Raw genomic sequence first — 57,671 nt, 5'->3', positions numbered from 1 at the left:
GAATAAGTATTTCAAATGGTTCCATGTGTTTGAGGATGAATTGAATCACCGGGGGCAAATTCGGTTGATTAAGAAATTGATGCGTGCTTCGGAAAAATAAGTACGGGACAATGGAAGGGCTAACAATCACACAATCTGTTAGCCCTTTTTGTGTGAGGTTTATATTGAATGGATAGGTGGAGTTTATATGAGTTTTGAAAAAGCATTATATGATGCGGCTGTTGAATTGATTAAGAAACGATATCCTACAGGCTGGGGCGGAGCAGCGGCTATGGGCTTGGAGGATGGAACGATTTTAACAAGTGTTGCTCCGGAAGTTATAAACGCATCGACGGAATTGTGCATGGAAACGGGTTCGATTTTGGAGGCGCATAAATTGAATAAAAGGATTACGCATTCCATATGCGTAGTCCGGGACGATGAAATGTCCGAATTTAAAGTGCTGTCTCCATGCGGTGTATGTCAAGAGCGTCTATTCTATTGGGGTCCGAATGTAAAAGTGGCAGTCACTTTGCCTGGGCCGGAATTGACGTTCAAAAAGCTGTCCGATGTCCAGCCGTATCATTGGACTGCTGCTTACAAGGAATACGAGGAGATGTGGAATGAAAAGAGTAGTAAAAATTGGTGACGCGCTGTGCGCAGAGTAGATGTTGTACCTTTTTCCGAGAGATGGAGACTTGATTTTGAAAAGGAAGCGGAAGTATTGGGCGAGACTTTTGGTGTGGAAATAATCGAAATCCACCATATCGGCAGCACATCCGTACACGGGTTGTCGGCAAAACCGATCATCGATATCATGCCTGTCGTGAAAGATATTTCGCAAATCGATCAGTATAACGCAAGTATGTCCGTAATTGGGTATGAAGCGAAGGGGGAGAATGGCATTCCAGGTCGCCGCTATTTTCAAAAAGGCGGGGACGACCGGACGCATCATGTTCATATTTACGAGAATGGCTCTCCGGAAATTGATCGACATCTTGCATTTCGCGACTTCCTGCGTGCGCATCCCGAGAAGGCGAAGGCATATGGGGATTTGAAAGAGAAGCTAGCGCAGCAATTTCCTTATGATATTGAATCGTACATAAAAGGGAAAGAGCAGCTTGCATCAGAGATTGAAAGGGAAGCAATCGTCTGGTATCGGGAAACGACGGGGAAGGGATGAAACGTTGATGGAAAAGCCTCAATTACAAATTCACATGGACTCACCATTGATTGACCGGGCAGTTGGCATCCGGGTGACAGGGCTTAGTGGCGGGCAGAAGGTGACTGTGAGATTTCAACGAAAGTCATATTGGGGGACTACAATTTATTTGATGGAATCCCATGGGACATTTATAGCGGATGAAGATGGTGTCGTCGACCTACAGAAAGCTTGTCTAATTGAAGGTACATATGAAGGCGTCGATGGGATGGGTCTGTTCTGGTCTTTGCAGGTAAAACGTACAGAAGAAAACTCCGAGGAAGTCTTTACTAAACTACAACCCCAATCCCTAACGATTTTGCTCGAAAGTGATGGAAAGGTGATCGACACGAAAATCATCACACGCAAGTGGATCGATGATGACGTGATAAGAACCCCTGTGAATGAAAAAGGGGTGGTGGGCACATTTTTTCATATGGGCAATTCCTTGCCGAGACCTACGATCATTGTCGTCGGTGGATCGGAAGGTGGGATTTATGAATTTCCCGCCTCTTTGCTAGCCTCCCATGGATTCAATGTACTTGCTTTAGGATATTGGGGACAAGAGCCCCTTCCTAAACAACTTGTTGAAATACCACTTGAGTATATAGAAGGCGCAATTCAGTGGCTGAAGGCTCGTCCTGATGTCGCCAAGGGGTGGCTAGGAATGCATGGAACGTCTAAAGGTGGAGAACTTGCTTTACTAGCAGCAACCTATTTTGAAGACATAACGGCAGTTGTTTCATTAAGCGGCCCACCTGTCGTGTGCTGCGGCATTGTTCCATGGACGGAGCAAAAAGAATTGCCTCCAGCATGGACCTTTCGAGGCAAAGCAATTCCGTATGCACGACCAGACAATTCGGTTGAAGTTTCGAATGCCTGTCGTGCTATGCGGCAAGCGGGGGAGAATCCGCTTCGCATCTGGTACGAGTATCTAACTTCAGATCCTCAAATAACGGAGCAGGCGACCATTCCCGTTGAAAAGATCAATGGATCGATATTATTGATTTCCGGAACGGACGATGCTTGTTTCGATTCCGTGCGGTTGAATGAAAGGGCAATGGAAAGGCTTCGCCAGTATAATTTTAATAATGAATACAATCATCTCGTATACGAAGGGGCGGGGCATGAGGTTGGAATTCCTTTCATTCCTGTATCGGCCAGTCTATTCACCGGCGGGAATAAATATGATATCGCCCAAGCGAGCAGGGATTCGTGGCAAAAGACGATTGAATTCTTTTGGAGAAGTGTCAAATGTGAACGGGGGTTTGAAGTTGAAGATCGCATTTTTTGATAGGGATGGGACAATTATAAAAGACTATCTTGATGAGGAATGGTCCACTATTACGCATCCCGAATTTCTTCCAGGTTCGATTGAAGCGTTACAGCAGCTTCTGGAACGTGGGTTCAAAATTATTATCATTACGAATCAATATTTGATTAGCGAAGGTTATATTTCATTGCAGCAATATGAAGAGTTTAATAGAAGAATGTTGGATGAATTGACCAGATATGATGCAGCTATTTTAGATGTTTTCTACTGTCCGCATGGTCGGCAGGAAGGCTGCAATTGCTGCAAGCCACAAACGGGGATGGTTCAGAATGCAATTGAAAAGTACCCAACGATAGAATTGGATGAATCCTTTATCATAGGCGACTCGATTGTTGATATGGAACTAGCTATACAAATGAATATGGTTGGTTTTGGTATCAACGTGGCAGTACCGGATGAGGCTACTAACATTTACAGCATTAAAGAAACTATTGAAGTACTACAGTTTGTATAGTTTATTAAACCTAGGAACGGAATGTGGAAAATGAAAATCTTCATCATGGGCATCGTGGCAAGTGGGAAAACGACATACGCAAAGGAATTATCGAAGCAAATGAGTTTGCTTTTTGTTGAATTGGATTCGGTCGTTTACTATAACGTGGATGGCGTGCGGATCAAGCGGACTCCTGAAGAGCAAGTGCAAATCATTCATGAAATGGATGCAAAGGGGAACTGGATTGCAGAAGGTGTATACCGCCCGTCCTATCACCTCCTTTTGGGTATGGCCGACGTCATCATTTGGCTAGATCCGCCTTTATGGAAGCGGAAAATCCGGATTTTGAGCAGGCATGTGAAGCAAGTAATTGGAGTGGAAGAATGTGCGTATAAACCGGATTTTCAAATGCTTCGGAATATGTATAAATGGACAAAGCACTTTGAAGGGCAACGGGAAGAGTTGAATGGGATTTTTCATCCTTATTTGGATAAGTTAATAATTGTTCGGGATGATCCGGCCAATAATCGAGCACTTTCGAAGATTATTTACTAATAGATTTAAAATATAGTACCGATAATATTACGAAATATGGGTGTATTATGAGTAATGGTTTACTAATCATTGATGTGCAAAAAGGGATGTTTCAAGAAGGAGATACTGTGTTTAAGGGAGATAAGCTGATTTCCACTTTACAAGGAGTAATAAAGAAGGCACGTGCATCCAGCACGCCTATATTATACATACAACATAATGCTCCAGTGGGAAAACCTTTGGAATATGGTAGCGAAGGCTGGGAAATACACGCTGAAATAGCGCCTCATCTAGGCGACGTGATCATCCAAAAAGCAACTCCTGACTCATTCTTGAATACAACATTGGAAGAAGAACTGCATAAGAAAGGGATAAAACATATTTATATTGCGGGCATTCAAACGGAAGCATGTGTTGATACGACTTGTCGCAGGGCGTTTAGTATGGGTTATAAGGTAACTTTGTTATCAGACTCTCACAGCACTTGGAGCTCCAGTGAAATTTCAGCTCAACAAATTATTAACCATCATAATGGCGTATTAAGGTGGTTTGCGGATGTTTATCCATCTAAAGAAGTAGAATTCAGATAAAAAGAAGAATTATATCGTATGACAGCAATAAATTGTAAGAATAAAAAAGGGAATGAGAAGGTTTTATGAACCAAAACATCTTTGAACAAAACTTAGAGAAATATGCTGATCCCGAAATGTACGATTATTTGTATGAAGGGTATCAAAAGGATCTGAACATCATTTTAAAATGGGCGAGCCAGAGTAAAACGATACTTGAGTTAGCTTGCGGTACAGGCAGATTGACGATTCCAATGGCGAAACGCGGATTCCAAATAGTTGGAGTGGACTTGCATGAAGGCATGTTGGAAAGAGCAAAACAGAAAGCCGAAAAAGCGGAAGTGAGTATTGAATTTGTGCAGCAAGATTGTACAAAATTGAACTTGCCGATAAAAAGTTCGCTCGCTTTCATGACGGGAAATTCCTTTCAACATTTTCTAACGAATGAAGCGCAGGACGCTTTATTCCAGTCTGTCCGAAAGCACTTGGTGGATGGTGGAATTTTCATTTTCGATACGCGAAATCCGGTGTTGCAGGAGCTTTCTACTGTCGATGAGTACGAGGAAAAGTACGTCGATAAAAATGGCAATCAGGTGATAGAAAGCCATCGTGATATGTATGATCATTTGACGCAGATCTTGGATTGCCGGACGCATCGCAGAATTTATCGGGACGATACGTTAATCGCGGAGGAGCAGGATGGAATTTCTCTCCGTTATTCATTTCCAAAAGAAATGGAACGTTTAGTAGCCGCAAGTGGCTTCGAAATAGTGAAAGTGTATGGCGATTGGGAAGAGAATGAATTGCACACGGAGAGCGTTTCGATGGTGTATGTATGCAGGGTGAAAACGGAATAAAGCTAAAGAGAAGCCATTTCTGAATTCGATCAGACATGGCTTTCTAAACTTAGCCTTTGTATTTATCCTTCTTGTCCGTTTCCCGATGATTGGTCGTCATCGATTCATTCTTGGGTTGAAGATTACCCAGCTCAGCCAACTCTAATAATTCTATTACTATTATGTAGGTAGCTCCCATCGTCCATACTGAATGCAAAAAGCGCGCATGAACTGTGCGCTTTTTTTGATGGTTAAATGCCGAGTCGGTGGTTATGCCGTCCAAGTCGGTCGTAAAGTGCCGAGAGTCGGTGGTAAAGCCGCCCAAGCCGGTGGTAAACTCTCGCATCGGTACCTGGTACCTTTTGCAATCTGAAGTATAGAAACTCACAAGTAAGTGAAAAGTAGCAACAGTGGAATATAAAAAAGGGGGGAGATGCTGGCTTGATTCGGAATAGTAAGAAGCTATTGAAGAATAAAGGTCCAAAACAGCAGTCAGTTACAGACCAAAATACCAAGTCGCAGGAAACCCTACAAAAAGATTTTCAGCAAAACGTCAATATGTTTCGCTCCATTTATCTGGATTGTTCAGACGTTATTTTTAGGTCATTCCGCATTTTTGGACAGATGGACGCAATGATTATATACATTGAGGGACTTACTGATACAGATCTGCTTGACTGGAATGTTTTATCCCCTTTGATGAAAATGGAGGCAGATGAGGCTGAGCCGCCGGGGATTGATTGGATCAAAAACCATTTATCCATATCCGATACAAAGAAAGTGAATCTAGTGGCGGATTGCATTGAATCCATTTCTGCGGGCCGTCCAATTCTGTTGTTGGAAGGGGAACTCTATGCCCTTTCTTTCGGTTTGACGAAGTTTGAAAAAAGAAGCATAGATGAGCCTGAAGCTGAAAAAGTGATCCGGGGACCTCGCGGAGGATTTATTGAATCCCTTCAGGTGAATACGTCGTTGTTGCGACGCATTATTAAAAGTCCTGCCATGAAAATCAAAACGATGACGATTGGTGAATATTCAAAGACGAGTGTATCCCTTATCTATATCGAAGGAATTGTTTCTCCACCACTTATAGAGGAAATGGAAAGTCGTTTGAAACGAATAAAAATTGATGGTGTGTTAGAAAGTGAATACATTGAGGAAATGATCGAGGATAATCCGTATTCACCTTTCCCTCAATTTTTGTCAACGGAGCGGCCGGATGTCGTCAGTGCGAGTTTACTGGAAGGCCGGGCAGCTATTTTGACAGATGGGACACCCTTTGCCTTGATTGCCCCTGTTTCTTTTTTTACTATGCTTCAAGCACCTGATGATTATTATGACCGCTATATTATTCGCACATTGATCCGTTGGTTGCGATTTGTTTTCCTTTTCGCCGCTCTTGTGTTTCCGGCACTATACGTAGCCATAACGACTTTCCATCAAGAGATGATACCGGACGCCTTGCTGATTAGCATTGCAGCCGCAAGGGAAAACGTTCCTTTTCCCGCTTTCGTAGAAGTGTTACTTATGGAATTGATGTTGGAGGCGCTGCGCGAAGCAGGTGTAAGGCTACCGAATCAAGTGGGTTCCGCAGTTAGTATTGTCGGTGCCCTCGTCATTGGCCAAGCATCAGTTCAGGCGGGATTGGTTTCAGCCCCAATGGTAATTGTAGTGGCGACAACGGGAATTGCGTCTTTCATGATTCCGCGCTATATGTTTGGTTATTCAATTCGAATGCTTCGTTTTCCATTGATCATACTGGCAAGCGTGTCTGGATTGCTAGGTATTATGCTTGGTATTTTAGCTATTGTGATTCATTTAAGTGGATTAAGATCATTTGGAGCGCCTTATTTGGGGCCGCTCGCGCCACTGAAAACGAGCGATTTGAAGGATGTCCTGTGGAGAGCGCCTATGTGGAAGATGGATACGCGTCCCCATTTCAACAAAGAAACCAATATAAATCGACAAGCTCCTCACCAGGAGCCGGGTCCGGAACGAGGGGGAAGGGACTGAAGGATGATGATTAAAGTCATTCATAGAACAAAACACACGCTGTTAAAAAACGTGCTCCTATTCTCGGCCATTTTCGTACCGTTCCTGTTTGTGAGCGGTTGTGGAGACAGGATAGAAATTAATGATTTAGCCATTGTCACGGCAGCCGCAATCGATAAAAGTGATAATGGCCAAGTGGAATTGGCAATTGAAATCGTCGTTCCAAAATCGATTGGCAGTAGTCAGGGAGCAAGGGGCGGCGATGGGGGGCAAGCGACCACGGTCAGGTCCAAAAAAGGTGATAATCTGTCCGATGCCCTATCCAAGCTACAAGCCGACTTGCCCCGAAAGGTCTTCTGGGGATCTTGCAAAGTGTTTATATTCGGTGAGGGGATTGCAAAGGATGGGATTCAAGATCATTTGGACTTTCTTGTCCGCGACCCGCTGCCGAGAGAACGTGCCTATGTTTTCGTAAGTGAAGGCGAGGCAAAACCGTTCATAAGACATGAGGTTCCAATAGAACGAAATCCGGCGGAAATGATTCGTGAAATAACTGTGAGGGGTTCAGTGATTGGCGTCACCTTGATGGAACTGGATGAAATGATGGCAAATGAAGACTACAGTGCCAATCTTCCATACCTAACGATAAAAGAGGAAGAGACAAGTGATGGCACACTATCTGAACTGCCAAACATTAATGGAACCGCGATGTTCAGAAAAGATAAAATGGTTGGTGTTCTGACCGAATCGACAACAAGAGGATTGCTTTGGTTAAAAGACAGGATTAAGGAAGCTACGATAAATATGACCCCCGAAAATGTAACAGGTGACATATCCATGACCCAGATAAAATCTAAGGTGAATTTGACACCGAAGATTTCCGGCGGAGAATGGATTATGATGATCAAGGTAAAAACGGAAGGGGTTGTTGTGCAGAATAGCACGGTTTTGAATTTGGATGATCCCAAACAAGTAAAGTTAATCGAGAAAGCCTTTGGGAAACAAATCGAGAATCGTATGAGAAAAGCGATTGAAGAATCACAGGGCATGAAAGTAGATGCCGCTCACTTTGGGAAAGAGTTTCATCGGAAATATCCAAAGCAATGGAAGAAAGTCAAGAATCACTGGGAAGAGGAAGTATTCCCGGAAGTGAAAGTGGAATTTGTCATTGATGCCCATATTCGCAGTCGGGGATTTGTCGATAAGTCAATAAGGGAAAGGGGGAGTGGAAAGTGATGTGGGGTACCTTCTTTGCTACCATGCTCATTGTGATGACCATTGTTTTTTTACAGTGGCCGAAAATGAAAACAAATCCTAAAAAAGATAAAACAGCTTTTATTGTACTCCTTGTCATTGGCCTTCTATTATCCATGCTTGACCTTCAGTATATGAAAGGGCCAACTTCAGTAAGACAGTTTCTATTTAAACCATTCGTAGAGTATATGCAGAAATACCTTTTTTAATCTTGCGAAAGGAAGTGGTAATAATAGAGAAGGGGAAAATTTCAGCTTTGCAAATGTCGATGCTACTGTATCTTACCATTATTGCCACTGGCATCATTACGTTGCCTGCCATCACGGCTAAATATGCGGGAAATGATCTTTGGATATCACCTATCATTGCTTCTTTAGCAGGTTTTTTGATTGTTTTTATTGCTGTGAAGCTTCACAATCTCTACCCCAGGAAAACGGTCATGCAATACAGTGAAGATATCATAGGCCGGATACCCGGAAAAGTGATTGGTTTTTTTGTCCTATTTTTCTATATGGAGATTACAGGAAACGTAATCAGGTCTTATAGTGAGTTCATTCTTACATCTTTTTTATTCCGTACACCGCTAATTTTCGTCATTGCCTCTATGCTAATTCTTTGTGCATTCTGTATATACGGGCGTCTGGAAGTACTGGCAAGATGCGCTCAATTTCTTTTTCCAGTATTTATACTCCCTTTGTTTTTTTCTATCGCTTTCCTGGCAAGAGACTTTCAATTTGGCAACATACTTCCGGTACTGGAAAACGGAATCATGCCCCCCCTAAAAGCGGCAATCCCACCTTCGGGATGGTTCGGGGAGATTTTTGTAATTGCATTTCTGCTTCCTTATTTGGCAGATGGGAAGAAAGGCATGAAATTTGGCATACTTTCCGTCTTGGGCGCGATGTTGACGCTTATGATCGTTAATCTAGCTGCCCTTTTTGTGTTAGGCATGGCAATATCCAACAAAACCTATCCGCTCATGAATGTGATCCGATACGCTAGTCTCGGTTCGTTTTTCGAGAACATAGAGGCAGTCATCATGGCGGTTTGGATTGTCGGTGCTTTTGTCAAAATATCCGTTTTGTATTACGTACTCACCCTAGGAACGGCCCAATGGTTGAACCTCTCTGATTACCGTCCCGTCGTTTGGCCGATTGGAATATTGTTGGTTCAATTTACTTATTGGGGAGTGCCGAGTGAGATGGCACTTGGCCGCTCCGACGCTACTGATTTCCCGCTGTATTCATTCTTCATTCAACTATCACTCCCGCTGTTCCTTTTGGTCATTGCCCTCATGAGGAATAAATATAAAAAGAAAAAAGTTGGTAAACCGGTGCAAACATAGGCAATTGGTTCCTGGTGGTTTGAATGCCCCCTAAAAAACAAAAGCCATGTCTGAATTCACACACAGACATGGCTTTCTATACTCAGCCTTTGTATTTATCCCTCTCGGCCGTCTCCCGATGGTTCGGCGTCATCGGCTCCTGTTTCGGCTGGAGATTGCCAAGCTCAGCCAATTCCATCGAAATCTCCTCTTTTACTTCTTGTCGATTTCCCGGCGGTTTCGGATTGGAATATAGATTGCTGTGCGCGCCTTGTTTCATTACGAAAACCTCCCATATCATTTTGCATTTGCGCTCTTAATATGGTCTAGTTTGCTCGTTTTGATGTGCCTGATTTCTTTCAGCAATCTTCTTCAATTCATTCGCCCGATCGACAATGAAATTCCGCATATACCTTTCTAAAAACAGCCGATCAGCTATTTTACCTATGACTCCAAAAGGGGATTGATACGAAAAGGTATCTTTCATAACCGTTCCCGCATCGCTTTCAATGAATTCATGTGTGTGCGTAAATGAGTGGAATGCGCCTTTCACCATGACATCAGTGAAATGATAAGGTCGATTCATCTCGATAATCTTCGCAGTCAATTTCTGTTTAATTCCCAAATGAATGGCTTCCCAAGTGACCGTATCACCGTTTTCCATGAGTCCAGTCGTCACTCCGGCGATGGCTCTTTCCTTCGTCTTTGCCGTTGTTTCCGTGTGGACGTCTACATCTCTGGTAAGGTCAAAGCAAATATGGATCGGTGCATTTATCGTAATTTCATATTCAATTATTGGCATAGTTTCCTCCCTCGGCACTCCTGATTTACTGTTTTATTGACTGCAAATCCATTAATCTCCGTTGCAACTCCCGTAGCTGGCGGAATGAAATAATGCACTCAGCCCCGTTTGCCATTTTTGCTAACCGTTCTTTCTTATTGACCTCTTTTACATGCCGGAGGTTGATCAAATAACTTTTATGGCAACGGAAAAATGACGGGTCTACATCTTCAAAATCTATGAGTTTGCCATAGAATTCATAGTACCCATTTCTTTCGTGAAGTGCGAGCTTATGTGGGATTGACGAGCTTTCAATAAAAAAAATGTCTTGCATAGCGATGTTTTTAATGCGCTCGCCAATTGCAATTTGAACCAATGCGGGTTGCTCGATCTCACCTAGCTGTTTGTATTTTTTAAATGCAGCTTGCAATGCCTCCCGCACTTGTGAAGCGATTTGCTCGGGTGTTTCCTTCACGATGAAATCGAGCGCTGCAAGTTTATATGTAAATGTCAGCTTCAATTGATCTGCGTGTGAGGTTATAAAAGATGATTGTGGCCAAAGGATCCATTCTGCGGATTTCCATAGCCATCTCCATTCCGGTTACTGGATGATTGAGCTCGATATCTAAGAAATAACAATCCACTTCTTCGCTTGCCAAGTAGGTGAATACCTCATCGGGTGTTCTTGTACATAAAACAACTTCTATGCTCGGTTCATGAAAGCTGGCATAGTTCATAATTTCTTTGTGCAAAAATTGTTGCTGACGTATATCATCTTCACATATGATGACTCGCATGTTAGTTTGCCCCCTCAATAACGATTTCATGAATCATCCATCGATTTTCAGTCCGTGAGTTGAACATGATTGACGGGTAGCTTGATAAGATATCCCTAACGGTAGGCAAGCCTCTCCCTCTATCATTCCCTTTCGTCGAATACCCTTCCTCAAATAATCGCTCGAATTCTATATCGCAGGCTAAGCGATTTTCAATCACAATCACAAGTTTGTTGGAGACAGTAAGGAAAGCCAAGTTGATACAAGGATCTTCCATGGAAACAGATGCTTCAATTGCATTATCTATCAATATCCCTAAAACACGTGATAAATGGATCTTATCCATAGGGATTTCCTCAATCGTCTCAGGTACTTCGACATTGACAGGTATTCCAAATTTGTCGGCGAATAAAATCTTCGTTGCGATGACCCCTTTTATTTCAAGTAGCTTTAATCGATCAAGTTGGCTGAATACCTGGTTTTTAAAAAGGGTGCGCTGTTCGACCTTTACGATTTCTTCATGAAAATAGTGACGAAGTCCTTCCATATCTTCGTGTTCAATATAACCACGCAAGGATAAAAGGATATTTGCATAGTCATGGCGAAACGTCTGCATGTCACGATTAACTTGTTCTAAAGCTTGCATATAATCCGTGAATTGTTGCTGTTCGACCATTTTTTCATGCAAACGGTTTTCCTTGCCGATTGTATGTAAAAGAATATTGACGAGGCCCACCATAATTAAAAAATAAAAAAACAAGAGTAGCAGTGTCATCACCGAAACTTCCAACCCGTTTCCGATAGGTACGAAAACCATTGCATAAAAAACGAAAAAAGTGATGCTTACAATTAAGATGAGGACGATACGGGATTGGATGGACAATCGGATACTTTCCTTATAGTGAAGTAAAAGTCTTTTATATAACACAACGACAAATGTGACCTGCATAATGATCAGACTTCCATGAATAAAAAGCGATAAATTCAACGTCTCGACAAAAAGCAACGCTGTATATTCAGCTAGAATGCTTATGATATGGATGACGACAAGGTGAACAACTACAATTTGCTGTCTCGTTAGTAAATAAAATACTCCGCTGCTGAAAAGTATGCTGCAACTCATTGGTATCCAAAGGGATTCTGGGAATTGAACCGCCAATAAAGAGACAAGCGCATTGACGAGTAAACATGCAAGGATCCGTTTTATTGTCACTTTGAGGTACATGATATAAAAAATCGATCCATAGATAATAAGGAAATTCAAAAGACTAAAAATGAAAAACGGGGTTGTCATCATGTCACCTCGTATTTTATTGATACGATAAAGATGTTTTTCAGGACGTTGAAGATAAAAAAACCTCAAACCATTTAATCAGCACTATAATGGGCATGATTGTAGCAATTGAATCGGTGTAGAAGTTGGAGGTTTTTTGAATGAAAGCAGACAGTCTCTTAGAACTGAGTAACCAATCTTTATTTTGTGCATTTATTCTATTATTGATTGCTATTATACCAGTAGGCATTGCTGTGAAATCAAAACATAGTTGGGCCGGACGGATCGGTATCGGATTATCCTATCTCTCCTTATCCCTATTGTTCCTATACTTTATTCTTAGATGGATGGCAATTGGACATGCACCTGTCAGCAATATGTATGAATTCATGACGTTTTTCGGCATCATGCTACTTGCAAGTACTCTTCTACTGTACCAAATCTACAGACAAATTGTAGTCGTCCTATTTTCAATTCCTGTTTCACTGATCATTATTGGGTTTGGAGGCGTTTTTACAAGAGAGGCATCTCCGTTGATTCCTGCTCTTCAAAGTCATTGGCTCGCCATTCACGTAATTACGGTAGCATTTTCGAGCGCTATCTTTTCCATCGCGTTCGCAACAGGGATCATTTATTTGCTCCGTGTACTGGATGTGGAGGAGAGGACGAAACATACAATATCGTTGGAATTTGTCATGTATTGCCTACTCCTAGTTGTCGGATTCACGATTAGTTCCATGGCATTTTCCGCTTTCACGGAGGAGAATCATGTTCAGTTTGAAAACAAGGTACAAAAAATAGAGCAAGTCACGTATAAAATGCCGCCTATCATCGTAAATGATGGAGCGCAAAGTGTAGAAAATGAGCAATCTATCGGATTCGTTGAAATAACAAATTCATTGGATGCCCGGAAGATCAATACTTTGCTATGGTCGTTTATTGTTGGGTCAATCCTTTATGCGCTACTTCGGTTGTTTACACGTAAAAAAGTGATTCAATTGCTAAAGCCATTTACGAATAAAGTAAACCCGACGTTAATGGATGAAATGTCATACCGAATTGTCATCATCGGCTTTCCTTTGTTCTCGTTAGGTGGACTGCTGTTTGCGATGATTTGGGCACATCTTGCATGGGGCCGCTTTTGGGGCTGGGATCCAAAGGAAGTTTGGGCGTTGATAACGTGGTTATTCTATGCGGGTATGCTGCATTTGAGGACATCCAAAGGCTGGGAAGGGAAGCGGACGGCATGGATGTCCATTATTGGCTTCGGTCTCATCGTGTTCAATCAAGTATTTGTAAACCTTGTGATCGCGGGATTGCATTCATATGCGTAGAGCTGTGTATGGCAAAGGATTTGATAGTAATAAAACAGACCCTAGGCATCTGGCCAAATGGGTCTGTTTATATTGTATCCTCAGTCGTCATTACTCGGAAAAGCAAAGGTTGACGCAGATTCGCTGTTTTCTTCAAACCACTTTTCCGAAATGATTTTGGTTTTGGTGAAGAAGCGGACATGGTCAGGCCCGAACATATGTCCCTCGCCGAATCTGGACCGTTTCCAGCCGGCAAAGTTATGGTAACCGACAGGAATGGGAATGGGCACATTTACCCCGACCATGCCGACATCAATTTCCGTTGTGAATTTGCGTGCGGCCGCCCCGTTATTTGTGAAAATTGTCACGCCGTTTCCTAGCTCATGCGCATTGATTAGTTCGATTGCTTCCTCTAAAGAATTGACCCGGACGACATTGCGGGCAGGACCAAATACTTCTTGCTCATAAACTTCCATGCCGGGTTTGACATTGTCCAGCAGAGTAGGGCCCAGATAGAAACCGTTGGAGTTTTCAGCGATGTCCGGCTTGCGGCCATCGCATACAAGTGTAGCGCCTTCCTCCAGGCTGCGGTCGATAAAGCCGATGATTACTTCCTTTGACTGCTTTGTAATTACAGGTCCGAAGTCAACCCCTGCATCTGTGTAAGGTCCCACTTTTAACTTTGCGATTTTTTCAGCCAGTACGTCTACAAGCTTATTTGCAGTTTCGTCGCCAACAGGAATGATTGTCGAAATGGCCATACAGCGTTGGGAAGCGGCCCCATAAGCCGCGCCTAAAAATGCGTTTGCTGCTTGTTCCAGATCTGCATCGGGCATGACAATCATATTGTTTTTACCGCCGCCTAAAGCCGTAACACGCTTGCCGTATTTTGAGCCGGTTTTGTAAATATACTCGGCGACTGGCGTGGATCCGACAAACGAAATGGCCTCAATGGCGGGATTTTCTAATAGTTCGTTGACCGCATCCTTGTCGCCATTGATGACTGTCCAAACACCATCGGGCAATCCCGCTTCTTTCCACAGCTCCGAAAGAAACAATGCAGAGCAGGGTACACGCTCGGAAGGCTTTAAAATGATGGAATTGCCGACTGCGACTGCCATACTTGTCATGGCAAGCGGCACCATCACTGGAAAGTTGAACGGGGCAATCGCTGCAACGACACCGAGTGGCACTTTTGCCGAATAAGCATTAATATTCCCGCCTACATTGACGGAGTACTCGCCTTTTAATAAGTGAGGGGCGTTGATAGCTAAATCTACAGATTCCAATCCGCGTGTAATTTCACCCCTTGCATCCTCGACTGTTTTCCCGCTTTCAGTACAAATGATTTCGATGAGCTCATCCATACGTGCGGTCATCAATTGACGGAACTTCATGACAATGTCAACGCGTTTGCTGACTGACAGAGCGCGCCATGCTGGAAAGGCTGCTTGGGCAGTTGCAATGGCGCCTTGCACTTCCTCTTTCGTTGCAATAGGGACATGTGCAATCACTGCACCTGTACTTGGATTGAAGACATTTGAGAACTGACCACTTGTGCCAGCTACGATTTCACCATTAATAAAGTGCCCCAGTTCTATTACCTCTGTATTCGTCACCATTCATTCATTTCCCCTTTGTGGCAGTAGTTCTTGCAATGCGCGAGTGAGTTTTTCAACGATAAAATCTTTTTCTGCCATCGAAATAATTAGTGGTGGTGCGATTGTTAACACATTGTTGAAACCTGCAACCGTGACACCATTTTTCCCGATGATTAGCCCGTTTTCTTTACATAAGGCAATGACTTTATTGACAGCAGTTACATCAAGCGGCGCTTTGCTGTTTTTGTCACTTACAAGCTCAATGCCGATCAGTAAGCCTTTCCCGCGAATGTTGCCGACATTTGCATGATCCTGTAAGCGTTCTTGCAGTTCTGCATGGAGAATTGCGCCCATTTCTTCTGAGCGGGAGAATAAATTTTCACTTTCCATGATTTCGATATTTTTGAGGGCAACCGCACAAGCCGCTGGAGAACCGCCGAATGTGTTGACGTGTCGGAAAAAGTCGTACTCCTCACTTCCAATAAAGGCCTCATAGATTTCCCGGCGCACTGCCGTAGCAGATAACGGCATATATGCGCTTGTTAAGCCTTTTGCCATGGTGACAATATCCGGCTGAATGCCATAGTTCTGGAAACCGAATGCTTTGCCTGTACGTCCGAAGCCGCAAATAACTTCATCGGCAATAAGCAATGCTCCATGCTTTTCGCAAACGGCCTTTACCCCGCGCAAATAGTCCTCATGCGGCATAATGACGCCGCCGCCCGTAATGATGGGCTCGAGAATAACGCCGGCAATCGTATCGGACATTTCCCACGTCATGACATCATCAATCGTCTGAACAGACGGCAAAGCAGTCGGCTCTGTAATATGATCTTCGTTTGCGCGGTAGGCATCTGGCGGAGCAACATGAATAAAGTTGGGTGCTAACGGTTCGTATTTATATTTGCGCTGGGCTTGCCCTGTCGCCGCTAATGCCCCCATTGTACTGCCGTGGTAGGCCCTGTAGCGGGAGATGAATTTCGTGCGATTGGTATGCCCTTTCTGTTGATGATACTGACGTGCGATCTTGAAGGCGGCTTCATTCGCCTCTGAACCGCTGTTGGAGTAAAACACAACATAATCATCACCTAATAATTCGCTAATCTTTTCGCTTAGTTGGATGGCAGGGACGTGCCCGATAGATAGGGGTGTATAAGCATTTTCCAGTAACTGATCGTAAGCGGCTTTAGCGAGTTCCTCCCGCCCGTATCCGACGTTCACACACCACAAACCGGACATGGCATCCAAGTACCGTTTCCCGTCAATGTCCGTTATCCAAGCGCCTTCCGATTTCTGAATAATTGACGTAGCATTCGGGTTGTACGGCTTCATGGCATGCCATACATATTGCTCATCTTTTACTTGCCAATTCTGACTTGTTAAGTTCGTCATGGAAATCATCACTCCTTCATTTATCTTATGCCAATAAAACCACTATTCAACTTCCTTAGAAAAACTGCGTTATACACACGGCCCCTTATTATATAAACACCATCCTCAAAATATGCGCTTGCCCATATTTGTTAGTCTTATATCCGCTTACTCCGAATACACTTACTCTATAGTTTTTTAATTGGTAGATAGTTCAATAACTATGAAAGAGAGGACTTGCATATGTATGCATGTAATAGGAATCGTTTGCAGGCATTAGTTGAACGGTTCAGTCAGTTTGGTGGCACGGCTAATGGGGGCGTAACCCGTCTGTCCCTGTCAAAAGAGGATATTTTGGCAAGAGACTGTTTTATTGAAATATGCAAAGAGCTAGGCATGGATATCAAAACAGATGATATGGGCAATATCTATGCGACGCTGCCGGGGAAAAAAGATTGTCCGCCAATCGTAATCGGATCGCATTTGGATTCTGTTGAAAAAGGCGGCAGGTTTGATGGTGTGCTAGGTATTTTAACAGGAATAGAGGCGATCCGGACGCTAAAGGATAACGACATTGAGACTGAAATTCCATTAATGCTTGTGAATTTTACGAATGAAGAAGGTGCTCGCTTCGATCCGGCGATGATGAGTTCCGGTGTCATTGCCTCCAAGTTCAGTAGAGAAAAAATGCTCAGCTCTTCCGATAAAAATGGCATTACTTTTCAAGAGGCTTTACAGGCGAGTGGCTATGAGGGGGAACAAGGAAATCGTTTGACGGAAGCCCTCGCTTATATTGAGCTGCATATTGAACAAGGACCGGTGTTAGCTGCTAAGCAGTGTGATATTGGAGTCGTTGAAGGCGTTTTAGGCATGGTGTGCTATGAGATTACCGTAACGGGTGAATCAAATCATGCAGGCACAACACCAATGTCGATGCGCAAAGACCCGATGATTGTGGCATCCCGTTTAATAGCGTCTTTGCATGAGCAGTTGGGCAAAATCGATGAAAAGCTTGTATTCACTTTTGGACGTATGCATGTGACGCCTAATATCCATACAGTTATTCCGAACGAAGTGGTATTTACGATTGATTCGCGCCATCAAAATCCAGAGGTGATGCGTCAAGTGGAGGAAGTATTGGCAGGAGTATCCTCCGAGGAAAACGGTTGCCGCGTTCAACCGGTCAAGCTATGGGGGCGGGAGACAGTGTTCTTTGATGAAGCTATTTGCGATGAAGTGGAAAAATCGTGCGCTGACTTCGGTTATTCCTCTCATAGGATGTTCAGCGGGGCGGGTCACGATGCTCAGTATATTGCGAGCTTGATCCCTTCTGCAATGATTTTTGTGCCAAGCATCGGCGGGAAAAGTCATTGCGAGGAAGAAGAAACGACATTTGAAGACTGTGCAAAGGGAGCAGACGTGTTATTGGAAACCGTGTTGGCACTGCAAACGAAGTTCAGTAGAAGCACATTAACCCAATGATGAACGTGACTCGCCATAGTAATAAACTCCGAAATCGGAAAATATATAAAACCTACAATCATTAATCGAAAGGTGAGAGGATAGTATGAAAAAAATAATTGCAGGCGGACTCATCGCGACAGCTTCAGATTTGTATGAGGCAGATATCTTAATTGAAAACGGCAAGATTATACAGATTGGCAATAACTTATCAACGGACGGAGCGGAAATTGTAGATGCAACGGGCAAATACGTCATGCCGGGCGGAATTGATCCGCATACGCATTTGGATATGCCGTTCAACAACACGGTAACAGATGATGATTGGAAGTCGGGTACAATTGCCGCTGCCTTCGGTGGGACGACGACCATTTTAGATTTCTGCTTGTCAGCGGGTGAAGAAAAACTTGCGACGGCCGTGGAAAAGTGGCATGAAAAAGCAAAAGGAAATTCAGCCATTGACTACGGCTTCCATTTAATGATCAGTGATTTAACGCCTGAAACAGAGGCAGAGTTACCTTTGTTGTTAGAACGCGAAGGGATTACGTCTGTCAAAGTGTTTATGGCGTATGCGAAAGAATTCCAGGCGTCGGATCGTACGCTGTTCAAAGCTTTTAAAATTGCAAAAGACGTAGGTGCTGTTGTGATGGTGCACTGTGAAAATGGCTCAGTCATTGACGAATTAGTAGAGGAGGCGAGACAAGCTGGCAAGACTGCACCAATTTACCACGCATTGACGCGTCCCGCGGAAGTAGAAGGTGAGGCGACGAAACGGGCCATTGAACTGGCGCATATCGCAGGCGCCAAGCTTTACGTTGTCCATGTGACGTGTAAAGAGGCGTTAGATGAAATCATCACAGCGCGTGAAAAAGGCTATGACGTGTATGGGGAAACATGTCCACCTTATTTGACGCTCGATCAGTCAGCGTTAGCACAGCCGGGCTTTGAAGGGGCAAAATATGTATGGTCACCGCCGCTTCGCCCGAAATACCATCAGGAGCATTTATGGAATGCGCTAAAAGCTAAGCAGCTGCAAACAATCGGCTCGGACCAATGTTCATTCAGCTTTAACGGAAAAAAGAGATTAGGGCTGAATGACTTTTCCAAAATTCCGAATGGTGGACCTTTTATCGAAGACCGCTTCAGCATTTTATATTCTGAAGGCGTGGCGAAAGGGCGGATTTCCATCCATGACTTCGTCGATATGATTTCGACAAGTGCTGCGAAAATTTTCGGCTTATATCCGAAAAAAGGAACGATAGCGATTGATTCTGATGCAGATATCGTGATTTTTGATCCTACAGTAAAACGTGAAATTTCAGCGAACACCCACCATATGAATGTCGACTATAACGCGTATGAGGGATGGGAAGTGACAGGGGAGCCCGTCAGTGTACTTGTGCGTGGTGAATACGTCATTAAAAACAGACAATTTGTAGGAGCATTAGGTAGCGGCCGTTATATCAAGCGTGCACTACAGCCGGCGACTGCAGAACGGATCAATGTCTGATCATCAATCCATTAGGGGGAATGGTTTAATGAGTTCTCAACTTGAACGTAATTTTGTGGAAATGACTGGCAGGATGACGAAAAACGAAGCAATGGAAGAAGCTAATCGCTGTCTGTACTGTTATGATGCACCTTGCATTACAGCTTGTCCAACGAGTATTCAAATTCCGAATTTCATCAAAAAAATTGCCTCCAGCAATATGAAAGGATCGGCCTTGACGATTATGGACGCCAATCCGATAGGTGCAAGCTGTGCGCGGGTATGCCCGACCGAGATATTATGTGAAGGGGCTTGTGTGCTAAATTCTTCGACCAAGCCTATCAAAATAGGACAACTGCAACGTTATGCAACAGACTGGGCGATGGAAACAGACGTAGAGCTATTTAAAAAAGGTGAACCAAATGGATATAAGGTAGCGATTGTGGGCTCTGGTCCGGCGGGCTTGTCGGCGGCGCGAGAGCTTAGTCGATTCGGGTATAGTGTCACAATTTTCGAAGCGGAGGCAAAGGCGGGTGGCTTGAACACTTATGGCATCGTGTCCTTCAGATTGCCGAATGAAGTAGCGGATTGGGAAGTGGCTCAAGTTGAAAAGCTTGGCGTGGAAATCAAAACAAACACAAGAGTAGGCGTGGATATTTCTGCTGAGGACATTTTAACGCAATATGACAGTGTTATTGTAGCGGTTGGGATGGGGTCCGTACCTAACCTTGGCATTGAAGGCGAGGAACTGGAAGGCGTCCATGATGCCATTGAGTTTGTAAAGCGCACGAAAATGGGTGTATTGACAGAAGACTTAATCGGAAAACGTGTTGCGGTCATCGGTGCTGGCAACACAGCCATAGATGGGGCGACTTGTGCTGTGCGGCTAGGTGCGGAGCAAGTGGATATTCTTTATAGAAGAACGGAAAAAGAGATGACTGCCTACCAATATGAATATGAATTTGCCAAGCAGGATGGCGTTGGGTTCAAGTGGCTGACAGCGCCGAAGAGAATTATTGGGGATGAGGCAGGGAAAGTGACGGGCCTTGAATGCGTCAAGATGAAGCTTGGAGAAGCAGGAGCAGACGGCAGGCAACGACCTGAAGCGATCGAGGGATCTGAGTTCATCATAGAGGTTGACGCAGTCATTAAAGCGATTGGACAAACGCGTTTTGTCCCGCTTATTGAAGCGTTTGGATTGCAGCATACGAACGGAGTTGTAGACATTGATGAAACGACAATGCAAACGTCGAATGCCAAAGTGTTTGCCTGCGGGGATGTCGTGTTCGGCAACGGCCAAGGTGAAGCGATGGTCGTAACAGCTGCACAGCAAGGAAAAAATGCCGCGAACATCATTCATGAGCGTTTCAAAAAACAGAGCGGAAACGCATAGGGGGGATCATACATGGCAGACTTACGAATTGATTTAGCAGGGATTAAATCACCGAATCCATTTTGGTTAGCATCAGCACCACCGACTAATTCGGGTTACCAAGTGCAACGGGCATTTGAAGCGGGGTGGGGCGGCGCAGTATGGAAAACGCTTGGCGAGCCGATTTTGAATGTTTCATCGCGCTTTGCGGCTGTCAGCTTTAACGGACAAAGAGTAGCGGGCTTCAATAATATTGAGCTGATTACAGACCGTCCATTAGAGATTAATCTGAATGAAATTCTTGAAACGAAAAAAAGATTTCCCAATCATGCCATTATCGCTTCCTTAATGGTAGAGCCACAGCAGGAAAAGTGGCATGAGATTGTCAAAAAAGTAGAAGCTGTTGGAGTCGATGGACTAGAGCTGAATTTCGGTTGTCCGCATGGTATGGCGGAACGGGGAATGGGATCTGCCTCTGGTCAAGTCCCTGAATTGGTTGAAAAGCAGACATATTGGGTGAAGGAAGTTGCACGCACACCTGTCATCGTCAAGCTGACGCCGAACATAACGGATATTACGATGACGGCAGAAGCGGCAGTGCGCGGCGGGGCAGATGCTGTCAGTATGATCAATACGATCAACAGCTTAGCGGGTGTCGATCTGGATACATGGAATACCGTGCCGCATGTTGGCGGGAAAGGGGCGCATGGCGGATATTGCGGGCCGGCCGTCAAGCCGATTGCCCTAAATATGGTCGCTGAATGTGCGCGAAATCCGCTCGTCAATGTCCCTATATCAGGGATTGGCGGGATTTCAAACTGGCAGGATGCTGCAGAATTCATGCTGATGGGTGCAACAGGCGTACAAGTTTGTACAGCAGCGATGCACCACGGATTCAGTATTGTCGAAGATATGATAGATGGACTGAATAATTATTTGGATGACAAGGGCATTGCCTCGGTGATGGATTTGGTCGGTCAGTCCGTGCAGCGCTATTCAAATTGGGGTGACTTGGACCTGAACTACAATATTGTTGCTCAAATCAATAATGATGTGTGCATTAACTGCAATAAATGCCATATCGCGTGTGAAGATACATCGCATCAATGCATTGACCTATACACAGAAAGTGGTCGTCCGATGCTGAAAGTGCGTGAACAGGATTGTGTTGGCTGTAATTTATGCGCGATTGTATGCCCGGTAGACGGCGCGATTTCGATGATCGAAAAAAAGTCTACGATTCCGCCGATGACTTGGAACGAACGTCAATCTCTTATTAGCAATTTTACCCGATAAAAAAGCGGCCACAATTTTAATGCAAAGTGAAAAGAAAAGAATTGGTTGTGCGTAAACTGGAAATCCATGTAAAGGGAGAGACATGTATTGGCGAATGGCGGAGATTATTTAAAATCCCCAGATTTACTTCCAGTGACACATCAAAAAAGAAGCGTCGGCACATTTGGTTTTGCGGTGATCTGGATAGGAATGGCGATCGTTTTAGCCGCCTTTGCAATTGGCGGCTCAGCTATTATGAGTTTGTCATTGCCGATGGTGATTGTAGCGACTTTAGTTGGTTCCGTATTAATCGGCGTATTCATGACGTTAATCGGTGATATTGGCGTCGAGCACGGCTTGTCCTTCCCGGTGTATATGCGTGCCCCGTTCGGCACAATCGGCACGCATATACCTTCGCTCGTCCGCGGGGTGACAGCAGCTTGTTGGTTTGGGCTTAACACCTATTTTGGCGCGATGGCCATCAACGGGATTTTAAATTTACTATTCGACTTCAATAATTGGTTTTTATGTTTCCTAGTGTTTGCGGCATTCCAGTTATTCAACACATCGCTTGGCATTAAATCAATTGAGCGCTTTGCGGATTTTGCGGCGCCGGTCATTATTTTAATATCGTGCTGGATGTACATCACGCTTGCCGACCAAGCAACGGCTCAAGGGAAAGAAGTATGGACTTGGGTAGAATCCCCGACAACAGGGATAGCGGCTTTTACAGCTTTCATGGTTGTGATGATGGCGAACATGGGATTCTGGGCGACATTGGCAGCTGATATGCCGACATTGTCACGTTTCTTTAAAGCACCAAAAAATGAACGCAATTGGCTCAAGCGTAATAAAACACAGTTAGTCGGCTCTTTGATTGTGATGCCGATTACGAATACATTTATCGTAACGATAGGGGCAGTAGCTTATATGGCAGTTGCCTCCGCTGATCCGATAAATGCCTTGCAGCAAAGTGCAAGTGGAATTGTGCTGGGGGTTTTATTGCTGATGATCGTGTTGGCGCAATGGTCAACAAACACATCCGCAAATGTTATTCCTGCAGCAACGATTTTCTCGAACGTCGGCGGACCGAAAGTGCCATTCTGGGCTGCTGTCATCATCGCGGGGATCATCGGGGTTTTAGCACAGCCTTGGAGCCTGTTTGGCGTGTTGGTCGATGCGCTATTAATCATTGGAGGTATTTTAACGGCAATTGTGGGGATTTTGTTCGCCGATTATTATTTAATCCGTAAACGTCGTGTGAACGTAAAAGATCTGTACGAGTTAGACGGCCAATACAAGTATATGAGCGGTTTTAACTTAGCGGGGTTATTTGCTTGGGTGATTGGCGGAGCATTGGCGAATATGTTCCCGACGTATTCTTCATTGGTTGGCTTTTTCGTTGGGGCGATTGTCTACTATGTGCTGGCAAAATATTGGTGGTTTAAGAAGTATCCGCAAGCTGAACTGGATAATCCGAGTGATGCAGAGTATTTAGGGATTACAGTTGGTCATGACTGGGACGATATCGTCATGCAGGAGATAGAAGAAAAAGGTGCTTAATAGAAAAGCGGGGTGTTTGTATGTCGGATCACTTGTTAAGTTTGGATGAAATGAAACAAGTCGATGGCTATTTAGCCAGTGGCTTTAAGATCCATTCTGTACATGAAAACTTAAGTGGTATGTTTGTCGAGTTTAAACGGCAGGAAGAAGATGTTTGTCTGCAGATCTTGACTGCCGAAGCGCGAAAATATTTAGCGGCAAAGCTTTTGGAACAAACGCAGTAGCAAGAAGATATGACAATTTAATAGGAAGTGGTGAAGACTCTATTTTGGTACGTATAAGAATAGAGTCTTCATCCATTCTGTCCAACTTTCGGGACAAAACAGGGTTAAGCATTGGATTTATTTTCAATTTCAGACTTCACTAGCATGAAATCCTCTAAAAATAACTTATACAAATTTGGGCGGCGTCTGACGGCTAGCGGATGGTAAGCGACAGTGGACCGATAGCCCTTCACATCATGCCAGCTGCCCCGCAATCCTTTTACATCGACTTCCGCATTATCGAAAAAGGATTGTACGGCCACATTGCCCATACAGATAATGAGTTCGGGTTTCTGCCGTTTAAGCTGTTCATCCAGATGGCGGTGCATGCAGATTTCACGGGTCCTTTCTTTATCGTATTTTCGGATGGGCCTTCTTTTTAAAATGTACGTTACATAGATCAGTTCTTTATCCAATCCGACCTCATGAACAGCTTGCTGCAAAGTCTGCCGCGTACCGCAAACAAACGGGTTTCCTTCACCGTCTTCACGGGCGCCTGGATTATCGAGAATCACCATAATGGGTGCGTTCGGATTCCCTTCTCCCCAGATCATCCGCGTTCCTTGTCGATAAAGTCCACATTCCTCGCAGTTCAACTGGCTCTCCGGTGTCGGGTCCTCCGGCCAACTTTCTGGGCAAAATGATGTCATTTTCATCACCCTCCTAACGGATTAGAATACCCTTTGTTGGATGAATCATGCGGAAACAGCGCATTCGGCAATTTCATTAAGATATCCGATGAACAATTCGATTATCCGGGGTGGTTGAATTTATTTAACTGAAATAAAGGAAAATTGCTCGTGGGTATAGAAACTATCTTTAATAAGGGGTGTGAGTATGGAAGTTTTGTTAGTAATTGACGTACAAAATGGGATTGTTGAATCCGGTGATTTTGGTGCTGAATTAGGCTTGATTACAAATATAATCGAGGACTTTAAAGGGGCAGGGAAGCCGGTTATTTTCATTAGACATTTCGATGATGAAAAGGAAAGTCCGCTTTATAGGGGCTCAGTAGGTTCTGAATTACATTCATCCATTAAAGGGTTCGCGGAAGTTGTAGTGGAAAAGCAGACGCCGAGTTCATTTTTCAAAACTGAATTGGCGGGTTTGTTAGAGAAATTGGAAGTGGATCATGTATTCATTACTGGCTTCAATACTGAGTTTTGCTGTATGTTTACGGCGATTTCTGCTTTCGACCGCGGTTATAAAGTGACATTCATTGAGGACGCTACAGGGACTGCAAATACAGATGAAACGTACGAGATGCCGGGCCTTGATATTCGGGATTTTGTCGGGACGGTGCTGCATTGGTCTGAAGTAATTGAAGTGCTGGATTATGAGGAGTACGTAGTTGTGTACAAGTAAGGGGGATGAATATGTTACCGCAGGAGTTGGCTGTTGAAAAGATTGTTGCTAGTTTGAAGGAGGATCCGCATGTACAAGCAATCTTTCTGAAAGGATCAATGGGGAGAGGAGAGCATGATGCGCATTCGGACGTCGATTTGTATTGCTTGGTGAACGAGGAGGATAAGAAAGAATTCCTGGAGAGCCGGGTGGAACATTTGCAGGCGTATCGCGACATCATATTAATGGATGATATTTTCATTGTAGCTCCTCAGATTATAGCTGTGTTTGACGATTTGTTACATATCGATTTATTCACGGTGACGAAGGAAACGTTTGTTGGCGGCGACCATTTCAAGGTGCTGTATGATCCGGAGAGGTTAATGGATGAATTTATGAAGATGCAAGGGCTGGCGCTGACGGAGGCGGAGTATCGGGATGATGTCATGGATGTTGGCTGGTTTTTATTCCAATACTCGAAAACTGCTGCACGAGGAAATGACATTTGGGCGGTTAAGATGCTGACGAATGTCATGCATCATTTAGGAAGGGTGCTGCTTTATCGATATGTACCGGAACGCGCGAAGTTGGGGTTGAAGGCGATCGAGGGATCATTGCCGGATTCCGTTGTAGAGGAGTTGACGGTTATAGTGGAGTTCATCACTCCTGACAAGCATGCGCAGGCGGTTGTGCAGATAAGCCGATTGCTTGAACGGGAGTATGAGTGGATTCGATTGCAGATTGATGTGGAAGATCAATCGATGAGGTTTTTACGGAGAATGATTGATATGTACATAGGGGAAAGGAAGGAGGAAGAAGTATGACGCAAGTTTGTGTAATTAGCATTTATGTACCGGATATGAAAGAGGCGGTTGAATTTTACACGGGGGTTTTGGGCTTTGAGGTGAATAAAGAGTATGGCTCGAAAATTGTAACGCTTGTCCACGGGGAGTTGCCAATCGTTTTGGAGGAAATGGAGAATACGGAATATGATAAAGCGTCTTCAGGAGTTGTGCTGACGTTGAAAAGTGATGATATCCATCGATCCCTTGCAACGCTCAAAGAACATGATGTGGAATTGATCATCGGGGAACCGACCGACTGCCCGCCAGGCAAATATATTAGTTTCCGAGATCCGTTCGGAAATGTGTGGGAGTATTTACAGTTTAATTGAACAGTGAGACTAATATGCTAAACTAGTAAATAGCGGAATAAAAGAAGAGGAGCTGATACTATTTATTCATAAAGAAAGGCAAGCACCACTCTTGTTGGAAGGACTGGAGGCGGCGATTAGGCGATTGCCAAGCCATCATGAAGCGATTCCTGCTTTGCGTTCGAAGCATGCGGCGGTCAAGGCCGGATTTGGCGGCGAGCAGGAATTGGACAAGATGTTTGAGAACTATGCTTTTTCAATGAAGCATGGGATTTTTCACGATCTATCGTTACTGTCCAGCACCCATTTCCAAATTGACTCTCTGATCATCACTCCATGGTATGCGGTTTTGTTTGAAGTGAAGAACATCGCCGGCGAATTGACGGTGACAGAAAACCCGCCGCAGTTGATCCGCACGTTGGAAACCGGACAGGTGAGCGGGTTCAAAAGCCCGATCGCCCAATTGGAAAGTAATTGTGAACTGTTTCAAGACTGGCTGTATAGCCGAAATCTATCGTTGCCAGTGTACGGCGCTGTTGTGCTGGCGTATGCAAAGCAGCGCATCAAAGTATTCGACACGAATACCCCTATGTTATTCCCAAGTGCGGTCCCCACATTTATCCGCAAACTCCCAACAACCTCCCCATTGTTGGATGATGAAACGTTTGCTTCCCTTTTAACGCAGCTCAACAGCGGCCATCGCCCTTTCATTCCTTCTCCTATTTGTGAAGCTTATTCTATTCGACGAAGTGACATTCGGACAGGTGTGATTTGTCCGGAGTGTGGCATCTTAGGGATGACTTGGCATAAACGGAAATGGGAATGCATGAATTGTGGATCCCGATCCGAGAAAGCGCACAAACAAGCAATCAGAGACTGGTTTTTACTGTTTGGCGGAAAAATGATGAATAAAGATTGCAGGGCATTTCTTCATCTCGAAAGACAGCAAAATGCAAATCGGCTGCTTCGGGAGATGAATTTACATACAGAAGGGGCCAATCGCAATCGAACTTATATGATGTGGTTACCGTCATATCAGAAAAAGCGCACATAATCGTGCGCTTTTTTGTTGGAAATTTGCTAAGTGGTGATAAAGGTAGTCTGAGTGGTGATAACACCCGTCTAAGTGGTGATAAAGCTGCTACAAGTGGTGATAACTACGTGCCGAGTGGTGATAACCAGTTGTTTAGCGGAGGCGCTAACAACTCACTCCACCTTAATCAACCCAACTTCCATCAAAAATTCCTCCGCAACTCTTTCGACCATCATGCCGTCGTTGTCGACTTTGGCGTTCATTTTTTGCATCGCTTCTTCGTCGATCATGCCTTCTAACTGCTTCAGCACCTCTTCAATTTCAGGGTACTCCTGCAACGTTTCATTCCGCACAAGCGGTAGCGCGTGGTACGGAGGGAAGTAGGATTTGTCGTCTTCCAATACGCGCAAGTCGAATTCCTGCAGCTGGCCGTCCGTCGTGTAGGAGTTGATGACGTCGACTTCGCCAGCATTGATCGAGCGGTACATGATGCCGTGATCCATGCCTTTGACATTTTTGAATTTCAACCCATATTCCTTCTGGAAGCCGGGCAGTCCGTCGGGCCGGTCGATGAATTCGAAGACCGCGCCTAGTGTGAAGTCTTCGGAATAAGCAGCGAAGTCGCTGAATGTGACGACGCCGAGTTCTTCCGCTTTTGATTCGTCCAACGCGAGGGTGTATGTGTTATTGAAGCCGAACGTGTTGAAGGCGATGATGCCGTCTTCGGCGACGAGGCGTCTTGTCAATTCCAGTGTCTCCTCGGCGTTGCCTGGCTCTTCGTGGTAATAGTTGACGACGATTGTTCCCGTATAATCGGGAACGACGTCAATATTGCCGTTCAGCATTGCGTTCCATACGACGTTTGAGCCGCCGAGGTTTTCTTTATAAATGACCTTAATATCTGTTTTATTCTCAATTAACTGTCCCATGACGTGGGATAAAATGATGCTTTCTGTATTGTTCCGTGAACCGAGCGTCAATGAGTCTTTTTCAATGAATATGCAGCCAGTGAGCATGCTTGCGACAACTGCGATAAGCAGCAATGAAATAAATGTTTTTTTCATTATGCTTTCAATCCTTTCGGCGTTGTCCAGCGCTCAACCGAGCTGAAGAACACTTCCAGAATGATGGCTAGCAGTGCGGCAGGGATTGCGCCAAGCAGGATTAGTCCGTCAATGCCTCGTGTGATTCCGAGGAAAATGAAATCCCCGAGTCCGCCTGCACCGATGAATGCGGCGAGGGTAGCATTTCCGACGTTTATGACTGCGGCTGTCCGGATTCCAGCCATGATGACGGGAATCGCGAGTGGCAGCTCCACTTTGAAAAGGATTTGCATGCTCGTCATTCCCATTCCCTTGGCAGCTTCCCGCGTAGCCGGGTCAACGTCATTGATTCCCGCATACGTATTCCGGGCAATTGGCAGCAGTGAATAAAGGAAAAGAGCAGCGATCGCTGTTTTCACGCCGATGCCAAAGATGGGAATCATGAATCCAAGCAAGGCGAGGCTTGGAATGGTCTGCATGACGCCTGCGCCCCCAAGTACGAGTGTCGTCAGTTGGGGAACCCGGGTGACAAGGATGCCGAGTGAAACGCCTAGAATGATGGCGATCAACATTGAGAAAAATACGAGTTGGATATGGACGGATGTCGCTTCAAGAACTTCTCTCCAGCGCATTTGCGATTGTTCGGTCAATTGTTGCCAGATGGATAAATTGTTCATATGACGACCTCCTCCGTTTCCGTCCATTGGCTGGACAATGCGGATAGCAATGAACCGCGTGTTACGAGACCGATAACCTTTTGCTTTTCATCCACGATAGGAATCAGGCCAAATGGAGATTCATCCATCATGATGATGGCGTCTCTTGCGGAAGCGGTGTCTTGCAAGAAGTGTCCGATCGGCTGCATGATTTCTTCAATCGTTCGGATGTTGTTCACTTTCTTGATGACATCATAAGCGGACACGATGCCTAGCAAGGCTTTTGATTCATCCACGATGATGAGATCAGTGATTTTCCTCTGGCGGATAAGTGAGATTGCCTTTTCGGGAGAACTTTGAGGAAGTGATGTGATGACCGATTCGGACATAATGTCAATGACCGGCATCAGCTCAGGATTTTGGATAATTCGATGCTTGCCAATGAACTCCTCGACAAAACCGTGGGCAGGTTCATGAAGTAAATTCTCTGGAGTGTCCAACTGAAGGAGCTTGCCGTCTTTCATAATTGCAATTCGGTCACCCATTTTGAGTGCCTCGTCCATGTCGTGAGTAACGAAAATGATTGTCTTATTCAGTTTTTTCTGCAATGAAATGAGCTCACCTTGCAACTGCTCTCTGGTAAGCGGGTCCAACGCACTGAACGGCTCATCCATTAAAATGACTTCGGGATCGGATGCAAGTGCGCGGGCGATTCCGACGCGTTGCTGTTGGCCTCCGGAAAGTTCTTTCGGATAGCGGTTTGCATAGATTTTGGGATCCAGCCCGACCAATTCCAACAATTCGGTAACTCGAGGTTTAATTTTATCCGGGCTCCACCCGTTCAATTGGGGAACAATGGCGATGTTTTTTTCGATCGTATAGTGGGGGAATAAACCGATCTGCTGGATCACATAGCCAATTCCTCTCCGCAACTCAGAAGCGACATACGAATTATTATCTTTGCCGTTAATCGAAATCTTCCCGCTTGTATGCGGTTCCATCCGATTGATCATTTTCATCGTTGTTGACTTACCTGAGCCACTCGGACCGATGAGAACAAGCAGCTCACCTTTCGGAATCTCGAAGCTGATAGAATCAACAGCCTTGAACCCGTCATCATACACTTTACTTACGTTTTCAAACTTAAGCATAAAATCCTCCTATGTTTTTTTACAAAACTGTATTTCGTTGAATTTGGGATGAAAATATAAAACAACGGCTAAAAAAAAGAAGACATTTATACTGCCTGGTTGGCCAGGAGCGATGTCTCAGTAATAAGTATAACATACATCGGAGGTGAAAGTTTTGAAATTTCGACTTTTCAGTAGGTTATTAGTAGAAGTGGAGGGTGGTATATAGGTCTCATCTGTAGGTGAATTGCTGAAAACTGGCGAGTCGGTGGTAATGCCCCAAGAGTCGGTGGTAAACCCGCCAAAGTCGGTGGTAACGGCCTGAGCAACGGTGGTAAACTCCCGCGCATCGGTGGTAAACCACTGCCACCCAGTGATAATCTTTTCCATCCCAGCCTCGCACCATTATAATAAGCGTAAGAAAGGACGTGCAGCGGATATGGAGATGAATATTTTTATCGTCGAGGATGATTCAGCGATTTTCAATTCACTTAAAGAGCGGCTTGGCCAGTGGTCGCTTCATGTGTCGGGGCCGGAGGATTTTCATGATGTGATGAAGTCTTTTATTGACACAAAACCGCATCTTGTCATACTCGATATCCAGCTTCCTGCGTATGACGGGTTCCATTGGTGCCGGGAGATCCGCGCGGTTTCGAAGGTGCCAATCATCTTTTTGTCGTCGCGGGATCATCCGATGGATATGGTGATGGCGATGAATATGGGGGCGGATGATTATGTGCAGAAGCCGTTCCATACGGATGTCCTTCTTGCGAAGATCCAGGCGACGCTGCGGCGAACGTATGCGTATACGGCGGATGAGGCGGCGGACGTTCTTGAATGGAATGGTGCAATGATCGATATGAAGCGAGGAGTCATTCGGCTCGATGGCAATGAAGTGGAGTTGACGAAAAATGAGTTTTTCATCTTGGTGGTGCTCGTTCAAGCGAAGGATGAAATCGTGTCGCGTGACGAGTTGATTCGCAAATTGTGGGATGATGAGCGGTTCGTCAACGACAATACGTTGACGGTCAATGTGACGCGGCTGCGCCAAAAGCTTGCGGACATCGGACTTGGTGACGCGATTCTCACAAAAAAAGGCATGGGGTATATGGCGGTCAGCCTGTAGGGGGGATTCGATGTTCATTGCGTATGTAAAGGATATGAAAAGCTGGATACTGATATTCGCTGTATCACTCGTGTTGACAGACGCCCTGATTTGGATTGATAAAGGTCTGTCGATGAGGTTGAGCTCTTTACTTTACCTCAATATGCTTTTGATCGCCATTTTCATTTTATTCCTTATCTGGCGTTATAAAAAAGAGGTGCAATTCACGAAAGAGCTTCTTCGTATTTCTGAAGATCCTTCTAGGGATTGGCAGGAGGGGTTGCCGGAGCCACTCTTCACGAGGGACGAGACGACGAATGATCTGTTGCGGCAAGTGGCAAATGATCATTTGAAAAAGCTGTCGGAAATGAAAGCCGTAAACCTTATGGAAAGTGATTATACGGCGGCGTGGGTGCATGAGGTGAAAGCGCCGCTCACCTCGATGAAAATGATGATTGATGCGAATCGACAAGACGAGGCCATCCGGAAAATCGAGTCCGATTGGCTGCGTGTCCATTTGCTGATTGACCGGCAGCTTTATATATCACGTTTGCCGTCGCTTGGAACGGATTATGTATTGGAACAAACCGATGCCCATCAGCTAATGACTCCCGAAATCCGCGAGCTACGTTCATGGTGCATCGAGAAAAATATCGCCGTGGAAATCGAAGGCGAGGCCATGAAAGTGATAACGGACAGCAAATGGTGCCGCTTCATCATCCGCCAATTGTTGACGAATGCGGTGAAATATAGTCCAGACGGGGGCACCATCTGTATGACGGTACACCAGACACCTGGAGGACATCCGGTTTTATCCATAAAAGACGAAGGTCCGGGAATCCCGGCTCACGATCTTCCCCGTGTTTTCGATAAAGGGTTCACCGGGGGCACGGGAAGGCTGCATAACGCGGCGACAGGACTCGGGTTGTATCTTGCCCAGCAAGTTGCTTTGAAAATTGGGATTACCCTATCTGCACACTCCGAAATAAACAAAGGAACGACGATGAACATGACGTTTTCCACGGAAAATGAGTTTGACGCCACACGAACGTGACAATAATGTCACATTAACCGACCTGTTTGTCATCTAAATCAAACGACCGGAAGAAGTTCACACAGTAAGATAAGGGTATAGCAAACAGGGAGGGTACAATGATGGACCAACATAAAACAGTTTTGCATGCTCAAAATATCCGGAAATCGTACGGCACGCGGGGCAATGTGCAGCAAGTATTGAAGGGGATCGACCTGCGTGTGATGGAAGGGGAGTTCGTCGGAATCATGGGTGCTTCGGGTGCCGGAAAAACGACGTTGTTGAATGTCCTTGCGACGATTGACCGCACGACGGAAGGCTCAATCCTCATTGGAGATGCTGATATTTCGAAGATGAAAGACCGTGAGCTATCTGCATTCAGGCGAGACAAATTAGGCTTCATCTTCCAAGATTATAATCTTCTCGACACATTGACAGTGAAAGAAAATATTCTCTTGCCGGTTTCTCTTGGAAAAATGAAAAAGCGTGTCGCAGAGGACCAATTCAAAACGATCGCCGATATATTGGGCATCAAAGAGTTGGCGGATAAATATCCGCATGAAATTTCAGGTGGGCAGAAACAGCGGACTTCCGCAGCACGAGCGCTCATCAATAAGCCGTCCATGGTGTTTGCGGATGAACCGACCGGCGCGCTTGACTCGAAATCGGCGTCATCCTTATTAGGGACTTTGGAAGATGTCAATAAAGAACGCGGCGTTACGATCATGATGGTGACGCATGACCCCGTCGCATCGAGCTACTGCAGCCGAGTTGTATTCCTGAAAGACGGTAATATTTACTCGGAGCTGTACCGCGGCGATAAAACGAGACAGGCCTTCTTCCAGGAAATCCTGAAGGTGCAAGGTGTCCTCGGGGGTGACAGCGTTGACGCTCTTTGACCTCGTCATCCGCAGCATGCGGAAAAACATTAAGCATTACTACTTATACTTTTTCGCGCTCATTTTAAGTGTCGTCCTGTACTTCGTCTTTGCGACATTGCAGCATGATCCGTCAGTTGTTGAGAGATCTGGCGGCAGCATGGGTGCGGGATTCAAAGCAGCGGGAATACTGTTGCTATTCATTGCAGGAATATTTATTGTCTATGCGAACGCGATTTTCCTAAAAAGAAGAAGCCGTGAAATTGGACTGTATCAATTAATTGGATTGACGAAAGGCTCTGTATCACGTCTGTTGATTATCGAAAACTCTTTGCTGAGCGCTGGAGCATTAGCCATTGGGATTGGCATAGGAATTCTTGTGTCACGTGTATTTTTATTGTTGTTAATGAAGCTTGTCGGATTTGATGGATTTATCGAAGTGGAGTTTTCGACGGTTGCAGTCATCCAGACAGTGATTGTTTTCCTTGGAATCATTATTCTCACATCGATTCAAATGATCGTGGCAGTTTACCGTAACACTTTGCTTGGGTTATTCAATGCTGATAAGAAGGGTGAGCATCCGAAAAAGCCGAAAGCATTCAGATCAGCCTTTCTTTCAATTTTAGGGATAGCACTCATCGCCTTCGGATACTGGCTGTCCGGTCATATGATGAATGCTTTGCTTTTCATTAATATGATTGTCGTTTTGGCTACGACAATTCTGGGCACCTATTTATTGTTCCGGGTGGCAATCAGCTGGCTGCTTTATCAAATCCGCAAAAGGAAGCAAGGCCATCTTGGGCTATACAACAGTTTGTCGCTGGCGCCGCTTATGCATCGGATGAAAGGCAATGCGAACTCATTGACGATCATTACCGTATTATCCGCGATGACATTGACGATGTTGGCGGGTATGTATTCCCTTTACTATTCGACGGATAAGGAAACACGGCTTATTTTACCGTTCGACTTCATGTTACATGATTTTCGGAATGAAGATGGGGAGGCGACGCTCGAGAGATTCGTCGGCGAACTGGATAATCAAAACATTTCTTATACGTACACGCCGATAGAAGTTCTGCGATTGGACGGACGCTTTTTTGAAGAGGGAACTTTGACAAAATTAATTCCTGAAACGTTTCCGGCAAATATCGTGAATGGAGAACAATTGCAGCGGGCGGGAATGGACTTCGAAGTTCCGGATTCCGGTACGGCTTACTATTATGACGCGACACTCTATTGGCAGATGAAAACAGTGGCAGTCCCTTTCAACGTAAAGATGTCAGATGCTAATACCGAGTTGAACATGCGGATTACGAAGGTGGGCGAAGGGAATGTGTTGAATCCACTTTTAGGTACACAAATCGTTGTAAATGGTGAGTTTTATAAAGAATTAAAAGCGCAATTTCTTAATGATGAAAGCAGTTCGCGCATTGCAAATGCCTATGCAATAAATGTACAAGATCGAGATCAGCTAGCCGAGGCAACCGCCATCTTTAAGCGCATCAATAAGGAAAATAATAAATTTGGATATGCTTACTATTCTCAATATGTCTCAGCGATGGAGGATAGCGGTTTGTTAATCTTCATCTCTGGCTTCCTTGGACTTGTATTCCTCATTTCAACGGGCAGCATTCTATACTTCAAGCAAATGACGGAGGCAGAGCAGGAGAGAAGCACCTACGCAACATTGCGCCAATTGGGCTTTACCGTGCAAGATATTATGCGAGGGATCGTTCGTAAGCAAGTGTTCGTCTTCGGCTTACCGTTGTTGATTGGTTTGCTGCACTCGATTTTTGCGATAAAAGCAGCCTCATTCTTGTTCATGTCTGATATTACGTTGCCTGCATCCATCGCTATGGGCATCTACGCGCTCATTTATCTTGTGTTCGCATTCCTGACGGTCGGGTATTATCGTAAAACGGTGAAGGCTGCGCTATAATGGCATTTTTGTGGGAAATTCTGATCGAACGGTGATAACGCTTGTCCAAGCGGTGATAAAGAACCCTTGAACGGTGATAACCAGCCAACAAGCGGTGATAACCACCTTACGTAATGTAATTTAAGGGAAACCGTAGGGCAATGGAACAAATTATAGACAAACGACAGTCACCCGGTCCGAATCGGTGGTAATGTCCCGAGCAGCGGTGGTAAACTCATCCGAATCGGTGATAACCAACATTCTCCGACGAGTTTCGGCGGTTTTTTAAAAAAATGGGTTGCAAAATGGCGTGTTGATGATAGAATAGTCAAATCGAAAAAAACTCCTGAAGCGGCGGCACTAAAATTGGTCGCCAGCTTCTAGACCGTTTGAGTCCATGTTGGCTCAGCGGTTTTTTCTATTTGAAATGTGAGTTTTTTGCGTGGCAGGGTATGGATAGTAAGTAAGTTACTATGATTGAGAAGGAGTGGTAGGGTTGGCCGCATTGGAATGGCTCGTCGGACCGGCGAATGATTTTATTTGGACGTACATATTAATTGGTCTTTTGCTTGTTATTGGCCTTTATTTTACCTTTCGCACGAAATTTGTCCAAATCCGTCTTTTCGGGGAGATGTTCCGTCTCATCGTTGAGAAGAAGGGAAGCGACCATGGCATTTCGGCGTTCCAGGCGTTTACGATCAGTGCGGCTTCCAGGGTTGGAACTGGGAACGTAACTGGTGTTGCATTGGCGATCGGAATCGGCGGACCGGGTGCCGTTTTCTGGATGTGGGTGATTGCCGTCATCGGGATGGCGACGGCGTTCGTGGAAAGCACGCTTGCGCAAGTGTATAAAGTGCGCGACGGGGATGCATTCCGCGGAGGGCCGGCGTATTACATGGAGAAGGCGCTAGGCCTTCGGAAGCTAGGTATCGTTTTCGCGATTCTCCTAACGATGTGTTTTGGTTTCATTTTCAACTCGGTGCAATCGAACACGATCAGTCAATCGTTCAATGACGTGTTCAATATTCCGTATTGGGCTGTCGGCTTGCTGCTTGTCATTTTGACGGCGATTATCATCTTCGGCGGAGTGCAACGGATTGTAAAAGTGACGCAGGCGATTGTTCCGATCATGGCAACCTTTTATATTCTAATTGCATTGTTTGTCGTTTTCATTAATATTTCGGAAGTTCCTGCGATGATTGCATTGATTTTCGAGCATGCTTTCGGCATTAAAGAAATGGCCGGCGGCGGAGTCGGAGCTGCTATGATGCAAGGGATCCGGCGTGGCTTATTCTCGAATGAGGCAGGGATGGGAAGTGTGCCGAACGCGGCGGCGACGGCGAATGTCTCGCATCCTGCGAAGCAAGGGCTTGTCCAAAGTCTTGGCGTATTTTTCGATACGATTATCATTTGTTCGGCGACCGCTTTCATTATCATTCTTGCAGGTCTATACGACAAAGGGGAAGAGAGCGGCATATTGCTAACGCAAGCTTCGATGGCCGTTCATGTTGGTTCTTGGGCGCCTTACTTCGTGGCGGTGGCAATCATGTTCTTCGCCTTCAGCTCGATTGTCGGGAATTACTATTACGGAGAAACGAATATCGAATTCATCAACGCGCATAAGACGTGGATGACACTTTACCGAATTGTAGTTTTGGGCATGGTCATGTTCGGTGCTCTCGCGAAAGTCGAGGTTGTTTGGAGTATGGCGGACCTGTTCATGGGTCTTATGGCAATCATTAACCTCCTCGTCATCCTTCTTCTTGGGAACATCGCTTTCCGTGTGCTGGATGATTTTACGAGACAGCGGAAGGAAGGGAAGAATCCGGTTTACAAAGCAGAACCAGGATTGAAGGGTGCTGACTGTTGGAAGGATGAAAAATAATGTAAAGGCGATGGCATTGTCCGTGTTGGCAAGCCGTCGTTTTTATGTTCGTTTTTTGAAATATGAAACTTTAGTTTAGTATTAAGTAGGTATATTTAATTATAGGTAAGTTTGCTATAATTCTATCATTATAGTACTGCAGGAGGTATTGTTGGTGAAGAAACATAGGAGTATCACTTGGAAGCTGTCTGCGTTGATTATCGGGCTGTTTTTATTGCTGTTCATTGCCTATACGGCAACGACAAGTACGATTTTATATGGACAAACCGTGTCGGATGCTGAAAAGTATGCGATAGAAGATACACAGTTGAATGCCGTGAAAATAAGTAATCGATTCGGGAAAACGAACGAAATGCTGCATACTACGAAATATATGTTCGAAACACTTCAGGCGCAGGGGAAGCTAACAACTGATGAGATTATCAGTGTCGTTACTAATATTCTAAAAAAGAACCCCGATGCAATAGGTATGGCCGCCATCTTCGAGGATGGTTTTATTCCACTGGATGAGCAGGCGAATAAAGAGTTAGTGGATTCATCCAATCGATTTATCCCTTATTTTTACAAAGAAGGCGACAGTATCGATCTAAGAGGGCTTGTGGGTTACGATGTCCAGGGAGATGGGGATTGGTATGCGATTCCGAAAAGCGAAAAGCGGGCTCATCTGACTGAACCTCACGTATATGATGCAGGTGGCGGAAATTCAATATTAATGACAACGATGGCTGTTCCGCTCATGACTGAGTCGGGCGAGATTTTTGGTGTGTTAGCAGCAGATCTATCTATCGACTTCCTCAATGATTTGGTGACATCCATTCAACCGGAAGGCGGATATTCCTCGATTATAACGGAGGCCGGAATTTTGACGGCGAATAGTTTGAAACAGGAAATGATCGGGATAGATATGAGAGATTCGATGGATTGGGAAAGTATGAAAGTGCAATTGCATCGTGGAGAGGTCGGCACATTTTACGAGGACTCCCAAACTTTGAATGAGAAGACCTTCAATACTTTCGCGCCAATCATGCTGGATAATATAGATGATGTATGGACTGTGCAAACCGTATTGCCACGGTCTACAATTCTTGCCACTTTCAATAAGATTTTATTGGTAACAGTGATTTCAGCGATTATAATTGTTGTGCTCATGGCAGGGGCGACATCAGGATTTATCTTCAAACAGCTGAAACCACTTTCTTATTTACAGCGTTCCATTGAAACAGCAGCGACTGGCGACATAACGCAATACGTTGACGAGAAATATATCCGCAACGATGAAATCGGCGCCGTCACGAACGCTTATAATCATATGCTGCGCCAAACGAACGAAGCGATGAGTGCAGTGCGCTCTTCTACAAATGAATTAAGTGAGTCTACTGCGCATGTCCACCACGCCTTTGAAGAAATTGTGGCATCCAGCGAGGAAGTGGCATTGGCGACAAATGAAATCGCGCAGGGAGCTTCCACTCAATCGGAAGACACGGAAGAAACGAGTAGCCGGATGACTGAATTAGCGGAGCAAATTACTACGCTTTCCAATCTGGCTAATAGCATGGACGCGTTATCTAAACAAACAGTTGCCTCTACGGAAAAAGGAATAATGGAAGTTCAAAGCTTGCGGGAACATAATGAAACAGCAAATGAGATGAATACGAGAGTCCAACAGCAAATGGATGCGCTCTCGACGAAAATTGCAGCAATCGATCAAGTAATCGCATCCATTCAAAGCATTACTGGACAGACGAATCTTCTTGCTTTGAATGCGAGCATTGAAGCGGCACGTGCCGGTGAACATGGCAAAGGGTTTGCCGTTGTCGCGGAGGAAGTGCGGAAGCTTGCGGAACAGTCAAGAGTTGAAACGGAAGTGATTCAACAGACTGTCCAAGAGATCATCACGGAATCCAAACAGACGTCCGCAGTGATTGAATCCAATCTTCAATTGATGGATGGACAAAACAAATCTGTCACAGGCACCGAGTCTTCCTTTATGGAAAACGCGGAACTGACAGAGCGGATGAGCGAGTCAATCAAAGAGTTGACGGCTGAATTATCCGAAATGCTGGAACACAAAGATCAAGTGATGACATCCATTCAAAGTGTGTCGGCCGTTTCAGAGGAGACAGCCGCATCTGCTGAACAAGTGAGCGCTTCGTCTATTACCCAGCAAAGCGAATTGGAACGGGTGGCCGATTCGACGACACGAATGAAAAATATCGCAAATGAATTGCAATTGATCGTTGAGAGATTTAAATTACTGTAAAGTGAAGCAATCGTCCCGCCATTTTGGTGGACGATTGCTTTTTTACGTTTGTTTTTTTAGGAGCCGATTTTTCGCTGCCGCCCTCCAATTTCACATTTCTTGTGGAGCTTTCATACCCAACAGTCTCATCGATTCCGTCAAGACGATTGTAACGCTTTCGATGAGTGCCGAGCGATAAGGTAAGCTAGCATGATCGGTCAACACTTGCACATTCCCGTAAAACGAGTTGAACGCTTGGGAGAGGTCGACCGCATACTTCGCAATAAGGGAAGGGTCCAATTCGTCGGCAGCCCGTTTGACAGTCTGCGGAAATTGTTCGAGCAGCTTGACCGTTTCCCATTCGTAATCGTTCACTTCGTTAATCGCGAACGTTTTGGAGACCTGCGCTTTGCGCAAAATCGAGTGTGCCCGCGCATTGGCGTATTGCACATACGGACCGGTTTCGCCTTCGACTTGCAGCATTGTCTCTAAGTTGAATTCGATATCATGCTTCCGGTGCTGCTTCAAGTCACTGAAGAGGATGGCGCCGACACCGACGGCTTCAGCGACTTCGGATTGATTGGCAAGTGTCGGGTTCTTCTCCTTGATGTTTTTTTGTGCAAGTTCAATTGCATCTTTCAATACTTCCTCAAGCAAGACAATCTTGCCTTTCCGCGTCGACATCTTCTTGCCGCCTTGCAAGATGAGCCCGAATGGCACATGTACGATGTCATTTGCCCAGTCATGCCCCATTTTGCCAAGCACTTGCTTCACTTGCGTAAAGTGGAGGCTTTGTTCATTTCCGACGACATAAATGGATTTGACGAAATCGTATGTTCGTTTCCGGTCGAGGGCAGCTGCCAAATCGCGTGTTGCGTACAATGTCGCGCCATCTGATTTCTTGATAAGACATGGAGGTATGCTTTCTTCCAACTCTACAACCATGGCGCCCTCCGATTCGACCAATAGGCCTTTGTCTTCGAGTTCCTGGACGACAGGTTCCATTTTGTCGTTGTAATAGGCTTCGCCGTTATACGAGTCGAAGGTAACCCCGAGTAGATCATAAATCCGTTGGAACTCCTTCAACGACTCGGTTTTGAACCATTCCCAAAGGGCAAGTGCATCGACATCTCCGTCTTCAAGGGCCTTGAATGCAGCGCGACCTTCATCGTTTAAAGAAGGATCGACCTCCGCTTCTTCGTGGAAACGGATGTAAAGTTTCAGCAAAGTTTCAATTGGTGCTTGACGGACATCCTTCTCGATGCCCCATTTCCGGTACGCGGTAAGCAACTTCCCGAATTGTGTGCCCCAATCACCGATGTAATTGATTTTCACGGGCTGGTAGCCATTTTTTTCAAGCAATAAAGAGATGGAATTCCCGATGACCGTTGAGCGAAGATGGCCCATGGAAAACGGCTTTGCAATGTTTGGAGATGATAAATCAATCGTCACGACACCGCTATTGCCTTCATTTGACGAACCGTAAGCGGCGGATTGATTCAAAATTTTATGCAAGAGATTGTCGGTAATTTCACCGCGATTTAGGAAAATATTCACATACCCATTGACGGCTTTCGCTTTACGGATGGAAGGATGTGTTAATGACCCCGCGATTTCTTCCGCGATAGTGACGGGCGATTTTCGTAAAACTTTTGCGAACGGAAAACAAGGCAAAGCAAAATCGCCTAACTTTGAATTTGCCGGCCGTTCCAACATATGCTCTTCCAATTGGATTGGGCTGACTGTTTGTAGAGCTTGCAAAATGTCCTTTTTCATGTGCACGAACCCCTTTTTACGTAAAATAAAAAGCCTTCAATCTCAATAAATGAGACGAAAGCTTGTTCCGCGGTACCACTCAAATTGCCTCTGTCATGTATGGATAGAGGCCCCTTTCTCCTAACGGCGAGACACCGGCTTCTCCTACTTCATTCAGAAAAGCATCTCCGAAGTGCGCTTCACGAATCCACTCCGCCAGGCTCACACCAACCCCGGCTCGCTACAGAAGTGATGACCCATTACTCTCTTCGTCATCGATATTGTAGTTGAATGTATCAAATCGGAGGAAGGGTGTCAATGGGTAATTGTCGTAACTTTAACACGATTCATCCGTCTAACTTCATAAGTGGGAGGTTTTGGAATGAAATATAAATTATTAAATTTGTTAGTTGCTGCTTTATTGTTAGGCGGATGCGGAACAGGTGAATCCACGCAAAATGGTGCGGTTGAAGATAGTGGATGGAAGACGTTGAAAAAGGTAAGTGGGCGCGAAATTATTGCGGAGTTGAAGCAAACAGTGGATCCGTCTCCTGAACGGGAGAAGGCGATCGAGGCGCTAGAAGATTACCCTGAATTTGGAGAGCCAACAACGGAATTGAAGGAGGATCTGGCGGTACAAGCGATTGAAGGGCCGGCTGCAATCGAGTCGGTGGAAGAGGTTTATGGGAATTTTGAAGAGGAGGGCATTCTTTTCTTTGAAAATCAACGGGATGGCGCGGAGCAATCAGGCATATGGATCGGCGTAAAAGAACCCGATGAGCGCGTTCAAAAGTTGCTTGATATGCTGCAGCCTAGAGTGGATGCCGGTGAAATTGTAGCGGAACCAATCTATATTTTCCGCAGTCCGCATACACAACAGGAATTGTATGACTTGCAGGAGGACGTCTTGGAAGTTTTGAAAGGGATGGAACACGGGCGAGCATCGTTTGGGTTATCTGCTAACACAGTGACAAGCGATATTGAAATCACCCATGATTTTCTGAAACCCGAGCAGCAAGAAGAGTTGAAGAAGCAATTTCCGGACCATACTTTCCATTTCACACAAGAGGGAAAAATGGTTGCGAAGCCAGAAGAATCGAGCATTATCTGGCCGGAAGAAACATTCACAGATTCTCCAGTTGAGGAAGGTGGCTTCATCCTGTCCATCGAGGAAAAGAGGATTCTTGTCGTGGGAGGAAGTGAGGATGCTACCTATTACAGTTTCCCTGAGGCGGGCGAGTTGAAAGTCGGGCAGCGTGTGAATGTGGAGGCGTCCGGAGGGATTTTAGAATCGTATCCTGCGCAAGGAAGTGCGAAGTTTGTGGAAGTATTGCCGGATTATAAGCCGATCGGCGCTGTGCTGTCGGAGTCGCAAGCTGTTGTGAAAGCGTTGGATGAGTTCGGAGGGAAGTCTCTTGACGCTCTAATGGTGATTAAAGACATCTCATATGATGTGGAAAAGAAGGTGTGAGTATTTAAGATTTTGCAAGGTAATGAAGAAGTGACATTTGAAGTTGTGGATCAATAGAAGTTTTAGGCAACCGTCTTTTGTGGATAGTTGTTTTTTGTGAAGAATGTTGGTCGAGTGGTGATAAACACTATTCGAGTGGTGATAACAGTCCGTTAAGTGGTGATAAACTCCTTCTAAGTGGTGATAAACTCCTTCTAAGTGGTGATAAACTCCTTCTAAGTGGTGATAAATTGCGTCTGAGTGGTGATAAACTTTTTCTGAACGGTCATAAACACTTTGGGGACTAAAAATCGCCTTGAAAAGTGCGATGGTTCATTGCGAAATACCTCAAATTGTTGTGAATCGGTGGTAAATTCGCGAGAGTCGGTGGTAAACACTCACAAGTCGGTGAAAAACCCGGGCAAGTCGGTGAAAACCATTTTGCACTGCAATGAAAACTCCCCCGGTTTCCATCCGGCCGCCATGGGTATGCTATCAACAGAGGAGGGGATTGATTTGTCGAAAAGATTAATGTCTGCTATACAAGAGCATGCTTTCCCGTTAGATGATCAAGCACTTGATACAGTACTAGACGCAATTGGGGATGCCCGAATTGTCCTGCTCGGTGAAGCGACACATGGGACTTCGGAATTTTACAAAACTCGCGCGGCATTATCCAAACGCCTCATTCAGGAAAAAGGTTTCACCAACATTGCGGTAGAAGGCGATTGGCCATCCGCCCAGGCGATCAATCGCTATGTGAAAGGGTTTGACGAAGAAGGGAAATCCGCTCGGCAATTGTTGAAACAATCCTTTAATCGCTGGCCGTCGTGGATGTGGGCGAATGAAGAAGTGGCAGAGCTCATCGAGTGGTTGAAAGGTGAAAATGACGGAAAGGACGCAGCTGATAAAACAGGATTTTACGGCATCGATATGTATAGCTTGTATGAATCGATCGATGAACTACTGCGATTTCTTAGAGAAAATCCTCAGTTTAAAGCCGATTTGGAGTTGGCGAAAAAGGCATTTTCCTGTTTCGAGCCGTATAATCGGATGCCGGAGCATTATGCGCTGTCGACCGCTCATTTCACGGATGAATGCATAAGCGAGGTCTCTAGTTTGCTGACGACGATCCGTAGTCACGAAGATCTTTATTCAAACGAGCAGGAGAAGGACTTGAATATGACGATGAATGCATTGGTTGCGAAAAACGCGGAATCGTATTATCGCGCCATGATGCATGACGATGCCATTTCGTGGAATATACGCGATTTGCATATGGTGGAGGCAATCGAAGAGATTTTGAACTACCATGGCGATGATGCAAAAATCATCATCTGGGAGCATAACACCCATGTCGGCGATGCGTCGGAAACATCGATGGCAGACCATAAAATGATCAACGTCGGTCAGCTTATCCGCGAAAAATATGGCAGGGAGGATACGTTTGCCATCGGCTTCGGCACGTATGAAGGAACCGTCATTGCCGGCGAAAGCTGGGGAGAGCCTTATGAAAGGATGGCTGTCCCTCCAGCCAAATTCAACTCATGGGAAGGGCAGATGCATGCGGCAAAAGCGGAGGATCAAGTAATTTTATTCACGGAAAAAAACCGTCATTTATTCAATGGATGGATCGGGCATCGTGCCATCGGGGTCGTCTATAACCCGGAGTTTGAAGCGTACGGGAACTATGTGTCATCAAGAGTCGGTAGCCGGTATGATGGATTTGTTTTTGTGTATCGGACGACTGCATTGATGCCGTTGTAAAACAGGCGCATGCGATGTAGTTTGCATGCGCCTATGCCATTATCCGTCAAATCTCCTTTCTCATGAAATACATAAATCCTGAGCAGAAAAACAGCAATAGACTTCCTAAAACTACGATGAACAGCGTCTCAAACGAAACATGTAATGCGCCAAAACTGTCAGTGGAATCTGGCATCATCATTAAAAAGGGCTGGGCCCAAGGATAGTATGGACCGAAACGTTCTGAATTTACGATAAGAATATTAGGGATCGTAAATATTACATTGATGGCCAAAGGCGCGGCGAAGCTCGACCAGGAAACGGAAGCGAATAATTGAAGTGCAATAAGTGGCAGACATGCAAGCCAACCGCCAATGACACTCGGAAGTATAACCTCCCAAGGAATCCCTGTTGAAAATCCTTTCATCCATCCGATAAACAGCAAGCCCGCAACAAATAGGATCTGTGTAAGCGCAATTAACAGGCTAACCATAAGGAACTTACCAATATACACATTCCTTCTTGAAACGGGCAGTGACAGCAATTGCTTCCAACCTCCGCTGCTATGCTCATATCTGCAAATAAAGCTTGAAAAAACGCCGGTTAACAAAGGCAGAAATAAAATGGAATGGCCGATTGTCATAACGCCTAGTGTTGAAACCCATTGGTATTCCTTAATATCAGAAGTAAAGTTGGCTTCCCCAAATCCAATTAACATCGAGAGAAGGGGACTTACAAAGACGAGCAGCCAAATGGTGGATTTTCGTAGCTTCAAAAATTCGGATCGTAAGTATTTCCACATTTATTTCACTTCCCTTCGTGAAAAATCTAGGATGCTTACCAAATATATAATGAATCCTAGTAAAATACCGGCTATTACTGAAAAGATCGGTTTGCCCCATTCATTCAGTAATAATGGCCATTTCCAAGGGACCCAATCAGGAAATGCAACGGCATACATCGAAATGATTGTTCCCAGAATCCCAACTGTTAAAGGGATGGCTTGGTTCTTCAATGTAATTGCGAGCCATATTTGCAATGCCAATATAGGCAATGCGGCGAGAAAAGGGTAGAAACACATTTTGAAGAGATGAACCAGTGGAATGGAAGTGCCGAATTTCAAAGCGAGACCGAGAATGATCGTGCCAACCATCAATAGGGAACAGGAAATAAGCAGAAGGATCACTGTCAGCAGGAATTTTGCTGAATACACCTTTGTTTTTGAAATCGGCAAGGCCAATAACTGCTTCCACGCATTTGTCTGGTGTTCAATGTTCGCAATCATCGAAGTGAGGATCGTCAACCCGATGAGTATTGTAGGTACGGATAACATCGAGACTTCCCCAATGAGCCCCTTCCACAAATCATCTTTGTAGACCCCTGTCAGCCAGTCATATCGCACTCCGAAATTGACTGCTTCCAATGCAATGACGCCAAATGGACCTAAAAAGACAAGAAAAAGGATCATTTTTCGTTTGATTTTTATCAATTCAGAGCCCAATAATCGCGCCATTACAACCCACCTTCTTTACCGGTCAATTCTAAGAAGATTTCTTCCAGCGATTTCTTTTCTTCTTCAACCCGATAGATGGAATACTCATTGTCAACTAGTGACTTAACAACCTTCGCTACTTTTTCGTCGGAACCGTTTTCAAGATAAATCGATTGTTGCGCTAAATCGGAAGTAATGCCATGTGACAATAGCATCTTCCAAGCGGATTCGCCTTCATTGACCGTTATCTTGATCTTGCTGGAAGCGCGTTCTCTTAGCTTGGAAATGGAATCTTGAAAGATCACCTTTGAAATAATCCCCACTTGCGTCGCCATTTGGTCAATTTCCGATAATAGATGGCTGGATACGACGATCGTAATGCCATGCTCTTTTGGCATGCTTTTAATGAGTTCGCGGATTTCAATAATGCCTGAAGGGTCAAGTCCATTTGTCGGCTCATCCAAAATAAGCAATTCCGGATTGCCAAGTAAGGCCGTTGCGATACCGAGCCGCTGTTTCATGCCAAGTGAAAACCCTTTTACCGGTCTTTTCGCATCCTTTGTAAGACGGACGATTGATAATACTTCGTCAATCCTTGATTTTGGCGCATCCAATAAGATTCGCACTGCTTCTAAGTTTTCATAGGCCGTCAAATGCCCATAGTAAGACGGGTATTCAACAAGGGAACCGACTTTTTTTAGAATGGAGATCTTGTCCTTTTTAATATCTTCCCCGAAGATTTGGATGGATCCTTTTGTTGGCCGAGCCAATCCCAATAGCATTCTGATCGTCGTCGTTTTACCTGCTCCATTTGGTCCCAAAAAACCATAAATCTCTCCTCTCTTCACTTGCAAATCTACATGATTGACAACACGCTTTGAACCAAACTTTTTCGTCAGCTTATTTGTTTTAATGATCAAATCACTCATTTTCCTTCACCTCAATCCCATCTTATCTAGAGAAGGTTAAAACGAAGGGGTGATGAAGTTTAAGATTCGTTTAAAAAACAAAGGCTGTTGCAACATCTAGATCGATGCACAACAGCCTTCAACTTCATCATTGGAATAGTTTAATCCTTGTTCCGCGTTCATCGGTATGAATTTCCCAATTCACCTGCATTTCATTCAGCATGAGCGAAACGATTGAAAGACCGACGCCGACACCTTTTTGGTGAGAAGGAGCTTCCATTCCCGGTCCGTGATCTTGAATATAGATTGCGCCATCTTCAAAACGGACGGCTACAAACTTGCCGCTCTTCGCATGACGATAAATATTTTGAAATAAATTATCGAGGATTCGATTCATCCACTGCGGGTCAATATCCCATATGACCTGTCCCTCAGGAATATCCAATACAATATCAAATTGATGGTTTTCAAACAATGGGTACCATGCCGCGAAAGAGGTGCGAATGAGACGGACGATATCCGTTTTTTCTTTTTTATAAGGATATTTCCCAGTTGTCAATAACGTATACGATAAGAGGTTATCGATTAGTTCACCCATGTAATTTATTTTTTCATCAATAAAATCTAGGGAATCTCTCCCCTTCGTACTGAGTGGTTCTTTTTGTAAACGATACGCATGAGCCCGGATTGTCGTCAATGGCGTCCGCAAATCATGCGATAGATTAGCAATAAGATCTTTTCGAAGTTCTTCTTCTTCCATTTCACGAAGTCTTCCTGATTCCAATTCCTTCACCATCCCGTTGAAGGATTGCTCAAGACGTCCGATTTCATCTTCCCGGCTCACTTCGACAGGTGCGGGGATGCCGCTTGCTTCAGAGGTAGTCATTGCTTCCTGTAAATGAAGCAGTCTTTTGCGGATTCGATAGAAAAAGAGTGTACATATTAAAATGAACAAGCCAAAGACGAGCAAAAGTGTGATCGGAAATAAATAATTATACTTTGCTCTTAATTTATCACTCGGGTTTTCCATATCTGAACGTGGAAGTTGCAACACCATGAAGCCTTCATTGTCATGATCGCCAATAAAAGCAATCACAGTGAAGGGATCTACTGTAAATCCGCGGTTTTTCTTTACGAAATCGATCGCATAAGATGCTGTCCATGTGTCCGGAACTGATAGGGATTCAGGGAATCTATCACGTGTTTTTCCGGATGCATCGACCCAATATAACGAAGCATCTGTGTATAGCTGTTTGAGTTCAACTAGTTTCGCCCGGATTTCATCATCCGAAGCCCCCGTCAGCCCTTTTGCCGTTTTGTGCCACATCGTCTCCAAGTCAGTGCCGTTATAATACCGTGGAGATTCTTCGACGGAATATAGTGTGTTATAGAAAATGATCGATAATGTAGGGATGGCAATCGGAATAATCATCGTCGCGGTGATGAGTAATAACAAATACTGTGCCAATAGAGAATTTCGTAGTTTTTTCATTGCTTCACCCGATAACCGATTCCTCTAATTGTTTCGATGATAGTAGGTGTGCTCGGGTCTATTTCGATTTTTTCCCGTAAATGGCGTATGTGGACCATCAAGGTTTTATCTCCGTCCATATAGGGCTCTTCCCAGACACCTTCATACAGCTGCTCTTTCGTTAAAATCTGATTTGGGTGGCGTACTAAATACATAAAGATCTGATGCTGTTTTGCGGTTAATAGTATCTCATTTCCATCACTTGAAACAATTCGATTTTCCACCATATGAATTGTCAGATGACCTATTTGGATGGCATCATGCACTGCGCGTCGATGTCTTCTGAGCAATACTTCAATTCGTGCAGCTAGTTCTTCGGGATGAAAAGGCTTTGTTACATAATCATCTGCAAACTGCAACCCCTCCAATTTGTCTTCAACGGATGTACGGGCAGATAACATCAGAATTGGTATGTCAGGATGATTGCGCTTAATCCGTTGGCCTACTGTAAATCCATCCAGGCCGGGAAGCATCACATCTAAAATCACGATATCCGCTTCGCCGATCACCTCACCAACACGGTTGCCGGAAGTGAGCCATCGCACTTTGTATCCGCGTTGCTCCAAATCCTCATTGACGATCTGTCCAATTTCTACATCATCTTCAACATATAAAATATTTTTCACAAGAAGCCCTCCACCCTTACTCAAACCTTTCTATTCATCAATTTTCAGCCATACAGAAAAAACTGTCAATTAAAAGAAGAGCTTCTTTTTTCCTATTTACGATTAAACCACAACATGTTAGGGTAGTAAATGTACATAACACACAATATATAGTATCGAACGATGAAATGGTGCCGTTATCGGTTTAAAAGGGAATCCGCAAATCGGAGCTGTCCCCGCAACTGTAAACGCAGACGACCGTCTCAATATCCACTGCAGCTCGAAGCCGCGGGAAGGGGAGATGGAAGGAGGAAGCGTTAGCCAGTAGACCTGCCATCCATCGTCAAGCGACACTTTCTTCGGGGGTTGAGAGGTGGAGGCGAACGGGTAATTTTGCTTTCATTTTTCAGGCGGTCCCGATCTGTTTCCAAATCAAAATCCATGAGCGATGACTCTACCGAAGAGGTGGAATCATCGCTTTTTTCATTGCGAAGCTAACTAAAGGAGATGGGTTGAATGACAATCATTACGGAAAGAACAGACATTATGGACGAGCTGCAAGCTGAATTTGGTGCGGACAAGCTCCATCCACTCGTAGAAGCGAGCGTGCGTTGGAAGGAGCGGCATCCTGAAGGGAATGCATCCGATTGGTCGAAGGCGATGATTTTGGAGGCACTCAGTCATATTGACGAAGCATCTGCCTACTGGACATTCGTTGCTGCGCGGATTTATTTGCAGGAGGTTTATTCCTACCAGGAACAGTTGAGGGGCGCAAAAGTATATACGGATTTTGCCGACAATGTTGAGCGGCTTGTCGAGAAAGGCTTGTATACTTCCGTTTTGATTGAAAAATATGCGCGGGAAGACTTGGAAGAGCTCGGAACATTCATAGAGCCAGAGCGGGACAAGCTTTTCACGTATATTGGATTGAAAACGCTTGTGGATCGGTATGTTGCGGTTGATTTCAATAAAGATCCTGTAGAATTGCCGCAGGAACGTTGGCTCATCATTGCGATGACGCTTATGCAAAATGAAACAGAAAATCGTCTCGGTAAAGTGGCGGAAGCGTACTGGGCGATGAGTAATTTGTATATGACCGTAGCAACGCCGACGCTTTCGAACGCGGGCAAACCACATGGTCAGTTGTCCAGCTGTTTCATTGACACAGTCGATGATTCGCTGCAAGGGATTTATGACAGCAATACCGATATTGCGAATCTATCTAAATATGGTGGCGGCATCGGAGTTTATATGGGCAAGGTCCGTTCTCGCGGCTCGTCCATCCGAGGCTTCAAAGGAGCGTCTAGCGGCGTTCTTCCGTGGATCAAGCAGCTTAACAACACGGCCGTCAGCGTTGATCAGCTTGGCCAACGTCAAGGAGCGATCGCGGTTTATCTCGATGTATGGCATAAAGATATTTTCACGTTCCTTGACCTTAAGCTGAACAATGGCGATGATCGCTTGCGTGCACATGATATTTTCACAGGCGTCTGCCTGCCGGATCTATTCATGGAGCAAGTCGAGGCCCGTGGTGACTGGCATTTATTCGACCCGCATGAAGTGCGCACAGTTATGGGTTATTCGCTAGAAGATTATTACGATGAAACGAAGGGGGCAGGTTCGTTCCGTGAGAAGTATGAGGAATGTGTCAATCACCCTGAATTGACGAAGGAAACAGTCCCGGCGATTGAAATTATGAAGCGCGTCATGCGGAGCCAACTCGAAACGGGGACGCCATTCATGTTTTACCGTGACGAAGTGAACCGGACGAACCCGAATAAGCATGTAGGTATGGTGTATTCGAGTAATCTCTGTACAGAAATCATGCAAAATATGAGTCCGACAGAGTTTGAATCTGTCACGCTCGAAGACGATATCGTCGTGACGCGTTCGAAACCAGGTGATTTTGTCGTCTGTAACTTGTCGTCCGTCAATCTTGGACGTGCCGTTCCCGCAGATGTATTGGATCGCCTTATCACGATTCAAGTGCGCATGCTCGACAACGTCATTGATTTGAATAAAATACCGGTCGTCCAGGCACAACGGACGAATGCACGCTACCGAGGTATCGGGCTCGGGACATTCGGATGGCACCATCTGCTTGCTTTGAAAAACATCCAATGGGAATCGGACGAAGCGGTCAATTATGCAGATGAACTGTATGAAAGAATTGCCTATTTGACGACCAAGGCTTCGATGGAATTGGCGACTGAAAAAGGTACGTATCCTTTATTCGAAGGATCAGATTGGCAAAACGGGGCTTATTTCGAGAAACGTGGATACGAATCGAAGGAATGGAATGAACTGCGTATCGATGTGGCGACAAACGGTATTCGAAACGGCTATTTAATGGCAGTCGCGCCGAATAGCTCGACATCGGTCATTGCGGGGTCAACGGCTTCCATCGACCCCATTTTCAAAGCGTTCTATCATGAGGAGAAGAAAGACTACAAGTTGCCGGTCATAGCGCCTGATCTTGATCATAATACTTACGATGTCTACCGACGCTCTGCGTACATCGTAGACCAGCGCTGGTCCATTAAACAGAATGCGGCAAGGCAGCGCCATATTGACCAAGCGATTTCGTTCAATATATACGTGCCGAATAACATCCGCGCATCCGTTCTCCTCGATTTACATGTACAGGCATGGAAATCAGGCATGAAAACGACGTATTATACGAGATCGACAGCATCTGATATTGAGGAGTGCGAATGGTGTCATTCCTGATTGCGTATGCGTCATGGAGCGGAAATACGGAGGAAGTGGCGCAAATCGTGGAGGAGGCGCTGCTGTCGGAAGGAATGGACGTGACGGTGCATCGAATCGGGATCGGTCCGATGCCGAATCCGCGGCAGTTCGATGCGATGATCATCGGTTCATTTACATGGGACAAGGGCTCCACGCCTGACGAAGTGAAGGATTTCGTTGCGGATGTCGGTTACAAACCGAGGAATGTGTATGTCTTCGGAACGGGGGATACACAGTTTGGAGGGGACGATCTCTTTTGCCATGCCGCTGTTAAACTGGCACGGTTTTACGAATCTGCAATTGACCCTCTGAAAATCGAACAAAGCCCACGCGGCACCCAAGAGAAGAAAGTCATCGAATGGTCGAAAGGAGTTTTTCAACATTGGCAACACTTACACGCGTTAAAGTATTGAATCCAGCACAACCCAATAAATCAACAGCAATCTTCGGCGGGGAAGCGAGCGGAATTTTGAATTGGAATGACCTTGCCCACCCTCATTTCTACACATTGCGACAAAGGATTCGTTCTCTTTTTTGGACGGCGAATGAAGTCGATATGACGCAGGACGTAAAGCAATTTCCGAACTTATCGAAAGCGGAGCAGGAGGCTTTCCTCAAGATCATCGGATTGCTTGCGACATTGGACGGACCACAAACCGTCGTCGCGATGAAAATCGCGGACTTCGCAACCGATCCTTCGGTGAAATCAATCATGGCGACTATCGCCGATCAGGAAAGCGAGCATAATCACAGCTATGCATACGTTCTGTCTTCAGTCACGACACTCGACAAGCAGATGGCTTCATTTGAAATGGGCCGCACTGATGAAGTGCTCATGAAGAGGAACGAACGGATTGTCGACATTTACAATGAATTCGCTGAAAATCCGACGATAGAAACGGTGTTGAAAGCGATGGTGTACACGACTTTATTGGAAGGTTTATTTTTCTATAGCGGATTTGCATTCTTTTATAATCTCGCACGCCACCAAAAAATGGTTGGCACATCGACAATGATTTCCTACATCAATCGGGATGAATTGCAGCACGGGAAAGCGATCAGCGACATATTTCGCGCGGCGCTTGCTGAAAATCCTGCGTATAATACCGAAGCATTTACGGAATGGATTTATGATCAATTCCGCCACTCCGTTGAACAGGAAATCATTTGGAGTCGCTATGTGCTAGGAGATATTGACGGTATCGATCTCGATGAAATGGCAGGCTACGTCAAATATCGGTCGAATAAAATGCTGCGCATGCTCGGACTAAGTGAGATCTATCCGGAATTTACGGACAATCCAATGAAATGGATTCGCGCGTATGTCGACAATTTCGATGATACGAAAACGGATTTCTTCGAGCAGACATCGAGGCAATACGTGAAGACGAGTGACTTGAACGGGTTTGATGATTTGTAAGGAATCTTGACTCACCTGAAAGAATTCGGTTGGATGTAAAAAGACATAAAAAGGGGACACAATTCACATATGAACTAGTGTCTCCTTTTTTGTTTTATGATTTCCTTAAACCTCTGATTTGGAAATAAATTCAATACTATTTAAAGGCAGTCTAATGAAAATTGTAGTGCCTGTTCTAGAGGAATGAACATCAATTTCTCCTTCATGCGCTTCAACTAACTGTTTAGCGATACTCAACCCAAGCCCCGTACCTGAATCACCATCAGTAGTGTTCGTTCCACGGTAGTAACGTGTAAACAGATTTTCCATGACTTCTTTTGGAATTCCTTGACCTTGATCAATAACTTGAATAACCACAGTTTCCTTTTCCTGATGGAGTTTAACTGTAATTGGTGTTCCTTCTGGATTATATTTCATCGCATTTGCAATGATATTATCAAGTACTCGACCGAATCGATCTACGTCGAGCAAAACAGTTGCTGAACCTGACAAATCGTCAACATATTCAAGAGGCCAATCATTTTCCTCTAAATAGTTTTTCGTATATTTACTAAGATATACATTCTCAAAGTTCAACTCAATTGCATTATTTTTTAATTGGTAGGTGAGTGTTAAATCTTGAATTAATTTGTCCATATAATCTGCTTTTTGTTGAATCGTTCGACCGAAATTTCTTACTTCCTCTAGGCTCCATTCGTATTTCGAATCTAGCATAGAGGCATAGCCGAAAATGGAACTAAGCGGAGTTCGTAAGTCATGAGAAAGTCCCGTTATCCAATCCTCACGAAGTTGTTCCATTCGTTCAGCAAATCGTTTATTTTCTTTCAAAGTCGTTGTCAATGAAGTAAGAGACTTTTCAACATCATGATAGAATCTGTATTTTCGTTTGAATTGTCCTGACTTTTTGTCTTGGACTTTCCAATCTGTCGGACGTTCGTAGTTCCCTTTGCTTAACTGCTCGATCCATTTCAACATGTAGAAAAGTGGTTTTCCAAATCGCCGGCCTATCCAAAGAGAAATGACGAGAATAAGGAGAAGCATCGAGATATTGAAAACAATGAAACCGACCAATAATCTTATGAAAAATGCATTGAATTCTTCTGATTCAGGGAAATAATTCGGATTCTTGACACCTACTGCAACAGTCGTTCCGTCAGGTAATGGTTCGATTGAGACGGCAACCTTTTGTTCTGTTAGGTGCTGTTGAGTATGAAATAAAGAAAGTTGATTAGTTTCTATTGAAGGTGTCCCTATTTGTTCGACAATTTCCCCAGACTCATTAAATTGGACGAACCACGCTTCATTGGACTTTACTAGTTCTTTTCCATTTTCATTCATAACAGGGAAGGAAGGGTTCTCCATTAGCTGTTGAAGAATATTATCACTTACAGATTGTTCAACGAATAGTAATGAAGCATTTGAATCTAATGGCCACAAATAATAATGCTTATCGTCTACTAATTTCATCATTTGTTGAAACGAATAGGATGCCTGAACGAAAGATGGATGTATAGTGGAACTGAGTACTTCACCATCATGATTCATGACAAGAAGATAGCCACCACTTTTATGGGCAGCCTTCACTAAAGACTCTTCAATGAAATAATCCCCATTTTTCTGCATGTCGACTGAGGATTGAATAGTAGACAATTCAGTTTCTCGAATATCTGAATAAGGGAATGCGGTAACTATTTCAAAAAACGTATACACCAATACTGCAATCGACATCAAAAATAGCAGAGCATAGAAAAAGAAAAAATAGCAGATAAAACGGAATGTTATTTTACGAGCCATTTATTTCTTTTCTCCAGTCACTAGTTTATAACCAATACCACGTACCGTTTTTAAATACTCAGGTTTGCTAGGATCCTTCTCGATTTTTTCTCGTATTTTTCGTATATGCACCATAATCGTATTATCATCCATAAAACTGGAATCTCCCCAGACCCGTTCGTAAAGCTGGTCTTTAGAAAACACCTGCCCAGGATGCTCGCAAAATAATAGGAGCAAATGATATAGCTTATTCGTTAATGGAACAACTTCACCTTCTACGACTAATTCCGCGGCATTTGCATCTAACTGAAATCTACCAAATTCGTACACAGTTTTTTTATCAGTAGGGGAGTCTAAATAACGGTTAAGTTGAACTTTTGCTCGTGCTACTAATTCTAAAGGATTGAATGGTTTTGTTATGTAATCGTCAGCACCATGTATGAAGCCTCTTAGCTTATCTGCGTCAGACGTTTTCGCCGATAAGAAAAAGATCGGTGCTTTGGATATGCGGCGTATGATGGAGGCTAATTCATAGCCTGTTTTGTCTGGCAGCATTACATCGACGACATGTAAAGCATAGCGATTCTTGAAAAGTAAACTTTCCGCTTCAGCTGCAGAATAGCAAACATCTACATTGCTAAACCCTTCTTTGTTAAATATGATTTCAACCATGTCCGCAATCGATTGTTCATCATCTACAACGAGAATACGTGCTTGTTTCATTTGAACCTCCAAGAGTTAAGATACATTTAAGATTTGGTTAAGTTGGAAATAAGTTCTCTTTACTATACTACCAAATAGAGAGGTGGAGTCACATGTTATCAATTAGTAAACATGAATATTTACAGCTGCTGAAAAGTATCAAATCAATCTTAGTTATTCTTTTTTTACTTGGTGTAACGTATGGAGGCATACAGTTAACAGAACAATTTCAAGGTTTGCTTACGGAGTCGCCTACTGATGTGGATGCCATGTATGCAGTTGGAATTTCCTTTGCTGTCCTATCATTCGGTCCGTTGTTTGTTTTTTCACTATCCCATGATGTGTTTAATCGGGAGATTTCAGGGCGAATGATGCGGTTCCTTGTGACGAAAACGAAGAGAACGAATATCGTCCTTGGGAAGTTCGTGGGGATCTCCATGTTTTGGTTAAGCATTCTTGTAGGTGCGTTTGGTGTAATCTATATTTTTACTCAGTCGTTTGACGTGAAAGTGTTCTTTGAAACAGTATCTGTTGTTTCGGTTTTCATCGGCATGGCGTTCGTGCTATCCCTACTTGTCGCAAAACCGATGCTTTCGATGTTTTTAGGGGTCATCATCGGTATCGTGTATCCAGCCATCAGTGTTTGGTCAATCTTCAGTGATTCGTGGTATATCAAATGGTTCAGATTCTTATCTCCTTATTACTACATTTCCGAGGAATCGTATCTCTTCCTTGTGAACTTTGGATTAGCCGCTCTCATTGTGTTTGTTTCAACCGATCTTTTTAAAAGGAGGGATGTGTAATGAATGCCATTCAAACCGTCAATTTAACAAAACAATATGGAAATAGGGCAGTTGTGAAACGGATTGATTTAACAGTTGGCGAGGGTGAACTTTATGGATTTTTAGGGAGAAATGGAGCGGGAAAATCAACCTTCATTAATATGATGACAGGCATCATCCATCCTACTGAAGGTCAGGTCAAGCTACTTGACGCTTCAAATCGGGATGACATTTTATCTCAAATTGGTGTACTCCCTGATTACTCATCGTACTATGATCATTTGACTGCACGTCAGCATCTATCATATTTTTCATCGATTCAAGGATATAAACTGTCAAAAAATGATGTTGATGTAGCTCTTGAACAAGTTGGACTACTTGAACATGCGAATGGCAAAGTGGGTAAGTTTTCATTTGGGATGAAAAAGAAGCTTGGAATTGCACAAGCCATTGTGCATAAGCCGAAGCTAGTATTCCTTGATGAACCCACTTCCGGCGTAGACGCTGAATCTTCCATTCATATTCAACGATTACTTCAAAGACTGAATAATAATGGTATGACCATTTTCATGACATCTCACAACTTAGCTGAAGTGGAAAAGATTTGTTCATCGATCGCCATTATGCAAAGCGGAATTATTGCGGATGAAGGAACTCTTCATTCATTACAAAAGAAACACTCAGCACAAATGGAAGTAACGATGAAAGTATCGGACGATGCTACGACCTTACTAAATGCAATTCAACAACTAATAGGTTCGGTCGTTCACGAAGGACAAACATTAGCATTCCGTACGGATGATGAACAACGAATTGGGGATGTCGTTCGATTCTTAGTCCGAAATGGATTAACCGTTTATCGCATTGCAATCAACCAACCGTCACTTGAAGATATATTTTTGAAAACTCATAAAGGAGAACGAGAACAATGAAATCAATTCTTAGCTTTTTCTTCTATTTTATAGCGATTATTTTTATGTGTTATTTACTATACAATCAAATTCCAACACTATTTCAAACATCAGTAGAGTGGAAAGAATACTTGTGGTTTGTTATTCGAATCTTAGTCGTGATTACTTTCAGTGCAAATCTCATTAAGCTGTTAACTTCAAAGAATACTAAGAATGAAAATGAGCGTATTGTAAATTGAAATGAAAAAAGATGCTGTTTGTTTGAAAAACAGCATCCAGACTGTAGACAAACACCTTGAATTTTGGTGTTGCCTGCAGTCTTTTTCCTTTTAAAATAGAGATAAAGTTAGAAATGTTGATTTCCACTGCGATCGGACGCGTTCCGCGGGCACGGCTTCAGCCGCTTCCTTCGCTGCGCTCAGTCCAGGGTCT

The 57,671-nt window shown here is 44.5% G+C and carries 56 protein-coding genes, 1 riboswitch and 1 other annotated feature (1 of these 58 running past the window's edge); of the genes, 36 read left to right on the top strand and 20 right to left on the bottom strand.

Annotated features, from left to right (window positions below; all coding sequences use genetic code 11):
• The 12 genes from AWV70_RS00275 to AWV70_RS00215 all read left to right on the top strand — a co-directional run.
• Positions 1-100: the end of a DinB family protein gene (locus AWV70_RS00275; RefSeq protein ID WP_060203190.1), read on the top strand. Its footprint begins 434 nt before the window's first position; the window shows 100 of its 534 coding nt (coding positions 435-534); its start codon lies off the left edge, out of view; its stop codon occupies positions 98-100.
• An 87-nt stretch (positions 101-187) separates the two neighbouring features.
• Positions 188-628, top strand: a complete 441-nt coding sequence (locus AWV70_RS00270; RefSeq protein ID WP_060203115.1) for a cytidine deaminase — start codon at positions 188-190, stop codon at positions 626-628.
• A gap of 6 nt (positions 629-634) precedes the next feature.
• Positions 635-1,162, top strand: coding sequence for a GrpB family protein (locus tag AWV70_RS00265; RefSeq protein ID WP_060203113.1), 528 nt, complete (start codon positions 635-637; stop codon positions 1,160-1,162).
• A gap of 7 nt (positions 1,163-1,169) precedes the next feature.
• A complete protein-coding gene (locus tag AWV70_RS00260; protein WP_060203111.1) occupies positions 1,170-2,474 on the top strand; it encodes an acyl-CoA thioesterase/bile acid-CoA:amino acid N-acyltransferase family protein in 1,305 nt (434 codons plus the stop codon).
• Entirely contained in the window at positions 2,455-2,967 is a 513-nt protein-coding gene (locus AWV70_RS00255) for a D-glycero-alpha-D-manno-heptose-1,7-bisphosphate 7-phosphatase (RefSeq protein WP_060203108.1), read from the top strand. The genes AWV70_RS00260 and AWV70_RS00255 overlap by 20 nt, the downstream gene beginning before the upstream one ends.
• Before the next feature lie 30 nt (positions 2,968-2,997).
• Positions 2,998-3,501, top strand: a complete 504-nt coding sequence (locus tag AWV70_RS00250) for a hypothetical protein (protein WP_060203188.1) — start codon at positions 2,998-3,000, stop codon at positions 3,499-3,501.
• Positions 3,502-3,548: 47 nt separating this feature from the next.
• Positions 3,549-4,070 carry a cysteine hydrolase family protein gene (locus tag AWV70_RS00245; protein ID WP_060203106.1) on the top strand — a complete coding sequence of 174 codons (522 nt, stop codon included), beginning with the start codon at positions 3,549-3,551 and terminating at the stop codon, positions 4,068-4,070.
• Between the two features lie 65 nt (positions 4,071-4,135).
• On the top strand, positions 4,136-4,906 hold the full coding sequence (locus AWV70_RS00240; protein ID WP_060203104.1) for a class I SAM-dependent methyltransferase: 771 nt from the start codon (positions 4,136-4,138) through the stop codon (positions 4,904-4,906).
• Positions 4,907-5,326: 420 nt separating this feature from the next.
• Complete coding sequence (locus tag AWV70_RS00230; protein WP_060203099.1) at positions 5,327-6,898, top strand: spore germination protein; 1,572 nt, start codon at positions 5,327-5,329, stop codon at positions 6,896-6,898.
• Between the two features lie 3 nt (positions 6,899-6,901).
• Positions 6,902-8,113 carry a Ger(x)C family spore germination protein gene (locus AWV70_RS00225; protein WP_060203097.1) on the top strand — a complete coding sequence of 404 codons (1,212 nt, stop codon included), beginning with the start codon at positions 6,902-6,904 and terminating at the stop codon, positions 8,111-8,113.
• Positions 8,110-8,340: a hypothetical protein gene (locus tag AWV70_RS00220; RefSeq protein WP_414714809.1), complete on the top strand. Its 231-nt coding sequence runs from the start codon at positions 8,110-8,112 to the stop codon at positions 8,338-8,340. Before AWV70_RS00225 ends, AWV70_RS00220 begins: the two co-directional genes overlap by 4 nt.
• Before the next feature lie 47 nt (positions 8,341-8,387).
• On the top strand, positions 8,388-9,476 hold the full coding sequence (locus AWV70_RS00215) for a GerAB/ArcD/ProY family transporter (protein WP_268776832.1): 1,089 nt from the start codon (positions 8,388-8,390) through the stop codon (positions 9,474-9,476).
• An 82-nt stretch (positions 9,477-9,558) separates the two neighbouring features.
• On the opposite strand, the gene AWV70_RS24080 is transcribed toward AWV70_RS00215, so the two are convergent.
• From AWV70_RS24080 to AWV70_RS00200, 5 genes are read right to left on the bottom strand one after another with little or no spacing between them, the layout of a single operon-like run.
• Positions 9,559-9,735: a hypothetical protein gene (locus AWV70_RS24080; protein ID WP_201024290.1), complete on the bottom strand. Its 177-nt coding sequence runs from the start codon at positions 9,733-9,735 to the stop codon at positions 9,559-9,561.
• 36 nt (positions 9,736-9,771) lie between these two features.
• Positions 9,772-10,257 carry an SRPBCC family protein gene (locus tag AWV70_RS00210; RefSeq protein ID WP_060203093.1) on the bottom strand — a complete coding sequence of 162 codons (486 nt, stop codon included), beginning with the start codon at positions 10,255-10,257 and terminating at the stop codon, positions 9,772-9,774.
• 25 nt (positions 10,258-10,282) lie between these two features.
• Positions 10,283-10,756, bottom strand: a complete 474-nt coding sequence (locus tag AWV70_RS25220; protein ID WP_306464348.1) for a LytR/AlgR family response regulator transcription factor — start codon at positions 10,754-10,756, stop codon at positions 10,283-10,285.
• A complete protein-coding gene (locus tag AWV70_RS25215) occupies positions 10,734-11,033 on the bottom strand; it encodes a response regulator (protein WP_306464347.1) in 300 nt (99 codons plus the stop codon). The genes AWV70_RS25220 and AWV70_RS25215 overlap by 23 nt, the downstream gene beginning before the upstream one ends.
• 1 nt (position 11,034) lies before the next feature.
• Entirely contained in the window at positions 11,035-12,306 is a 1,272-nt protein-coding gene (locus AWV70_RS00200; RefSeq protein ID WP_060203091.1) for a sensor histidine kinase, read from the bottom strand.
• A 140-nt stretch (positions 12,307-12,446) separates the two neighbouring features.
• Here AWV70_RS00200 and ccsB point away from each other — a divergent pair, with 140 nt between their 5' ends.
• Positions 12,447-13,619, top strand: coding sequence for a c-type cytochrome biogenesis protein CcsB (gene ccsB, locus AWV70_RS00195; protein WP_060203088.1), 1,173 nt, complete (start codon positions 12,447-12,449; stop codon positions 13,617-13,619).
• 80 nt (positions 13,620-13,699) lie between these two features.
• Here ccsB and AWV70_RS00190 read toward each other — a convergent pair whose 3' ends face one another.
• Together AWV70_RS00190 and AWV70_RS00185 are read right to left on the bottom strand one after the other, a co-directional pair.
• The gene (locus tag AWV70_RS00190) at positions 13,700-15,220 is read right to left on the bottom strand and encodes a CoA-acylating methylmalonate-semialdehyde dehydrogenase (RefSeq protein WP_060203087.1); all 1,521 of its coding nucleotides are present in this window, start codon (positions 15,218-15,220) and stop codon (positions 13,700-13,702) included.
• On the bottom strand, positions 15,221-16,591 hold the full coding sequence (locus tag AWV70_RS00185) for an aspartate aminotransferase family protein (protein ID WP_060203085.1): 1,371 nt from the start codon (positions 16,589-16,591) through the stop codon (positions 15,221-15,223).
• Between the two features lie 222 nt (positions 16,592-16,813).
• On the opposite strand from AWV70_RS00185, the gene AWV70_RS00180 reads away from it, so the two are divergent.
• The 6 genes from AWV70_RS00180 (at position 16,814) to AWV70_RS00155 (ending at position 23,954) form a co-directional block, all read left to right on the top strand.
• Positions 16,814-18,052: a Zn-dependent hydrolase gene (locus AWV70_RS00180; protein ID WP_060203083.1), complete on the top strand. Its 1,239-nt coding sequence runs from the start codon at positions 16,814-16,816 to the stop codon at positions 18,050-18,052.
• An 85-nt stretch (positions 18,053-18,137) separates the two neighbouring features.
• Positions 18,138-19,541 carry a dihydropyrimidinase gene (gene hydA, locus AWV70_RS00175; RefSeq protein ID WP_060203080.1) on the top strand — a complete coding sequence of 468 codons (1,404 nt, stop codon included), beginning with the start codon at positions 18,138-18,140 and terminating at the stop codon, positions 19,539-19,541.
• 28 nt (positions 19,542-19,569) lie between these two features.
• Positions 19,570-20,913 carry an NAD(P)-dependent oxidoreductase gene (locus tag AWV70_RS00170; protein ID WP_235588493.1) on the top strand — a complete coding sequence of 448 codons (1,344 nt, stop codon included), beginning with the start codon at positions 19,570-19,572 and terminating at the stop codon, positions 20,911-20,913.
• A 12-nt stretch (positions 20,914-20,925) separates the two neighbouring features.
• Positions 20,926-22,188: an NAD-dependent dihydropyrimidine dehydrogenase subunit PreA gene (gene preA / locus AWV70_RS00165; RefSeq protein WP_060203076.1), complete on the top strand. Its 1,263-nt coding sequence runs from the start codon at positions 20,926-20,928 to the stop codon at positions 22,186-22,188.
• A gap of 87 nt (positions 22,189-22,275) precedes the next feature.
• Positions 22,276-23,730, top strand: a complete 1,455-nt coding sequence (locus AWV70_RS00160; protein ID WP_060203074.1) for an NCS1 family transporter — start codon at positions 22,276-22,278, stop codon at positions 23,728-23,730.
• A gap of 20 nt (positions 23,731-23,750) precedes the next feature.
• Positions 23,751-23,954 carry a hypothetical protein gene (locus tag AWV70_RS00155; protein WP_060203073.1) on the top strand — a complete coding sequence of 68 codons (204 nt, stop codon included), beginning with the start codon at positions 23,751-23,753 and terminating at the stop codon, positions 23,952-23,954.
• Between the two features lie 104 nt (positions 23,955-24,058).
• Here the strand turns inward: AWV70_RS00155 and AWV70_RS00150 are convergent, their stop codons facing one another.
• On the bottom strand, positions 24,059-24,643 hold the full coding sequence (locus AWV70_RS00150) for a uracil-DNA glycosylase (protein ID WP_060203070.1): 585 nt from the start codon (positions 24,641-24,643) through the stop codon (positions 24,059-24,061).
• A 187-nt stretch (positions 24,644-24,830) separates the two neighbouring features.
• Here AWV70_RS00150 and AWV70_RS00145 point away from each other — a divergent pair, with 187 nt between their 5' ends.
• The 4 genes from AWV70_RS00145 to AWV70_RS00130 all read left to right on the top strand — a co-directional run bounded on the left by AWV70_RS00145 (position 24,831) and on the right by AWV70_RS00130 (position 27,544).
• Positions 24,831-25,358: an isochorismatase family protein gene (locus AWV70_RS00145; RefSeq protein ID WP_060203068.1), complete on the top strand. Its 528-nt coding sequence runs from the start codon at positions 24,831-24,833 to the stop codon at positions 25,356-25,358.
• A gap of 5 nt (positions 25,359-25,363) precedes the next feature.
• Positions 25,364-26,161: a nucleotidyltransferase domain-containing protein gene (locus AWV70_RS00140; RefSeq protein ID WP_235588492.1), complete on the top strand. Its 798-nt coding sequence runs from the start codon at positions 25,364-25,366 to the stop codon at positions 26,159-26,161.
• On the top strand, positions 26,158-26,511 hold the full coding sequence (locus tag AWV70_RS00135; protein ID WP_060203063.1) for a VOC family protein: 354 nt from the start codon (positions 26,158-26,160) through the stop codon (positions 26,509-26,511). Before AWV70_RS00140 ends, AWV70_RS00135 begins: the two co-directional genes overlap by 4 nt.
• A gap of 91 nt (positions 26,512-26,602) precedes the next feature.
• Positions 26,603-27,544, top strand: coding sequence for a nuclease-related domain-containing protein (locus tag AWV70_RS00130; RefSeq protein WP_235588491.1), 942 nt, complete (start codon positions 26,603-26,605; stop codon positions 27,542-27,544).
• 152 nt (positions 27,545-27,696) lie between these two features.
• Here the strand turns inward: AWV70_RS00130 and AWV70_RS00125 are convergent, their stop codons facing one another.
• The 4 genes from AWV70_RS00125 to AWV70_RS23325 form a co-directional block, all read right to left on the bottom strand.
• Positions 27,697-28,587 (bottom strand): glycine betaine ABC transporter substrate-binding protein, encoded by an 891-nt coding sequence (locus AWV70_RS00125; protein WP_060203061.1) that lies wholly within the window; start codon positions 28,585-28,587, stop codon positions 27,697-27,699.
• Positions 28,587-29,243, bottom strand: coding sequence for an ABC transporter permease (locus AWV70_RS00120; protein ID WP_060203059.1), 657 nt, complete (start codon positions 29,241-29,243; stop codon positions 28,587-28,589). The genes AWV70_RS00125 and AWV70_RS00120 overlap by 1 nt, the downstream gene beginning before the upstream one ends.
• Positions 29,240-30,373 (bottom strand): betaine/proline/choline family ABC transporter ATP-binding protein, encoded by a 1,134-nt coding sequence (locus tag AWV70_RS00115; RefSeq protein ID WP_060203057.1) that lies wholly within the window; start codon positions 30,371-30,373, stop codon positions 29,240-29,242. The genes AWV70_RS00120 and AWV70_RS00115 overlap by 4 nt, the downstream gene beginning before the upstream one ends.
• Before the next feature lie 117 nt (positions 30,374-30,490).
• Entirely contained in the window at positions 30,491-30,742 is a 252-nt protein-coding gene (locus AWV70_RS23325) for a hypothetical protein (RefSeq protein ID WP_153009867.1), read from the bottom strand.
• Positions 30,743-30,791: 49 nt separating this feature from the next.
• On the opposite strand from AWV70_RS23325, the gene AWV70_RS00110 reads away from it, so the two are divergent.
• The 6 genes from AWV70_RS00110 to AWV70_RS00085 all read left to right on the top strand — a co-directional run bounded on the left by AWV70_RS00110 (position 30,792) and on the right by AWV70_RS00085 (position 39,434).
• The gene (locus tag AWV70_RS00110; RefSeq protein ID WP_276525624.1) at positions 30,792-31,478 is read left to right on the top strand and encodes a response regulator transcription factor; all 687 of its coding nucleotides are present in this window, start codon (positions 30,792-30,794) and stop codon (positions 31,476-31,478) included.
• 10 nt (positions 31,479-31,488) lie between these two features.
• Positions 31,489-32,511 carry a sensor histidine kinase gene (locus tag AWV70_RS00105; RefSeq protein ID WP_060203055.1) on the top strand — a complete coding sequence of 341 codons (1,023 nt, stop codon included), beginning with the start codon at positions 31,489-31,491 and terminating at the stop codon, positions 32,509-32,511.
• Between the two features lie 101 nt (positions 32,512-32,612).
• The gene (locus tag AWV70_RS00100) at positions 32,613-33,389 is read left to right on the top strand and encodes an ABC transporter ATP-binding protein (RefSeq protein ID WP_153009866.1); all 777 of its coding nucleotides are present in this window, start codon (positions 32,613-32,615) and stop codon (positions 33,387-33,389) included.
• A complete protein-coding gene (locus AWV70_RS00095; protein ID WP_235588490.1) occupies positions 33,367-35,310 on the top strand; it encodes an ABC transporter permease in 1,944 nt (647 codons plus the stop codon). Before AWV70_RS00100 ends, AWV70_RS00095 begins: the two co-directional genes overlap by 23 nt.
• Positions 35,311-35,785: 475 nt before the next feature.
• The gene (locus AWV70_RS00090) at positions 35,786-37,174 is read left to right on the top strand and encodes an alanine/glycine:cation symporter family protein (RefSeq protein ID WP_153009865.1); all 1,389 of its coding nucleotides are present in this window, start codon (positions 35,786-35,788) and stop codon (positions 37,172-37,174) included.
• A gap of 154 nt (positions 37,175-37,328) precedes the next feature.
• Positions 37,329-39,434 (top strand): methyl-accepting chemotaxis protein, encoded by a 2,106-nt coding sequence (locus AWV70_RS00085; RefSeq protein WP_060203050.1) that lies wholly within the window; start codon positions 37,329-37,331, stop codon positions 39,432-39,434.
• Positions 39,435-39,524: 90 nt separating this feature from the next.
• Here AWV70_RS00085 and argS read toward each other — a convergent pair whose 3' ends face one another.
• The gene (argS, locus tag AWV70_RS00080; protein WP_060203048.1) at positions 39,525-41,189 is read right to left on the bottom strand and encodes an arginine--tRNA ligase; all 1,665 of its coding nucleotides are present in this window, start codon (positions 41,187-41,189) and stop codon (positions 39,525-39,527) included.
• 47 nt (positions 41,190-41,236) lie between these two features.
• Positions 41,237-41,453: a binding site (T-box leader), on the bottom strand.
• A 97-nt stretch (positions 41,454-41,550) separates the two neighbouring features.
• Between argS and AWV70_RS00075 the strand changes: the two genes are divergently transcribed.
• Both AWV70_RS00075 and AWV70_RS00070 read left to right on the top strand, forming a co-directional pair.
• Entirely contained in the window at positions 41,551-42,639 is a 1,089-nt protein-coding gene (locus AWV70_RS00075; RefSeq protein WP_060203045.1) for a DUF3221 domain-containing protein, read from the top strand.
• A 495-nt stretch (positions 42,640-43,134) separates the two neighbouring features.
• A complete protein-coding gene (locus tag AWV70_RS00070) occupies positions 43,135-44,385 on the top strand; it encodes an erythromycin esterase family protein (protein ID WP_082713392.1) in 1,251 nt (416 codons plus the stop codon).
• Between the two features lie 46 nt (positions 44,386-44,431).
• Here the strand turns inward: AWV70_RS00070 and AWV70_RS00065 are convergent, their stop codons facing one another.
• From AWV70_RS00065 to AWV70_RS00045, 5 genes are all read right to left on the bottom strand, one after another.
• Complete coding sequence (locus AWV70_RS00065; RefSeq protein ID WP_060203043.1) at positions 44,432-45,166, bottom strand: ABC transporter permease; 735 nt, start codon at positions 45,164-45,166, stop codon at positions 44,432-44,434.
• Positions 45,167-45,877, bottom strand: coding sequence for an ABC transporter permease (locus tag AWV70_RS00060; RefSeq protein ID WP_060203041.1), 711 nt, complete (start codon positions 45,875-45,877; stop codon positions 45,167-45,169). It abuts the gene before it with no gap.
• Positions 45,877-46,785, bottom strand: a complete 909-nt coding sequence (locus AWV70_RS00055) for an ABC transporter ATP-binding protein (protein WP_060203039.1) — start codon at positions 46,783-46,785, stop codon at positions 45,877-45,879. Before AWV70_RS00055 ends, AWV70_RS00060 begins: the two co-directional genes overlap by 1 nt.
• A gap of 127 nt (positions 46,786-46,912) precedes the next feature.
• Positions 46,913-48,256 carry a sensor histidine kinase gene (locus AWV70_RS00050; protein ID WP_060203036.1) on the bottom strand — a complete coding sequence of 448 codons (1,344 nt, stop codon included), beginning with the start codon at positions 48,254-48,256 and terminating at the stop codon, positions 46,913-46,915.
• Positions 48,253-48,921 carry a response regulator transcription factor gene (locus tag AWV70_RS00045; RefSeq protein WP_060203034.1) on the bottom strand — a complete coding sequence of 223 codons (669 nt, stop codon included), beginning with the start codon at positions 48,919-48,921 and terminating at the stop codon, positions 48,253-48,255. Before AWV70_RS00045 ends, AWV70_RS00050 begins: the two co-directional genes overlap by 4 nt.
• 150 nt (positions 48,922-49,071) lie before the next feature.
• Positions 49,072-49,252: riboswitch (cobalamin riboswitch) on the top strand.
• A gap of 164 nt (positions 49,253-49,416) precedes the next feature.
• Here AWV70_RS00045 and AWV70_RS00040 point away from each other — a divergent pair.
• Genes AWV70_RS00040 through AWV70_RS00030 form a run of 3 tightly spaced genes read left to right on the top strand, consistent with a single transcriptional unit; the run spans position 49,417 to position 53,071 of the window.
• Positions 49,417-51,630 carry a ribonucleoside-diphosphate reductase subunit alpha gene (locus tag AWV70_RS00040; protein WP_060203032.1) on the top strand — a complete coding sequence of 738 codons (2,214 nt, stop codon included), beginning with the start codon at positions 49,417-49,419 and terminating at the stop codon, positions 51,628-51,630.
• Entirely contained in the window at positions 51,615-52,064 is a 450-nt protein-coding gene (locus AWV70_RS00035) for a flavodoxin (RefSeq protein ID WP_060203030.1), read from the top strand. The genes AWV70_RS00040 and AWV70_RS00035 overlap by 16 nt, the downstream gene beginning before the upstream one ends.
• Positions 52,010-53,071, top strand: coding sequence for a ribonucleotide-diphosphate reductase subunit beta (locus AWV70_RS00030; RefSeq protein ID WP_060203028.1), 1,062 nt, complete (start codon positions 52,010-52,012; stop codon positions 53,069-53,071). Before AWV70_RS00035 ends, AWV70_RS00030 begins: the two co-directional genes overlap by 55 nt.
• Positions 53,072-53,176: 105 nt before the next feature.
• Here the strand turns inward: AWV70_RS00030 and AWV70_RS00025 are convergent, their stop codons facing one another.
• Both AWV70_RS00025 and AWV70_RS00020 read right to left on the bottom strand, forming a co-directional pair.
• Positions 53,177-54,865: a sensor histidine kinase gene (locus AWV70_RS00025; protein WP_060203026.1), complete on the bottom strand. Its 1,689-nt coding sequence runs from the start codon at positions 54,863-54,865 to the stop codon at positions 53,177-53,179.
• Entirely contained in the window at positions 54,866-55,567 is a 702-nt protein-coding gene (locus tag AWV70_RS00020) for a response regulator transcription factor (protein ID WP_060203024.1), read from the bottom strand.
• A 92-nt stretch (positions 55,568-55,659) separates the two neighbouring features.
• On the opposite strand from AWV70_RS00020, the gene AWV70_RS00015 reads away from it, so the two are divergent.
• Together AWV70_RS00015 and AWV70_RS00010 are read left to right on the top strand one after the other, a co-directional pair.
• Complete coding sequence (locus AWV70_RS00015) at positions 55,660-56,349, top strand: ABC transporter permease (protein ID WP_060203022.1); 690 nt, start codon at positions 55,660-55,662, stop codon at positions 56,347-56,349.
• Positions 56,349-57,260 carry an ABC transporter ATP-binding protein gene (locus AWV70_RS00010; protein ID WP_060203020.1) on the top strand — a complete coding sequence of 304 codons (912 nt, stop codon included), beginning with the start codon at positions 56,349-56,351 and terminating at the stop codon, positions 57,258-57,260. Before AWV70_RS00015 ends, AWV70_RS00010 begins: the two co-directional genes overlap by 1 nt.
• Positions 57,261-57,671 lie beyond the last annotated feature (411 nt).

It is taken from the genome of Sporosarcina koreensis (assembly GCF_001531445.1).
GTDB lineage: Bacteria > Bacillota > Bacilli > Bacillales_A > Planococcaceae > Sporosarcina > Sporosarcina koreensis_C.
The sequence above is the reverse complement of the archived record's forward strand: the minus strand, read 5'-3'. Positions and strand labels throughout refer to the sequence as shown.

Excerpts from the sequence above, each read along its gene's own strand:
- AWV70_RS00150 (WP_060203070.1), bottom strand. The coding sequence starts at position 24,643 with ATGACATCATTTTGCCCAGAAAGTTGGCCGGAGGACCCGACACCGGAG.
- AWV70_RS00140 (WP_235588492.1), top strand. The coding sequence starts at position 25,364 with ATGAATATGTTACCGCAGGAGTTGGCTGTTGAAAAGATTGTTGCTAGT.
- AWV70_RS00240 (WP_060203104.1), top strand. The coding sequence starts at position 4,136 with ATGAACCAAAACATCTTTGAACAAAACTTAGAGAAATATGCTGATCCC.
- AWV70_RS00050 (WP_060203036.1), bottom strand. The coding sequence starts at position 48,256 with ATGAAAAAACTACGAAATTCTCTATTGGCACAGTATTTGTTATTACTC.
- AWV70_RS00155 (WP_060203073.1), top strand. The coding sequence starts at position 23,751 with ATGTCGGATCACTTGTTAAGTTTGGATGAAATGAAACAAGTCGATGGC.
- AWV70_RS00015 (WP_060203022.1), top strand. The coding sequence starts at position 55,660 with ATGTTATCAATTAGTAAACATGAATATTTACAGCTGCTGAAAAGTATC.
- AWV70_RS00065 (WP_060203043.1), bottom strand. The coding sequence starts at position 45,166 with ATGTGGAAATACTTACGATCCGAATTTTTGAAGCTACGAAAATCCACC.
- AWV70_RS00135 (WP_060203063.1), top strand. The coding sequence starts at position 26,158 with ATGACGCAAGTTTGTGTAATTAGCATTTATGTACCGGATATGAAAGAG.
- AWV70_RS00170 (WP_235588493.1), top strand. The coding sequence starts at position 19,570 with ATGAGTTCTCAACTTGAACGTAATTTTGTGGAAATGACTGGCAGGATG.
- AWV70_RS23325 (WP_153009867.1), bottom strand. The coding sequence starts at position 30,742 with ATGGAAAAGATTATCACTGGGTGGCAGTGGTTTACCACCGATGCGCGG.
- AWV70_RS00055 (WP_060203039.1), bottom strand. The coding sequence starts at position 46,785 with ATGAGTGATTTGATCATTAAAACAAATAAGCTGACGAAAAAGTTTGGT.
- AWV70_RS00190 (WP_060203087.1), bottom strand. The coding sequence starts at position 15,220 with ATGGTGACGAATACAGAGGTAATAGAACTGGGGCACTTTATTAATGGT.
- AWV70_RS25215 (WP_306464347.1), bottom strand. The coding sequence starts at position 11,033 with ATGCGAGTCATCATATGTGAAGATGATATACGTCAGCAACAATTTTTG.
- AWV70_RS00250 (WP_060203188.1), top strand. The coding sequence starts at position 2,998 with ATGAAAATCTTCATCATGGGCATCGTGGCAAGTGGGAAAACGACATAC.
- AWV70_RS00145 (WP_060203068.1), top strand. The coding sequence starts at position 24,831 with ATGGAAGTTTTGTTAGTAATTGACGTACAAAATGGGATTGTTGAATCC.
- preA (WP_060203076.1), top strand. The coding sequence starts at position 20,926 with ATGGCAGACTTACGAATTGATTTAGCAGGGATTAAATCACCGAATCCA.
- AWV70_RS00010 (WP_060203020.1), top strand. The coding sequence starts at position 56,349 with ATGAATGCCATTCAAACCGTCAATTTAACAAAACAATATGGAAATAGG.
- AWV70_RS00040 (WP_060203032.1), top strand. The coding sequence starts at position 49,417 with ATGACAATCATTACGGAAAGAACAGACATTATGGACGAGCTGCAAGCT.
- AWV70_RS00225 (WP_060203097.1), top strand. The coding sequence starts at position 6,902 with ATGATGATTAAAGTCATTCATAGAACAAAACACACGCTGTTAAAAAAC.
- AWV70_RS00120 (WP_060203059.1), bottom strand. The coding sequence starts at position 29,243 with ATGAACAATTTATCCATCTGGCAACAATTGACCGAACAATCGCAAATG.
- AWV70_RS00210 (WP_060203093.1), bottom strand. The coding sequence starts at position 10,257 with ATGCCAATAATTGAATATGAAATTACGATAAATGCACCGATCCATATT.
- AWV70_RS00260 (WP_060203111.1), top strand. The coding sequence starts at position 1,170 with ATGGAAAAGCCTCAATTACAAATTCACATGGACTCACCATTGATTGAC.
- AWV70_RS00020 (WP_060203024.1), bottom strand. The coding sequence starts at position 55,567 with ATGAAACAAGCACGTATTCTCGTTGTAGATGATGAACAATCGATTGCG.
- AWV70_RS00025 (WP_060203026.1), bottom strand. The coding sequence starts at position 54,865 with ATGGCTCGTAAAATAACATTCCGTTTTATCTGCTATTTTTTCTTTTTC.
- AWV70_RS00125 (WP_060203061.1), bottom strand. The coding sequence starts at position 28,587 with ATGAAAAAAACATTTATTTCATTGCTGCTTATCGCAGTTGTCGCAAGC.
- AWV70_RS00270 (WP_060203115.1), top strand. The coding sequence starts at position 188 with ATGAGTTTTGAAAAAGCATTATATGATGCGGCTGTTGAATTGATTAAG.
- hydA (WP_060203080.1), top strand. The coding sequence starts at position 18,138 with ATGAAAAAAATAATTGCAGGCGGACTCATCGCGACAGCTTCAGATTTG.
- AWV70_RS00115 (WP_060203057.1), bottom strand. The coding sequence starts at position 30,373 with ATGCTTAAGTTTGAAAACGTAAGTAAAGTGTATGATGACGGGTTCAAG.
- AWV70_RS00060 (WP_060203041.1), bottom strand. The coding sequence starts at position 45,877 with ATGGCGCGATTATTGGGCTCTGAATTGATAAAAATCAAACGAAAAATG.
- AWV70_RS00100 (WP_153009866.1), top strand. The coding sequence starts at position 32,613 with ATGGACCAACATAAAACAGTTTTGCATGCTCAAAATATCCGGAAATCG.
- argS (WP_060203048.1), bottom strand. The coding sequence starts at position 41,189 with ATGAAAAAGGACATTTTGCAAGCTCTACAAACAGTCAGCCCAATCCAA.
- AWV70_RS00185 (WP_060203085.1), bottom strand. The coding sequence starts at position 16,591 with ATGACGAACTTAACAAGTCAGAATTGGCAAGTAAAAGATGAGCAATAT.
- AWV70_RS00245 (WP_060203106.1), top strand. The coding sequence starts at position 3,549 with ATGAGTAATGGTTTACTAATCATTGATGTGCAAAAAGGGATGTTTCAA.
- AWV70_RS00110 (WP_276525624.1), top strand. The coding sequence starts at position 30,792 with ATGGAGATGAATATTTTTATCGTCGAGGATGATTCAGCGATTTTCAAT.
- AWV70_RS00180 (WP_060203083.1), top strand. The coding sequence starts at position 16,814 with ATGTATGCATGTAATAGGAATCGTTTGCAGGCATTAGTTGAACGGTTC.
- AWV70_RS00035 (WP_060203030.1), top strand. The coding sequence starts at position 51,615 with ATGGTGTCATTCCTGATTGCGTATGCGTCATGGAGCGGAAATACGGAG.
- AWV70_RS00075 (WP_060203045.1), top strand. The coding sequence starts at position 41,551 with ATGAAATATAAATTATTAAATTTGTTAGTTGCTGCTTTATTGTTAGGC.
- AWV70_RS00030 (WP_060203028.1), top strand. The coding sequence starts at position 52,010 with ATGGTCGAAAGGAGTTTTTCAACATTGGCAACACTTACACGCGTTAAA.
- AWV70_RS00105 (WP_060203055.1), top strand. The coding sequence starts at position 31,489 with ATGTTCATTGCGTATGTAAAGGATATGAAAAGCTGGATACTGATATTC.
- AWV70_RS00200 (WP_060203091.1), bottom strand. The coding sequence starts at position 12,306 with ATGACAACCCCGTTTTTCATTTTTAGTCTTTTGAATTTCCTTATTATC.
- AWV70_RS24080 (WP_201024290.1), bottom strand. The coding sequence starts at position 9,735 with ATGAAACAAGGCGCGCACAGCAATCTATATTCCAATCCGAAACCGCCG.
- ccsB (WP_060203088.1), top strand. The coding sequence starts at position 12,447 with ATGAAAGCAGACAGTCTCTTAGAACTGAGTAACCAATCTTTATTTTGT.